The following is a 56,255-nucleotide window of genomic DNA, read 5'->3' as shown; positions in this document are numbered from 1 at the left end:
CACTCCGACCCAGGCCCTGCACCACACTCTCGACCTGGCCCGCGCGGCCGACGCGCTGGGCTATCACCGCTACTGGCTCGCCGAGCACCACGCCACGCCGTCGTTCGCGAGCCCGGCCCCCGAGGTCATGGTGGCCCGGCTCAGCGGTGAGACGAGCGGGATCCGCATCGGCAGCGGCGGCGTGCTGCTGCCGTACTACAGCCCGTTCAAGGTCGCCGAGACCTTCCGGGTGCTGCACGCCCTCGCACCGGGCCGGGTCGACCTCGGCATCGGGCGGGGCGCAGGAGCCAGTTCCCGCGACGCCCGGCTACTCAACCCGCACCTCTACACCTCCTCCGACGACGCGTTCGGCGACCAGGTCGACGCGGTGCGCGCGTTCCTCGGCGCCGTCGGCGACCAGGGCGGCATCATGCCGTCGGTGGAGGGCACCCCCCAGGTCTGGCTGCTCGGCGCGAGTCCGCCCAGCGCGGCCCTCGCCGGTCGACTCGGGCTGCCGTATTCCTTCGCGCACTTCGGTCGCCCGGAGCTTGTCACCGAGGCGGTGCAGACCTACCGGCGGCATTTCGACCCGCGCACCGGCGGCACCCCCCGGGTGATGGTCGGCATCGGCGTCTACTGCGCGCCGACCCGCGAGGAGGCGGAGCAGATCTTCGCCAGCCAGCGCCTCTTCCGGCACCGGATGTCGCGGGGCGACCTGCGACCCGTGCCCCCCGCCGAGGTGGCGCTCGCCCAGCTGCCCGGTCTCGCCGAGGATCTGTCGACCGAGCGCACCGAGTGGCCGCGCTACCTGGTCGACTCCCCCGACGAGGTCGCGCGGCAGCTCACCGCGATGAGCGAGGCGGTGGGCGTGGACGAGTTCGTCGTCCTGTCCACGATCCACGACCACCGGGCCCGGGTGCGCTCGTACGCGCTTCTGGCCGAGGCCTGCGGCCTGCCCCCGCGCGACGTGCCCCGACGGTCGACGCTCGCCACCCTGCAACCCACATGACGAATATGACCGGCACGCATTTCCCGTCCGGAAACATCGAGGCGCGACGATAGAAGGCCCACCGTCCAGGAGGCCGCGTGACCGCGACAGCCGGAACCGGGCAGACCGCCGACGACGAGTACCGCGTCCTGGGACCCCTGGTCGCGACGCTCTCCGGCTGCCCGGTGCCGGTCACCGCCCCGAAGCAACGCGTCTTCCTCGCGGCGCTGCTGCTGCGGGCGAACACCTGGGTCGGCGCGCCGGAACTGGTCGGCGCGGCGTGGCACGACCGACCCCCGGAGAACCCCCGGGCCGCCCTCCACGTGCACCTCTCCCGGCTGCGCGCCCTCTTCGCCGGCATCCGCCCCGACGTGCCCGCGCCGATCGAGACCCGGCCGGGCGCGTACCGCATCGTCGTGCCGCCCGGGTCACTGGACCTGCACCGCTACCGCGAGGCGGCGACGCGGGCCCGGGAGGCACGACGCGCCGGACGGCCGGACGTCGAAATGTACTGGGTGCGGCAGGCGCTGGCGGAGTGGCGCGGGGAACCACTCGCCCTGGTGCCGTCGGTACGCATCCGGCAGGAGGTGGTCACCGGCCTGGTGACGGATCTGCTGCACCTGACGGAACGACGCTTCGAACTCGAACTGGCCCTGGGTCGGCATGCCGAGGTCGTCGGGGAACTGCGTACCGCCGTCGTCGCGCACCCGCAGCGGGAACGCCTCTGGGCGCAGCTCATGGAGGCGCTCGCCGGCAGCGGTGACCGGGCCGCCGCACTCGCCGCGTACCACCGGGCCCGCGACCGGCTGCGCGAGGAGTTCGACGCGACGCCCGGCCTGGAGCTGCGGCAGCGGTACCGACGACTGCTGGCCGAGACCGGCGACGCCGCGCGGCCCCGGACGCCGCAGCGTCGGACCGACCGTCCCGTGGTGGCCGCCCGCAGCGGCTGGCGGGCGCAGTGCCAACTACCCCCGGACGTCGCCGACTTCGCCGGGCGAGGCGACTCCCTTGAGGAGCTGCACGCGGCGCTGCGCGCGACGCCGGACGGGCCACCGGTGGTCTGCCTGACCGGGGCACCGGGCGTCGGCAAGTCGGCGCTGGCGGTCCGCACCGCACACCGCCTGCGGGACCGGTTCCCCGACGGCCAGTGGTATGTGCACGCCAGTGAGGCCGACGGCGCAGGCCGCGACTGGCCGCAGATCCTCGCCGAACTACTGACCGCCGCCGGAGAGGACCGTCCACCGGCCACCCCCGCCGCCGGGGCCCGCGCGTTGCAGCGCCGCCTCGCCGGTCGCCGGGTACTCATCGTCATCGACGACCTGCACGACGCCTCGGCGCTGCGCGGCCTCTTCCCACTCGCCGCCGACTGCGCGGTCCTCGTCACGCACCGCGGGCGACCGGACGCCCTCACCTCCTGCCCCGGCGTCCGGGTCGTCGCCCTCGACGTGCTCTCCCCCGCCGAGTCGGCGGCGCTGCTGACCGTCATGATCGGACCGGACCGGGTCACGCGGGAACGCGCGGCGCTGGCGGCGCTCGTCGACCACTGCGACCGCCTGCCGCTGGCGCTGCGGATCGCCGGGGCCCACCTCGCCACCCATCCGAGCCAGGGCATCGGCGAATTCGTCGAGCTGCTCGGCGCCAACCCGCTCGACGCGCTGAGCCTGCCCGGCAGCCGTCGCGCGGCGGTCCGCACCGCGTTCCACCTCGCCTACACCGCGCTGCCGGCGCGTACCCGGAGGATCTTCCGGCTGCTGGCGCTCGTGCCGGGGGTGTCGCACCGCGCCGAGACCGTCGCGGAGCTGGCCGGCCTGCCCGTCGCCACCGCGTCGCACGCACTGGACGAGTTGGTCCGCGCCCAACTCGTCGAGCAGGGCCGGGACGGGGCGGTACGCCTGCACAGCCTGATGGCACGCTACGCCGCCGAGCGGGGCACCGCCGAGGACGCCCCCGCGTACCGCCGGGCGGCGCTGCGCCGGTTGGGCGGGTGGTATCTGCGCACCGCCGACGAGGCGGTCGGGCTGTGCCACCCGGAGGTGGTCCGGGTGCCCGTCACCCCCCGGACCTCGACCTTCGCCGGGCGCCGGGCGGCTCGCGGCTGGCTGGCACGGGAACGCCGCAACCTCGTCGCGGTGGCGGTGCACGCCGCGTCCACGGGGCTGGTGCCGCTGGCGGTCCGGCTGACCGACGTGTTGCGCGGTCCGTGCGGAGCCGACCGGCACCACGCCGACTGGCGGTCGGCCGCCGAGGCGGCGGTCGGCGCGACCGATCCGGCCCGGGCGCCGGTGCACGCCGCGATCGCGCGGCTCAACCTCGGCCTGGCGTTGCAGGGCCTGCACCACCTGGACGCCGCCGAGCCGCACCTGCAACACGCCCGCGACCGGTTGCACCGGCACGGGCCGGCACCGCTGGAGATCGTCGCGCTCACGGCGCTGGCCACGCACCGTCTCCAGCGCCCCCGCAAACGGTTCGACGAGGCCATCCGCCTGCTGCACCGTGGTCTGCGGCTGTGCCGGCGACTCGGTCTGCGGCAGGCGCAGGCGCGCTGCCTGCTGCACCTCGGGATGGCCCATCACGGGCGCGGTGACCTGCGGCTGGCCCGCCGGTACCTGTTGACGGCGGCACGTGTCGGCGACCGCCTCGGTTCCTGCTCGGCCCAGCCGGAGATCCTGGCGCGACTCGGCACGGTCTGCGGCGACCTGGGCGCGCACCGGGAGGCGGCCCGGTGGCTGCGTGAGGCGTTGCGGCTCGGGCGGTGCGCCCGGTCGGCGCACTCCGTGGCGCTCGCCTCCTACGGCCTGGCCCGGGTCGGTCGGGCCACCGGTCACCGGGACCGCGCGCACCGGCACGTGGGCCGGGCGATGGCGTTCGCCGAGGAGGGCGGGTACGTGGCGCTGCTGGTCAACGGCCGCAACCTGCTGGCCGCGTTGCACCAGGACGGGGGCCGGGCGGATCTGGCGGAGCCGGAGTACCGGCGTGCGTTGCGCGAGGCCGAGCGCATCGGCCACCCGCAGGCCCGCTGCGAGGCGCTGACCGGGCTGGCCCTGCTGGCCCAGCGGCGCGGCCACCACCGGGAGGCGCGCGGCCACGTCCGGCAGGCGGCCGGCGCGGCCCGGGCCGCCGCCTCGGTGCGTCTGCAGGCACACGTCCGGCAGGTGAGCGCCGGGCTCCGGCGAACCTCTAGCGCGAGCTGACACGCTGCCCCGGCAACGACCGGCGGCACGCGGAGGAGGCACATGCTCGCGCTACGGGCACGGCGACTGTTCGACGGGGTCCGCCCGGTGCCGATGTCGCGACCCACCGTGCTCCTCTCCGGCGGCGTGATCGAGGCGGTCCTGGACGGTCCGCCGCCGCGCGGCGCCGAACTGGTCGACCTCGGCGACACGACGCTGCTGCCCGGGCTCGTCGACGCCCACGTCCACCTGGCCTTCGACGCGACGCCGGACACCATGGGCAGTCTCGCCGTCGCCGACGACGACACCCTGCTGGCCCGGATGCGGACCGCCGCCACGGCGACACTCGACGCCGGTGTCACCACCGCCCGTGACCTCGGCGACCGGGGTTACCTGGGGCTCCGGGTCCGGGCCGAGACCGCCGACGCACCGCACCTCGGGCCCCGGCTGCTCGTCGCCGGGCCACCGATCACGTCGTACGGCGGACACTGCTGGTTCCTCGGCGGGGAGGTCGACGGCGTCGACGCGATCCGCGCCGCGGTGCGGCACCGGGCCGAACGCGGTGTCGACGTGGTGAAGGTCGTGGTGACCGGCGGCCAGCTCACCCCCGGTTCGCTGCCGCACGAGATGCAGTTCGGGCCGGTGGAGTTGGCCGCGGTCGTGCGGGAGTCCCACCGGTACGGGCTGCCGGTCACCGGGCACTGCCATGCCGCCGACGGTGTCGCCGCCGCGGTCTCCGCCGGCTTCGACGGCATCGAACACTGCACGTTCGTCACCGCCGACGGCGTGCACGCGGACCCGGCACTGCTGGCCCGGATGGCGGCGGCCGGGACCCGGATCACGCTCACCCTCGGCACCGTCGGACACGGGGGCGGCGGTGGCGGCGGTGACCCGCGCCGGGCGGCCGTGCACGCGGCCCTGCGTCGGGTGGCCGGCTCCGGCGTTCCCGTCGCCTGCGCCAGCGACGCCGGCTGCGGGCCGGGCAAGCCCCACGGGTCGTCGCTGGCGTACGGGGTCGAGGCGATGGTGGATCTCGGTGTCCCGCCCACGGCCGCGCTCCGGGCGGTCACCTCCGGCGCCGCGCAGGTCTGCGGCCTCGCCGACCGGGTCGGCCGGATCGCGCCGGGGTACGACGCCGACCTGCTCGCGGTGCACGGTGACCCGACCGTCGAGCCCGGTGCGCTGCGGCGGGTGGCCGCCGTCCTCCGTGCCGGGCAACGGGTGCGGTGACTCTTCCAACGACTCTCCACCCGACGCCGATGGGCGCACGGGAGGCTCGACGGGTACCCCGACCGAGCCGGCAGGAGGTCTCCCGTGCCCGATCCCACCGTCCACACCACACGGCACACCGTCGACGTGAACGCGCCCGTCGACGCGGTGTACCCGATCATCGCCGACGTCACCCGCTGGCCGTACACGTTCGCTCCCACCGTCCACGTCGACCTGCTCGACCGGGACGACGACGGGCCGCAGCAACGTGAACGGCTGCGGCTCTGGGCCACCGCCAACGGGGTGGTGCGCTCCTGGATCTCTCGTCGGACACTGACACCGGCCGAGGGCCGGATCACGTTCCGGCAGGAGGTGTCGGCGGCGCCGGTGGCCTCGATGGGCGGCGAGTGGCTGCTCGAACAACTCGACGGCGGCACCCGGGTCGTCCTGCTGCACGACTACTCCGTCGTGGACGACGATCCCGACGCCGCCGCCTGGGTGGCGCGGGCCGTCGAGCACAACAGCACCGCCGAGCTGGCGGCGCTGCGCGCGGCGGCGGAGTCCGCCGATGACGGCACCCTGCTCTCCTTCGCCGACGAGGTGTACGTGGCCGCCCCGGCACCGGAGGTGTACGACTTCCTGTACCACGCCGACCGCTGGCGGGAGCGGTTGCCACACGTGGCCCGGGTGGAGCTGACCGAGGACGAGCCCGGCGTGCAGATCCTGGAGATGGACACCGTCGCGCCGGACGACAGTGTGCACACCACCCGGTCGGTGCGGGTCTGCTTCCCGTCCGACCGGATCGTCTACAAGCAGACGGTGCTGCCGCCGCTGCTCGCGGCGCACACCGGCACCTGGACGCTGCGTCCCGAGCGCGACGGTGTGGTCGCCACGTCGCACCACACGGTCGTGCTGCGCCCGGACCGGGTCGGCGCGCTGCTCGGCGACTCGGCGACCCTCGCCGACGCCCGGGACCTGGTCCGCCGCTCGCTGGGCACCAACAGCCGTCGCACGTTGGAGCAGGCACGTCGGCACCTGCAACCGGTGGCCGACTGATCGCGAGCTTTTCCGCCCGTCGCGCTGCTCAGACCCCGGTCGCCGTCCGGTTGACGTAGTCCAGCAGCGACCGTGGTGTGTCGCAGCTCTCGACCACCTCGTCCGGCAGCGTCACGGCGTACTCGCGGGAGATCCGGGAGACGGTCTCCAGCAGGGCGAGCGAGTCGAAACCCAGGTCGACGAAGGGGGTGTCCAGGATCTCGCGATCTAGGTCGACGGAGTCGTCCTCGCCGGCCGACGCGCGCAGGATGCGGCGCAGGTCGTCGAGGTGGAGCGGCTGGTCGGCGGTCATGGGCGTCCTTTCGGGTCGGTGTCGGTGCGGGTCACGGGGCGACGCGGCGGAGCACGGCGGCGGCGTTGAAGCCGCCCCGGCCCCGGGCCACCACCAGCACGCGGTGCAGCGGCAGTGACCGGGGCTCGCCGGTGACCAGGTCGATCGGGCAGTCGGGTGCGGGTGCGTCCACCCCGACGGTGTGCGGCGCGACGCCGTCGCGGATGGCGAGCAGCGCGGTGGCGAGATCCAGTGCGGCGGCACCGGCCTGGAGCCGGCCGACCGTGCTCTTGGGCGCGGTGACCGGCACCCGTCGTGGCCCGAACACCTCCGCCAGGTCGGCCGCCTCGGTCCGGTCGGCCACGCGGTCCCCGGCGCCGTCGGCGAAGACCAGGTCCACGTCTGCGGGCGTGATGCCGGCGTCGCGCAACGCGCCGGTGATCGCGCGGCGCAGCCCGGTCGCGGGCACACCCGCCGGGTCGAACGTCGCCGCGTAGCCGGCCAGTTCGCCGTAGACCCGGGCGCCCCGGGCCCGTGCGGACTCCGCGTCCTCCAGCACCAGGTGCGCGCCCCCCTCGCCGGGCACGGCACCGTCGGCGTCCACGTCGAACGGCAGGTACGCCCGTCGCGGGTCGGTGCGGGTGCTGAACCCGCCGGTGCTGAGCCAACCGGCGAGGCCGAGCGGGCAGAGTGCGCCGTCGACGCCGCCGGTGAGCACCACCGGGGTGCCCCGACGGATCTGCCGTCGCGCGTGCCCGACCGCGTCGAGCCCGCCCGCGTGGTCGGTCACCAGGGCGGCACCCGGGCCGCGCAGGTTGTGCCGGATCGAGATCTGGCCCGAGTTGACCGCATAGAACCAGGCGAAGGACTGGTAGGCGCTGACGTGGCTGCCGCCCTTGCTCCAGAGGTTCTCCAGTTCCCGCTGCCCGAACTCGAAGCCGCCCATCGAGGAGGCGGTGGCCACACCGACGTCGTACCGGACGCCCTCGACCGCCGGCACCCCGGCGTCGGTCAGGGCCTGCTCGGCCGCGTACAGGCTCAGTCGGGTCATCCGGTCGGTCTGGGGCAGCAGCCGTCCCGGCAGGTGCTCCTCGGCGACGAAGTCGGGCACCTCACCGGCGAGCCGCAGCGGGTAGCCGGTGGCGTCGAAGCGGCTGATCGACCGGATGCCGCTGTGCCCCCGCACGGTGGCCTGCCAGTACGCCTCGACGTCGAGACCGGTGGGTGCGGCCACGCCGAGGCCGGTGACGACCGGGGCGTTCACGCCGCCCGCCGATCGGGCCGGGCCAGCACCACCGCGCTCTGGAAGCCACCGAATCCGCTGCCGACGCTGAGCACCGTGTCGGTGCGGTGCTCGCGGGCGACGTTCGGCACGTAGTCGAGGTCGCACTCGGGGTCGGGTACGTGCAGGTTGGCCGTGGGCGGCACCAGGTGGTGCTCCATCGCCAGGGCGCAGGCCACCAGTTCCAACGCCCCGATCGCGCCGAGCGAGTGCCCGATCATGGACTTGATCGAGCTGACCGGCACCCGGTGGGCGTGTGCGCCGAGGCTGCGTTTGAAGGCCGCCGTCTCGTGCCGGTCGTTCTGCTTGGTGCTGGACCCGTGGGCGTTGACGTAGTCGACCTGCTCGGGAGCCAGGTGCGCCTCGGCCAGCGCCACCCGGATCGCCTCGGCCATCTCCACGCCGTCGGCGCGCAGCCCGGTCATGTGGTAGCCGTTGCAGCGGCTGCCGAAGCCGGCGACCTCGGCGTACACCGGGGCGCCCCGGCGGCGGGCGTGCTCCAGCTCCTCCAGGACCAGCACTCCGGCGCCCTCGCCGAGCACCAGGCCGTTGCGCGTCGAGTCGAAGGGACGCGACGCGTGTTCCGGGTCGTCGTTGCGCGGGCTGGTGGCCTTGATGGCGTCGAAGCAGGCCAGGGTGATCGGTGAGATCGGCGCGTCGGTGCCGCCGGTGACCACCACGTCGGCGCTGCCCTCACGGATCAGTTCGGCACCGTGCCCGACCGCGTCGAGGCCGGAGGTGCAGCCGTCGGAGACCAGGGCGACGGGTCCCTGCGCGCCGACGACGTGTGCCACCTCGGCCGCCACCGCGCTGGGCACGAACCAGTCGTAGAGCTGCGGCACCGCGTACGTCGGGTCGACCAGCCAGGAGCGCCCGCCGTCGCTGAGCACGACGTACTCCCGCTCCATGCTGGTGGTGCAGCCGACCGCGCAGCCCAGCGACACCGCCACCCGGTGGCCCTCCTCGCCCGGCAGGTCGAGTCCGCTGTCCGCGACCGCCTCCCGGGCGGCGACCACGGCGAACTGCGTGGCCCGGTCCATCCGCCGGGCCTCCTGTGGGCCGAGCCCGGCCTCGACCGGGTCGAAGTCGCACTCGGCGGCGATGCGCGAGCGGTAGGGCGACGGGTCGAAGGCGGTGATGCCCCGGGTTGCGGTGCGGCCTGAGGAGAGCAGGTCCCAGAACTGCTTGACGGTGCTACCACCCGGGGCGACGGCCCCGAGTCCGGTGACGACCACGCGACGGCTCATGGTCCGACGGTCGCAGCCGGTGCTCAAGCGACGGTCGAGCCCTCCTGGAAGCGGAGGCCGGCCACGGCGGTGCGGGCCGTGGCGACGGCGACCAGGTCCGCGTCGCGGCTGCCGGCGTGTGCCGGGAGCGCGGCCAGCGCCGCGCACCGGCCCTGCCGCACCGCCGGGTGGCGGCGGGCCAGCGCGGTGAGCCCGTGCGGCGCGCCGGCCTCGACGAGCACCTGCGGCGCCGTGGCGAGCAGGGCGTCCAGCGCGGCGCCGAACTGGACCGGCGCGGCCGGTTGGGCGGCCCAGTAGGTCGGGTCGGTGGCCACCTCGGCGGTCATCGGGCGGCCGGTGTAGCAGGAGAACAGCGGCAGGCGTGGCGGGCGCAGCGGCAGCGTGCGCAGCAGCGGTTCGGCACGCGCGGCGGCGACGGCGAGCGACGGACTGTGGAAAGCGGTGGTCGACCGGGCGCGGCGGCAGGTCACGGCGTCGGCGCGCAGTCGCTGCTCGACGTGGGCCAGGGGCGTCTCCGGGCCGGCGAGCAGCAGTTGGCCCGGCCCGTTGACCGCGCCGACGACCACCCCGTCACCGAGGTACGGCCGCACCCGCTCGGGGGTGGCCGCGACGGCGAGCATGCCGCCGGGCGGGGCGTCGGCGAGGTGCCCGAGCCGGTCACGGAGCACGCGTACCGCGTCGGGCAGGCTCAGCACGTCGGCGAGCGTCGCCGCCACCACCTCGCCGACGCTGTGACCGAGCAGTCCCACCGGCTCCGGGCCGTCGTCGAGCAGCGTCCGCCCGAGTCCCCAGCCGATCGCGAAGAGCAGCGGCTGCGCGCGACGCAGGTCGTCCAGGGGCACGGCCGGGCGGTCGGTGAGCCAGTCGGCGCGGATCGCGTCGCCCTCCGGGCCCCAGAGCGCGAACACCTCGTCGACGTGGCGGCGGAAACCCGGGTGTCCGTGGTAGAGGCCGGTCGCCGTGCCGGGTCGTTGGGCGCCCTGGCCGGGGAAGAGCAGGGCCACGCGTCGGGTCGTGGGTGCAGACATGTCCCGACCGTCGCACCCGTCCCTTGAGGGCGGCTGAAGGCGTACCCGCTCGACGGGTTCTCGAGTCCCGGCCGAGCACGCCGCGCGACCGTGGCGGTACGCGACGGCGGTGCCGAGGCGAACCCCCGGCGCGCTCCGCGCCATCGCCCGCCCCACGACCGGCCGGCGATCCGCCGCCGGACCGACGCCACGAGCGACGATCCGGCGGCGGTGGACGGCCGGAGCCCGTCGCGATCCGGTGATCCGAGGGAGCGGCAGACAGATGCGATTCGACGGGGTCCGGGTGGCCGGCGTGGCCGCGTACGTGCCGGGGCGGATGCGGGTGGTCGACGCGGTGGCAGACGGCCGGTGCAGTCAACGGCTCGCGACGCAGACCGGCCTGCACGCGGTGAGCGTGTCGACCGAGGAGTCCGGTCCGGAACTGGCGGTACGCGCCGCCGAGCTGGCCGTGAAACGCTCCGGGCACACCCCGGACGAGGTGGCGCTGCTGTTGCACGCCACCGTCTACCACCAGGGACACGACGTGTGGGCGCCGGCGTCGTACATCCAGCGGATGGTGCTCGGCAACCGCTGCCCGGCGTTGGAGATCCGTCAGCTCTCCAACGGTGGACTCGCCGCCCTCGATCTGGCGGCGGCGTACCTCACCGCCGCGCCGCGACGTGCCGCGGCGCTGCTCACCACCGGGGACAGGTTCTGCGCGCCGGGCTTCGACCGGTGGAACAGCGACCCCGGCACGGTCTACGGCGACGCCGGTACGGCGCTGGTGCTCTCCCGGGACACCGGGTTCGCGCGTCTGCTGAGTCTGGTGACGGTCTCCGAGCCGGACCTGGAGGGGCTGCACCGGGGCGACGACCCGTTCGGTGTCGCGCCGTTGGCGCAGCGGCAACCGGTGGACCTGGAGGCGGTCAAGAAGGCGTTCGTCGCCCGCACCGGCGTGTCGTACAGCATCAGTCGGGTGGTGGCGGGCCAGGCGGAGGCGGTGGACCGGGCGCTCGCCGAGGCCGGGCTGGCCTTCACCGACGTGGACCGGTACGTGTTGCCGCACTTCGGGTTGCGCCGGCTCACCTCGTCGTACCTGCGGCCGTGGCAGGTGGACCGGGCCGTCACCACCTGGGACTGGGCCAGCACGGTCGGCCACCTCGGGGCGGGCGACCAGTTCAGCGGCCTCGCGCATCTGGTGGAGACCGGGACGCTGCGCCCCGGCGAGCGGGTGCTGCTCGCCGGGGTCGGAGCGGGATACACGTGGACCTGTGCGGTGCTGGAGATCGACGAGGTGCCGGGATGGGCGGGGTGAGTCCCGGTGTGCCTCAGGCCGCCGGGTTCACCGTCGACCGTTCGACCCCGCTGGCCTCCAGATGCCACTTGGTCAGGATCCGGCGGTACGTGCCGTCGGCGATCAGCCGGTCCACCGCGGCCCGCAGCGGTTCGGCGAGACCGGCGCCCTTACTGGTGGCCAGGCCCACGTCGCGGCGGCCCAGCTCGCCGACGAAGCGCAGCCCGGGCTGCTGGCTCGCCGCGTAGCGCAGCACGCTGGAGGTGCTGACCAGGATGTCGACGTGGCCCTCCCGCAGGGCGAGGAAGTGCGCGGCGGCGTCGCTGTAGGTGCTGATCTTGTAGGGCTTGCCGGCGTCGACGCAGACCCGCTCCCGCTGGCGCAGGTCCTGCTCGAAGGTGCTGCCCACGCCGGTGCCGATGGTCAGCCCGCACAGCTGCGACACGTCGGTGACCTCCCGCAACGAGCTGTCGTCGCGGACCATGAAGCCGGTGCCGTCGGTGAGGTAGACGGTGAAGTCCAGCACCTTCTTGCGTTCCTCGGTGACGGCGAAGTTGGCGGTGCCGACGTCGAACCGGCCGGCGGTCAGCCCGGTCAGCAGCGACGCGCCGCTGACCTGCTCGCGGCTGACGGTCAGGCCGAGGACCCGGGCCGCCGCGTCGGCGATGTCGATGTCGACGCCGCGCGGCGGGCCGCCGTCCTGGGGGTGGAAGGCGATCGGCGGGGTACCCACCGCCGAGCCGACGGTCAACCGGCCCCGCTCACGGATCTCGGCCGGCAGCAGCGCCGCGATGTCGGGTGCGGCCTGCACCTGCGACACCACGTCCTGGGCGCCGAGGTCGGCGGGCGCCTCCCCGCCGGTGGGGGCCGGCGCGGCGTGGACGCACGCGGTCAGCAGGCCGAGCACGGCGGCCGCTGTCCCGGCGACCAGCCAGCGGGTGTGACGCGACAAGTACACGTTGTCTCCTAACGGTGGAGGATGGTGGCGAAGAACCGGGCGGTGCGCTCCTCGCGGGGGCGGTCGAGCATCTCGGCTGGTGGCCCCTGCTCGACGATGCGACCCCGGTCCATGAAGACGATCTCGTCGGCGACCTCGGCGGCGAAGCGCAGCTCGTGGGTGACGATCAGCATCGTCATGCCGCCCGCGGCGAGGTCGCGGACCACCGCGAGCACCTCGCCGATGAGTTCCGGGTCCAGCGCGCTGGTCGGCTCGTCGAAGAGCATCACCTTGGGACGCAGCGCCAGGGCGCGGGCGATGGCGACGCGCTGCTGTTCGCCGCCGGAGAGCTCACGCGGGTAGGAACGCTCCTTGTGTGCCAGGCCGACGCGGTCCAGCAACTCGCGGGCGCGGGCGACCGCCGCGTCACGCGGCAGCCGCTGCACCGCGATGGGCGCCTCGACGAGGTTCTGCACGACGGTCAGGTGCGGGAACAGGTTCAGCGCCTGGAACACCATCCCGACCTCGGTACGGTGCCGGGCCAGCAGCCGTGGTGACGCCTCGACCAGTCGGCCGCGCCGCAGCACGTGGCCGACCGGACGGCCGTCGACCAGGACCATGCCGGCGTCGGCCCGTTCGAGGCGGTTGACGCAGCGCAGCAGCGTGCTCTTGCCCGAGCCGGACGGGCCGACGACGCAGGTGACGGTCCCCCGGTCGACGGTGAGGTCCACGCCGTCGAGCACGGTGGTGGCGCCGAACGCCTTGCGGACGCCGACGAGCTGCACCATCGGCCGGAGCGGGTCGTCGTCGTGCACCGTGGCGCTCACCGTTCCACCCCCTCGGCGAGGGCGCGCAGGCGGGCGCGCAGCGGGAGACCGTTCCGGCCGCTGCCCCGCCCGAAGTAGCGTTCGAGGAGATATTGCAGTCCGCTGAGGATGGTGGTGAAGACCAGGTACCACAGCGTCGCCACGAGCAGCAGCGGAATCACCAGGTAGTTGCGGTTGTAGATCAGTTGGACCGAGAACAGCAGGTCCTGTCCGGCGATCACGCTCACCACCGAGGTGCCCTTGAGCAACGCGGCGGCCTGGTTCGCCGAGGGCGGCACGATGGCGCGCATCGCCGGTGGCAGCACGATCCGCCACAGCGTCCGCGTCCGCGACAGTCCCAGCGCCTGGGCCGCCTCGGTCTGCGACTTGTCCACCGACAACAGCCCGGCCCGCACGATCTCGCTGGCGTGCGCCGCCTCGTGCAGGGTCAGGCCGATGACCGCGGCGAGGAAGCCGTTGATCAGACCTCGGGTCTGCACGTCCAGCAGGGTCGGGCCGAACGGCACCTCGACGGTGATGCGGGGGTAGAGCAGCGAGATGTTGTACCAGAACAGGAGCTGCACCAGGATCGGCACGGACCGGAACAGCCAGGTGTACCCCCAGCTCACCGACTGCAACAGCAGGCTGCCGGAGAGCCGCATGACCGCCAGCAGCGTACCCAGGGCGAAGCCGCCGACCAGCGCGATCGCGGTGAGCAGGAGGGTGATCCGGAGCCCGTCGAGGATGACGTCGGCGGTGAGGTACTGGGCCACCACGTCCCACTGGAGTGCGGGGTTGCGGGCCAGGTTCTGGAGTGCGAACAGCAGCACCACCAGTCCGGCCAGCGCGGCGACCCGGCGGCTGCGCCGGTACGCGGGTGGGGCGGGCGGGGCGGTGAGGTAGGTGTCGGTCGGTACGACCGTGTGGGTGGTCACCGGTGGCCGTCAGAACCGGGGCAGCACGTGCGTGGCGAACAGCCGCAGGGAGCGGGCGGCCTGCTCGTACGGGACGTTGCCGGAGACCACCTGCAGGCTCAGCGTCACGTCGCCGAACCACTCGCGGATGTTCTCCACCGCCGCGATCACCTGCTCCGGTGAGCCGACGAGAGCCTTGCCGGCGGCGACCTGCCGGTCGAAGTCGCCCTTGCCGACCCGCTCCACGATCTTCTCGTAGCCGGGGTAGTCGGCGCTGCGGGTGTGCGCCCAGGCCGAGACCGCGTCGGCGAGCGTCCGGTGGGACTGCTCGGAGTAGCCGCGCCCGAGCCTGCGGGCCTCGTCGGGATCCTCCGCCAGGAACGCGTTGTAGCTCATGTGGACGTCCTCGTCGGTCGGGGTGACACCGTTCGCCGCCGCGGCCTTGCGGTACAGCGCCAGCACGTCCTGCACCTGTTCACGGGAGTTGATCGAGGGCACCAGCATCACGCCGTGGCCGTTGCGTCCGGCGGCCTCGGCCGACTCCGGCGACTTGGCGGTGGCCACCAGGATCCGGGGGTGCGGCTGTTGCACCGGTCGGGGCAGCAGGGTGACCGGGCCGAAGCGGTGGAACCGGCCCTCCCACACCGCGTTCTCGGTGGTCCAGAGCAGTGTGCAGGCGGCCACCCCCTCGTCGAAGCGGGCCCGGCTCTCGTCCAGCGGAATCCCGAACGCGTGGAACTCGTCGGGCAGGAACGCCCGGCCGAAGCCGACGTCGAGCCGGCCGTCGGAGATGCCGTCGAGCATCGCGAGTTTGCCGGCGAGCTTCACCGGGTGGGTGAAGGCGGGCAGCACCGCGCCGGTGACCAGGCGGATCCGCCGGGTCCGGGCGGCCGCGGCGGCGAGGAACGTGACCGGGTCCGGGCTGTAGCCGCCGTACGGGGAGAAGTAGTGCTCGACGGTCTTGACGTGGTGGAAGCCCAACTCGTCGGCCAGCTCCGCCAGCCGCAGGCTCTCGGAGAAGTACTGCCCGGCCGGTTTGTCCTGCGGGCCGACTGTCGGGAACAGGTTGATGCCGAACTTCATGCCAGCTCCCTCGGGTTCGGACGGGCCACGACCGGTGCGACCGTGGCGGCGTCGGACCAGGCGCGGTACGTCCCGCGCCGGTACAGCAGTGGGGCGTGCCCGGTCACCGTGACCGCCTCGACCAGGCCGACGACCACGGTGTGGTCACCGAGCGGCACCGCGTGCCGCACCGTGCACTCGGCGTGGGCGGCGGCCGCGTCGTCGAGCCGTGGCGCGCCCCGGGCGCCCGGAGACCCCGTCCAGGGGACGTCGGTGAACTTGTCCGCTCCGCTGCCGGCGAACCGGGCGGCGAGGTCGCGCCGGTGTCCGGCGAGGTAGTTGACCGTGAAGGCGCCGCTGCGCAGGATGCGCGGCAGGGTGCGGGACCGTTCGTCCAGGCACACCAGCAGCAGCGGCGGGTCCAGCGACACCTCGCACACCGCGCTGGTGGTCAGCCCGGCCGGTTCGTCGCCGTCCAGGGTGGTCACCACCGCCACGACGCCGGGTACCGTGCCGAACAGCGCCCGGAACGTGGACGCGTCGACCGCCATGCGTACCCCTCCCACCCGCGCCTCGGTGCGCGGCCGGCCCGCGCTCCGCCGACACTGGCGGTCCTCGCTAGAGGCCAGGTACACCGGCGCTGGAGAGATCGACACCGGCCTCCGTGAGGCGGCGGCGCAGCAGGGCGGTCGCGTTTCGGTGCAGCGGGAAGTCCGATCCCGGCGGCAGGACTCCGCTGCCCTCCAGCAGCCGCACCACCCGGGCGGTGACGACGCAGAACCGGAACGCCGCGTCGACCTCGTGGTACTCCAGGTGTTCCAGCGGGCGGCCCAGCAGCCGGGCGTAGTACGCCACCGTCTCGGCCCGGGTCGGCAGGCCGGGCAGGCGCGCGGCGCCGATGCCGGTGCTCAGGAAGCGGTCCATGTGCAGGAACCAGGCGAGGTCGCTCTCCGGGCGGCCGACGTCGACCAGTTCCCAGTCGAGCAGGGCGGCGGGCCGGTCCCCGGCGAAGACGATGTTGCCGAGCCGGGCGTCGCCCCACAGCGGTGTGGGCACGGCCGGTGCCGGTGGCCGGTGGGCGCGCAGCCACGCCACCGCCGCCGTGACGGCCGGGTTGTCGACGGCACCGAAGTGATCCAGGTGTCCGGCATAGAACTCCGGGTCGCCGGAGGGCGCGGCGGTGACCGGCAGGGTCGCCGGATCGAGACGGTGCAGCCGGCCCATCGCCGCGAGCGCCCGCCACCACACCGCCCGCTGCCGGGCCGGCGAGGCGTCGGCGAGCCATCCCTGCCGGTGGTACGACGGCAGGTCCGCCGGCACCTCCCCGGCGACGCGGGCCATCACCACGAACGGCGCGCCCAGCGGTTGCGGGTCGGGTTCGCGGCCGAGCACCGGTGCCACCGGTACGGCGGTGTCGGCGAGCGCCACCTGCACCGCGATCTGTTCCCGCCAGCGCAGGTCGGGGAAGATGCGGTGCCCGGTCGGGGCGACCCGTACCGCGAGGGGCACGGTGCGCTCCCGGCCGTGCTCGCGCCACCTGGCGTCACAGAGCAGGATCTCGGCGGAGAAGCCGGCGGTGGGAGGTACGGTCACCGGCCCCACCACCACGTCGCGCACGGGCAGGGCGTCCCGCAGCCACTGCGCGAGCCGGGTACGGGTCAGTTCGGGATCACGCTGCACGGGTATCGGCACGGACGTCTCCGATCAGGATGTGCCACCGGGTGGTGTGGGTACGAGGAAGGGCCGCCGACCGGCGTCGAGCGCGCAGAGCGCGTCCAGGCTGAGCACCGGCGCGGCGGGCGGGGGCGGATCGAGCCATCCGGCGCCGGTGCGGACGGCCTGGTGGAGTCGCCGGAGCGGTGCCGACGGCGGGACACCGAGGTCGCGGCGCAGTGCGGCGGCGAGTCGTTCGTAGACCCGTACCGCGTCGGCCTGCCGACCGCTGCGGTGCAACGCGGTGATCAGGCTGGCGTGGATCGGCTCGCTGAGGGGATGCCGACCGGCCAGGGCGGTGGCCGTGGGCACCACCTGCCGGTGCCGGCCGCAGCGCAGCTCCGCCTCCAGGTACCGCTCGACCAGCAGCAGCCGCCACTGGTCGAGGTGACCGGCGATCTGCTGGGCGACGGGACCGGTGCGGACGTCGGCGAGCACCGCGCCGCGCCACAGCGCGAGCGCCTCGCGCCACGATCGGGCGGCGCGGGTCGGGTCGCCGGCCGCGGCCCGCTCCTCCCCCTCCCGTACCCGCGTGTGGACCACGCCGAGGTCGGTGTCGAGCGGGTCGACGCGCAGGCGGTAGCCGTGCCCGCAGGTGACCACCCGCGCCGGCACGTCGGCGTGTGCCAGGACCCGGCGCAGGTGCATGACGTACGTCTGCAGGGTGGTCGCCGCGCTGCGCGGCGGATGGTCGTGCCACAGCTCCCGCATGCAGGTGGCGGCCGGCACCACCTGGTCGGCGCGCAGCACCAGCAGGCCGAGCAGTTGTCGTTGCTTGGGTGCGGTGGGGCCGGCGTCACCGTCGGGGCCACCGACCCGCAGGCCACCCAGGACGTCGATGGTCATCGCCGGACCTCCCGGTCGAGACGGCTTCTCCAGCCGGAACCGAGCCCGGTTGGGCTCACTGGGGGCGGTGACCCCGCGGTGCGACCGGAGGTGAGATGACGGACCAGCCAGGAGCCACGCTGGTGCCGGTGGCACCGGACGTGTACGCGTACGTCCAGCGGCCGGGCGGCTGGTGTGTCGGTAACGCCGGCATCGTCGTCGGCACCGACCGGGTCGTGGTGGTGGACACCGCCGCCACCCGCGATCGGGCCCGGGCACTGCTCGCGCAGGTACGCCGGGTCGCGCCGGACCGTCCGCAGGTGGTGGTGAACACCCACCATCACGGTGACCACGTCTTCGGCAACTGCGTCTTCCCGGCCGACGCCGAGATCGTGGCGCACGACCTGGCGCACGCCGAGATGGCGCGGACCGGGCTGGCCATGCGCGAACTCTGGCCCGACGTGGACTGGTCCGGGATCCGGCTGCGCCTGCCCGACGTGACGCTGCGCGAGCAGCTCACCCTGGACCCCGGCGGGGTACGCGTCGAGCTGATGCACGTGGGTCCCGCGCACACCACCAACGACGTGGTGGTGTGGCTGCCGCAGCGGCGGGTGCTGTTCGCCGGGGACGTCGTCTTCTCGGGACGGACGCCCTTCGTGCTGATGGGATCGGTGACCGGGTCGCTGGACGCGCTGGCACGGCTCCGGGCGCTGCGACCCCGGGTGGTGGTGTCCGGGCACGGTGAGGTCACCGGGCCGGAGGTCCTCGACGACACCGAGGCGTACCTGCGCTGGCTGCGGGGGCTGGCCCGGCGGGGCCTCGCCGACCGGCTGCCCGCGTTGGCGGCGGCCCGGAGCGCCACCGGGCATCCGTTCGCCCACCTGCCGGAGGCGGAGCGGCTCGTCGCCAACCTGCACCGGGCGTACGCGGAGGAACGCGGCGAGGTGCCCGGGGCGTACCTGCCGTCGCGGCCGGTCGTCCGGGAGATGGTCCACCTGCACGGCGGCCCGCTCGTCACGTCGGTGTAGCGGTGGACGACGGTCGGTGCGCTGCACCGGCCACGACAGGACCGGACCGGTGGTCCGGCAGACGCGGAAGGGAGTTCTCATGGTCCTCAAGGGAAAGGTCGCGGTGGTCACCGGCGGCACGGCCGGCCTGGGCAGGGTCATCGCACGGGCACTCACCGACGCCGGCGCCACGGTGGTGTCCGCGTCGCGTGGCGCACCGGAGGACGGGGACCGGTTCCCGGTCGACGTGACCGACCGGGCCTCCGTCGACGCGCTGGTGGCCGGCGTGCAGGACCGGTACGGCGGGTTGGACATCCTGGTCGCCAACGCCGGGATCAGCCGACCCGGTCCGCTGGTCGGCCTGCCGGTGTCGCAGTGGGACGAGGTGCTCGCCACCAATCTCACCGGCGTGCTGCACTGCGTACAGGCCGCCGCGCCCCTGCTGCGGGCCTCCGGTGCCGGACGGGTCGTCACGGTCAGCTCGTTGCTGGCCCGGCGGCCGATCGTGGGGGCCGGCGCGTACAGCGTGTCGAAGGCGGCGATCGAGACGCTGACCCGGGTTCTCGCCGCCGAGTTGGGCGGCGACGGCGTCACCGTGAACGCCGTCGCACCCGGCGTCGTCGACGAGGGCATGGGTCGCCAGATCCTGGCCAACGAACGGCTCTGGGGTCGGCTGCGCGGATCGCTGGCGTCGGGCCGGGCCGCGACCGGTGACGAGGTGGCCCGGGCGGTGCTCTTCCTCGCCTCGCCGGACAGCTCGTACGTCAACGGGCACGTGCTGCACGTCGACGGCGGTCTGGACTACTAGCCCGGACGCCGTGCGGCGGCGGTCCGGACCGGACCGCCGCCCCGGCTCAGGTCCCGTCATGGGCGACGTGGCGACGGCGGACGAACCAGCCGTCGCCGCGCCGTTCCAGGACGTCCTCGGCGGTGGTGCTGAGGTACACCCGCGCCTCGCCACCGCCGCGCGAGGTCTCGAACACCGTCGCGTAGTAGCGGGTCCGCACCGTGTCCTCGCCCGCCGGTTCGGCCGTCACGGCGCCGTACCAGTGCCGGCGGATGAGCCCACGCTCGGCGATGCTGTCCATTCCGCGGCGCATGGAGGCGGCGATCGCGGACCGGCCCCGGCGCGGTTCGGGCTTGACGTTCTGCGCGAACTCGCCGTCCTCGGTGAACTGGTCCGCCCACTCCTCCGCCCGACCCTCGTCGAGGAGCTGGAAGTGCCGGGCGTAGAACTGCAGGATCTCGGCGTACGTGCGGGCGTCGATGACGGGCGGGCGGGTGCGGGCGGGCTCGGTGACCGGCATGGCTGCCTCCTTCGCGACGGTGACGGTGGTCAGTTGACGAGCAGGTGGTGCACACTGCGGTCGGCGGACGACCCGACGGGCAGGTCCAGGGCGGGTTCGGCGCGCAGCACGGCCCGTTCCAGGCGTTGTAGTCGCCGTGACGGCTCCAGCCCGAACCGCTCACCGAGCGTGGTGCGCAGGTGCCGCAGCTCGGCCAGCGCCTCGGTGGTACGGCCACTGCGGTACAGCGCCAGCACCAGTTGGGCGCAGAGGTTCTCGTGGGTGGGATGCCGGCGTACCAGTGTGCGCAGCTCGCCCAGCAGCTCGCGGTGCCGACCGATCCGCAGGTCGGCCTCGACCCGCTCCTCCTGCACCGCGAGGTGCACCTCGCGCAGGCCGTCGAGACGACCCCGCAGGATCGGACCGGCCTGCACGTCGACCAGGGCCGGGCCGCGCCACATGTCCAGCGCCGCGCGCAGCAGCCGGGCCGCCTCCGGGTACCGGCCGGCGGCGAGCGCCTCGCTGCCGTCGCCGGCCACCCGCTGGAAGTCCTCCAGGTCCAGCTCGCCCGGCTCCAGGTGCAGGGCGTAGCCGCGTTCCCGGGTGACGATGCGACCGCCGTGGCGCGGCTCCGCCTCCAGGCGCAGCACCCGGCGCAGGTTCATCACGTACGTCTGGAGTGTGGAGTGCGCGCTGTGCGGTGGTTGCTCACCCCACAGCTCGTCGACACAGTCGTCGATGGTGACGACGGTGTTGGCGTGCAGGAGCAGGAGTGCGAGTAACTGCCGTTGCTTCGGCGCGCTGGGCAGTCGCCCCGGCATCATGGTCAACGGACCCAACACCTTGAACCGCATGTCTCCCCCTTGTCGCGCGATGTCGCAGCGACCAGGACTATGCCGAGGAGCCCTTTCGATCCCCTTACCGCCGGGCGCTCCCCAGTTCACTGACCTCCTAAAACCTACTGAAAAGATAGGCTTTCCCGAGGGGTCGGATGTAAGGAGGGGTCCCCTGCTATACACCAGGCGATAGCAGGGGACCCCTCCTTACATCCGGGGGGCGGCGGCGAGCAGCGTGCGGGTGTACGGGTGGCGGGGCGCGGCGGTGACCTGCGCGGTCGCGCCCTGCTCGACGATGCGGCCCTGGTGCATGACCGCGATCCGGTCGGCGAGCTGCCGGACGACGGCGAGATCGTGGGAGATGAACAGGCAGGCCAGCCCCAGGTGGTCACGAAGGTCGCAGATCAGGTTGAGGACCTTCGCCTGCACCGACACGTCGAGCGCGGTGACCGGTTCGTCGCAGACCAGCAGGCGGGGACCGAGCGCCAACGCCCGGGCGATCGCCACGCGTTGCCGCTGCCCGCCGGAGAGGTCGCGGGGTCGGCGGTCACCCGCCGGTGGGTCCAGCCCGACGAGGTCCAGCAGCTCGGCGACCCGCGCGGCCCGGGACCGGGCGTCGCCGATCCGGTGGATGTGCAGCGGCTCCGCCACCGCCTGCCGCGCCGTCTGGCGAGGGCTGAGGGTCAGGTAGGGGTCCTGGAAGACCATCTGGATCTGCCGCCGGTGCGCGCGCAGCTCCCGACCGCGCAGCCCGTGCACGTCCACCCCGCCGAACCGGACCACACCCGTGTGCGGCCGGTGCAGGCCGGTGATCACGCGGGCGAGTGTCGTCTTGCCGCATCCCGACTCGCCGACGAGTCCGACGATCTCCCCCGCGTCGACCCGGAGCGTGACCTCCTCGACCACCCGAGGGACTGCGCGGGAGCCGGAGTAGCCGGCGCTGACCTGGTCCACCCGCAGCATCGGTCAGCCACCGTCCCGCTCACCGACGGCGGCCGGCAGCTCGGCGCGGCCGGGCGCCCGCAGGCACGCCGACCGGTGCCCGGTCCGTGGGTCCACCGTCACCGGTACGGGTGTCTCGTGGGCGCAGGCGGGCACCGCGATCGGGCACCGGGGCGCGAACGCACAGCCCGGCGCGTCGTCCGGGCCGGCACCGGAGCGCCCCGGCATGGTGCGGAAACGGGTGCCGGGTGCCGCTCCCGGTCGGGGCACGGCGTCGAGCAGACCACGGGTGTACGGGTGGGCGGGGTCACCGGTCACGGCGTCGAGCGGTCCGGACTCGACGATCCGGCCGGCGTAGACGACGGCGACCCGGTCGGCCAGCCGGGTCACCACGGCCAGGTCGTGACTGACGATGATCATGGACACGTCCAGCTCCTCGCGGAGGCGGGCCAGCAGGTCGAGCAGGTGGTACTGCACGGTGACGTCCAGGGCGGAGGTGGGTTCGTCGGCGACCAGCAGGGCGGGTCGCCCGGCGAGGGCGACAGCGATCTGCGCGCGTTGCCGCATCCCACCGGAGAGCTGGTGCGGATGGCGCCGGGCGACGGTGGCCGGGTCGGTCAGGCCCGCCAGGCGCAGCAGGTCCTCGGTGACGCGGCGGGTCGCCGCCCGGCCGCCACCGCGACCGGCGTTGCGGACGGCCTCGTCGACGTGCGCGCCGATGGTCCGCAACGGGTTGAGAGTGGCGAGGCTGTCCTGGAAGACCACGCCCACCCGGCGGCCGTGGAGTCGGCGGCGGGCGGACGGGGCGAGGCCGACGAGGTCGTGGACGTCGGGTCCGATCCGCAGCATCGCCGAGCCGGAGACGGTCGCGCTCGGGTCCAGCAGGCCGAACGGGGCCAGCGCCGAGGTGGTCTTGCCGCTGCCGCTCTCGCCGACGATCGCCAGGATCTCGCCCCGGGCCACCTCGTAGTCGACTCCCGCGACGACCCGACGCCGCCCGCCGCCGGACGGATAGCTGACCACGAGGTCGCGAACCCGTAGTAGGCCACCGTCCCGCACGCCGCGAACCGCGTCGTCGCCCGAAGCGGAAGGTCCGCCCGCAGCGTGAGGTCCGTCCGCAGCGGAAGGACCGCCCGCAGCGGAAGGACCGCCCGCAGCGTGAGGTCCGCCCGGAGCGGAAGGACCGCCGGCACCGGGAGAACCGCCGGCAGCCACGGCGTCACCGGGAGCGGGAGCCCCGGCGGGAACGGGAGGTCCGCCGGGAGCAGGGGACGCGTCGGCCGACGCCGGACGTCGGGCTCGCGGGCGCGTCGGGAGCACCCACCGCAGGATCGAGGGGCGTTCGTCGCCGGCCGCCAGGCGCTCGCCGAGCAGGTTGCTGGCGAGCACGATCGCGGTGATCGCGATGCCCGGCGGGTACGCCAGCCACCAGGCCGAGCCCAGATGCGGTCGCCCCTCGACGAGCATCTGGCCCCACTCGGCGTGCGGTGGCGGGATGCCCAGGCCGAGGAAGCTCAACGTGGCCACGCCGAGCACGATGGCGCCGACGTCGGTGCTGGCGTAGACCAGGCACGGGCCGAGCGCGGGCGGCAGCAGGTGCCGGCCGAGGATGCGGGCGGGTCCGGCGCCGAGCAGCCGCAGGGCGTCCAGGTGCGGGCTGTCGCGCAGACCGGCGACCCGGGCGCGGGCGATGCGGGCGTACGGGGACCAGGCCCACAACGACATCGCGATGACGAGATTCTCCATGCCCGCACCGCGTACGCCGACGACGGCCAGCGCCACCAGCATGCCGGGCAGCGAGACGGCCATGTCGACGATCCGGGCCACGATCCGGTCGACCCGGCCGCCCAGGTACCCGGCGATCGTGCCGACCACCACTCCGACGGTCACCGAGATCGCCAGGACCGCCGCGGTGACGGTGAGGGAGATCCGCGCGCCGTGCAGGATCCGGCTGAGCTGGTCGCGACCGAGCTGGTCGGTGCCGAGCAGGTGCTCGGTCGACGGGGGCAGCAGGCTCGCGGCCAGGTCGTTGGCGGTCGGGTCGGCCGGAGCGAGCAGCGGCGCCAGCAGTCCGACGACCGCGAACACCAGCAGCGGCAGCGCCACCAGCGCGGTCCGCCGGTGTCCGGTGATCCTCGGGAGGCGGCTCACGTCGGCTCTCCCCGGACGGCCGGGACGCGACGGGTCCTGGGTGGGCCGACGGTGCGGCGCGATCGCGGGTCGACGAGCCCCTGCACCACGTCGGCGAGCCGGTTGGCCAGGATGAACCCGCCGCCGAGCAGGAGCGCGCTGGCCTGGAGTGCCGGTACGTCGCGGGCGGCGGCGGCGCGGACGAAGTAGGCGCCGAGGCCGGGCCAGCCGAAGATCTGTTCCACCACGACCGTGCCCACCAGCAGGGTGCCGATGGTGAACCCGGCGACCGACAGGATCGGCCCGGCGGCGTTGGGCAGGCCGTCGCGGAACACGATGGACAGCGGTGAGCTTCCCCGGGCCTGCGCGGCCAGCACGTACGGCCGGTCGAGCGCCTCACGCAGCGTCACGGCCACCACCCGGCTGAGGACACCGGCCGCCGGCAGTCCGAGCACCGCCATCGGCATCACCCAGGTCGCCGGACCCGCCATGCCCGAGGTGGGCACCAGGCCCAGGCGGAGCGCCAGCAGCAGCACGAGCAGGTAGCTGAGCCAGAACGCCGGTACGGAGGTGGCCAGCAGCGCCCCGACGCGCAGAGTGCCGCGCAGTGGGCCGCGACGCAGCACCGCCCCGGCGACACCGATCCCCACCCCCACCGTCAGGGCGACCACGGTGGAGCCGGCCACCAGGCCGAGGGTCACGCCGATCCGGTCGGCGATCTCGGGTCCGATCGGTGTGTCGGTGCGCAGCGACACACCGAAGTCTCCGGTGACGGCGTCGCGCAGCCACCGCGCGTACCGCAGCGGCGCCGGGGCGTCCATGCCCAGTTCGACGCGGACGGCCTCGACCTGTTCGGGAGTGGCCGGGCGGCCGGCCCGGGTCGCCGCGAGCATCGCCGCCGCGTCGCCCCGGGCCAGCAGGACGAGGGCGAAGGTGCCGGCGGAGAGCGCGAGGAGTACGCCGACGGTGTCGACGGTCCACCATGCGACCCGACCGCCGACGCGGCGCAGCCACCCGGCCCCGGTCACCCGAGGCTGACCCCGGTCAGTTCGAGGTCCACGTCGCTGGGCGGCACGGCGAAGCCCCGCACCCGGTCGCGGACCGCCCACAGGCGCGGCCGGTACGCCAGCGGCACGAACCCGACGTCGGCGGCGACCGCGTCGTACAGGTTCTGGTGGGCCGCCGCGCGGGACGCGGGGTCGCGGGCGTACAGCGCCTTGTCCACCAGGTCCTCGGTCTGCGGGGTGACCCACAGCGGGGCCCTCGCACCGCTGGTGAACAGCGACACGATCGAGCTGGACGGGTCGTACGGTGCGCCGAGGGTCTCGAAGAACGTCAGGTCGTAGCGGCCCTCGGCCCGCTCGTCGTAGTAGGTGGCGGCGTCGACCGGGGCGATCTCCACGGTGATGCCCACCTCGGTGAGGGCGGCGGCGATCGCCGAGGCCATGGTGCGGGGGTCGAGTTGGCCCTCGGCGGGGGTGGCGGGGACGAGCAGCCGCAGGGCGAGCGGCGTGCCGTTCTTGGCGCGGGTGTCGCCGTCGCGGGCGTATCCGGCGGCGTCCAGGACCCGGTTCGCCGCCGCCTGGTCGAATCCGATCGGCAGGTCGGTGCCGGAGTCCGGCACGTCGGGCGGGAACACCCGCCGGGCCGGCTCGGCGTAGTCCAGCAGCAGTGTCCTCGCCAGGGAGGTGGTGTCGACGGCCCGGCTCACGGCCTCCCGGACGGCCCGGTCGCCGGCCGGACCGTCCGGGTTGAACCCGAGCATGATGGAGACGTCCGGCGCGCCGGTGAGCAGCGTGACGTCGTCGCGTTCACCGAGGGCCCTGGCCTCGATCGGGGTGATCGGCGCGAGGTAGGCGCCGCCGATCAGGTCGATCTCGCCGTTGGTGAGGGCGTCGGCGCGCGCCTGGGAGTCCGGGATGACGCGGAACTCCAGCCGCTCCAACTCGGGTCGGCTGCCCCAGTAGTCGTCGTTGCGGGTCAGCACCGCACCGGTGGCGCTGGTCGAGTCCAGTTTCCACGCGCCGGTGCCGACCGGCTGCCCGAACGTGCCGTCGGCGGCCACCGACGCCGGGCTGAGCAGCCGGACGGGACGGACGATCGACAGTTCCTGGAGCAGTGGCTCGTACGGTTCGGCGAGGGTGAGACGGACGGTGTCCGGGTCGGGGGCCTCGACCGTGGTGATCACCCGGGACGCGCGGAAGAAGGAGAACCGTTCGTTGCCCACCCAGCGGTCGAAGTTCCACTTGACGGCGGCGGCGTCGACCGGCGTTCCGTCGGTGAAGCGGACGCCGTCGCGCAGGTCGAACGTGACCTGCCGGCCGTCCTCGGCGACGGTCCAGGACTGCGCCAGCCCCGGTTCCAACGTTCCGTCCCGGCCGTAGGTCACCAACGGCTCGTAGAGGGCGTCGAGCAGCAGGAAGTTGCCGGTGAACGCGTGCGGGTCCAGCGCGCCGGACTCGGCGCTCAGTGCGATGCGCAGGGTGGTCGACGAGGCGGTGTCGTCGGCACCGGCACCGCAGGCGCTGGTCAGCGCCAGCGACACGGCAAGGGCGGCAACGAGCGGACGGGGTCGCGGCACGAGTTCTCCCGGGGTGCGTCAGCCGGCGGCATTGCGGTGGCCGCTCGATAGGTCTAGTCGGCGAGGCGGCGTACCTGGTTCCCGCGACGTCACCGTGGACCGGCGGCTCGGGACCCGGCCGTCGCGTCCCGGCGACGCCGGACCAGCGCGCGTCCGCCCAGCAGGAGCGGCGGAAGCAGTACGCACTGGGCCGCCACGGCCAGCCAGAACCCCGGCAGCAGCCCGGCCGCCTCGAAGGCCCCGTACGCGGTGCCGCCGACCACCCCGCTGAGGAAGGAGCCGACGCCGACGGCCAACCGCTGCTGGCCGAAGACCACCGTGGCGGACCGGCGCGACCGGGCCAGCGCCTCCAGGTCGTTCTTGAGGAACAGCACGGCGTTGCCGAGGCTGATCACGGTCACCCCGACCAGGAGGCTCGACCAGTGGCCGGCGGCGAAGGCGACCATCCCGACCGCCAGGCAGCCGAAGCCGACGGCCATCGCCGGCCGGTACGCCATCCGCCCGACCCGCTCGGCCACCAGCGGCTGGGCGAGGGCCAGGCCGAGGGAGTACCCCATCATGGCGGCCCCGAAGACCAGGGTGGCCACCCGTCCCTGCGCATAGCTGGAGAGGTACTGATAGAACTGCATGTAGAGATAGATGGAGAGCGCGGTCACGGCGAACGGCAACACCGCCACACCGGACAGCACCCGCCGGAACGGCTCCACCGGCACGGTCGGTGCACCCGACGGCTCGCGGGGCAGGAACAGGTGCCCGAGCGCCAGACCGGCGTAGAGCGCCGTGACGACGGTGAACATCGCCCCGGGGTACCGGATGAGCAGTGCTCCGACCACCGGTCCGAGGGCGATGCCGAGGTTCCCGGCGGCGTTGCCGGCGGAGACCAGGCGGGGCCGGGCCTCCGGGCCGACGCCGTGCACCAGATATCCCCGGTACGCCGGTGAGTAGAGCGCGCCGCCGGCCGAGATCAGCACCAGACCGGCGACGGTGAGCCCCGGCCGCCCCTCCCCCGCCAGGAACCCGCATCCGCCCAGCGTGTACAGCACCGTCGCGCCGCGCAGGCACCGTTGCAGGCCGATCCGCTCGGCCAGTGCGGCGGTGACCGGTGCGCTGGCGAACTGCACCAGGGTCGCCACCCCGAGCAGTACGCCGATCTGCCCCATGCCCAGACCCATCCGCTCGCGCAGCAGCACCGCGAGGTACGGATAGATCGAGAACGAGCCGACGTTGACCAGCAGGCCGCTCGCCAGCACCGCCCACTGAGCGCCGCTGAAGGACCGCGCCGCCCCGCTCCCGGGCATCCCGCTCCCCCGCCTTCGCCGTCCGGCACCGCAACCGCTGTCGATCGCCTCCACGTACCGCGTCGTCCGACGGGCCGGTCGAGTTCCCGGCGTTCCGTCCGGTGACAGTTAACCTCGGACGGTCCAGGTTGGTGGGAACGCAAGGAAGGCAGCGATGCCGAAGGTCGTCGCGCTGCGGCGCTATCCGCTCAAGAGCGCACGGGCCGAGATCCTGCCGGAGGTCGACGTCGAACCGGCCGGCCTGCGGGGTGACCGGGTGTGGGCGTGCGTCGACGGGCAGGACGCGACCATCGGCAGCGCCAAACACCCGCGACGGTGGGGACGCCTGCTCGACGTCGGTGCGACGCTGCGCGACGGCGATCCCGATCCGACGCTGACACTGCGCGTCGACGGCCACGAGGTGCGGGCCGGGACCGCCGAGGCGGAGGCGATGCTCGGTCATCATCTCGGCCGCCCGGTGCGACTGATCCGGGAGGTGCCGTCCGACCCGACACTGCACCGGACCCTGCCGCAGGACGCGGGCATGGTGCCGCAGTGGATGGACGACGTACGTCCCGGCCAGGACACCGTCACGGCGCTCGCCGGAGCACAGCCTGGTGGACGCTTCGTCGACTTCGGTGCCGTACACCTGGTGACCACCGGCGCGTTGTCCACGTTGGGCGCACGCACCGGCGGAGCCGGCGCGGTCGCGGCACGTTTCCGACCGAACCTGGTGCTCGACGCGCCCGGTGATCCCGAGCCGGGTCAGGAACTTCGCCTCGGTGACGTCCTGCTCCGGGTGGTCGTGCCCACGCCCCGGTGCGTCGTCCCCGGGCTCGCCCAGGCGGACGTACCCGCCGATCGCGGCGTCCTGAGCGCGCTGGCCCGGCACTACCGCGTCCCCGTGGCCGGGTTGGGCCAGGCGGCCTGCTTCGGTGTCTACGCCGAGGTGGTCGAGCCCGGACGGCTACGCACCGGCCAGCACGTGCACTGACCTGCGCATCGCCGCAAGGGTGGTCTGCGGCCGGTCTGTGCCGCGCGGGCTCCGATGGACGGCGGTCAGGCGAGGCGCTGGTAGACGACGAGCGGGTTGCCGCCCGGGTCGACGACGACCGCCCGTCGCTCGTGCGGGCCCACTACGACGTCGCCCGCCGTGCCGCCTGCGGCCGTCACCTGCGCGAGGCAGGCGTCCAGGTCGTCGACCTGGATACTGAGCAGGGTCCGGCCGGCGACGGGTTGCTGTGACGCGTCGGCCAGTCCGACGGTCACCGTGCCGTCGGTGAGCGCGGCGTACCGGTCGCCGTCCCGGAAGCGGACGGTCAGCCCGAGACGGGTGTAGAAGTCGAGCTGGGCGTCCAGCTCGTCGGCGGGGACGATCACGTGTCCGATCTTCATGTGCGGAACCTCGGCATGACCTCGCGGGCGAAACGTTCGACGATCCGCATCGAGTCCTCGATGGGCTGGCCGAGCCACTGCGCGCGGAAGACGAAGTGGTTGAATCCGGCGTCGGCGAAGTCCTGCACCTTCGCGGCGATGTCGTCGGGGGACCCGAAGAAGAGTGCCCGCTCCTTGATGGCCTCCCACTGGGATTCGAAGAAGTCCATGCCGTACTGCACGTACTCGCCGTAGGAGCGGCGGACCGCGTCACCGGCGAGGGCGTACGCGTCGTCGAAGGAGTCGGCGACGCAGAGGTCACGGTGGATCGGGAAGACCGCGCCCTCCTCGCTGAAGCCGGCCGCCCGGCGCTGTTCGCGGTAGTCGGCGAGGTTGCCGACGGCCCAGTTGCGCCGGACGTTGGACGGGGCCAGCCAGGGCAGTCCCTGACGGGCGATCCGGGCGATGCCGGTGGGGCCGTTGGCACCGACCCAGACCGGCGGGTGCGGCTGCTGGACGGGCAGCACGCTGCACCGTACGCCGTCGAGGGTGAAGTGCCGGCCCTCGTGGTGGACGGTCTCGCCGGTCCAGAGCCGCTGCATCACCGCGAGCGCCTCGTTCATCCGGGAGACCCGGGTGCGCCGGTCGATGCCGAACGAGTCGAACTCCACCTCGCGGTAACCGGCGCCGATGCCGAGGACGAAGCGGCCGCCGGACATCTGGTCGATGGTGGCGATCTCCTCGGCCCAGTGCACCGGGTGCCCCAACGGCAGGATGAGGATCCCGGTGCCCAGCTCCATCGTGCCGGAGTGGTCGATCAACCGGCTCAGCAGCGGCAACGGCTGGGGGGTCCGCAGCGACGACAGGTAGTGGTGGATGCCGTAGACCGAGTCGTAGCCGAGGTCACGGATGTGCTGCACGTACTCGACGGTCTCGCCGAGGCGTCGACCCAGGTCGTCGTCGTACGCGTACTGGTGGTCGAGCAGGACGCCGAACTTCATCGTGCGCCTACTTCTCGCGGGCCCGGGAGTCGCTGAGCCGGAAGTACGGCGCGACGAGCCGGTCCCGGTCGGCCAACGCCTGCGCGATGCCCTTCTCCCGCCGTTCCTTGAGGAAGTTCCAGTCGCCGTCCTCGAAGCTGACGTTGGTGGCCCAGCCGTGGCCGACCCACCCGGTCATCGCGCCCAGGCCCTTGCCCCGGGCCTCCATCACCACCTGCATCATCGACTTGCCCATCATCAGCGAGTCCAGCGGCATGACGGCGATCGCGTCGGCGTAGTCGTCCACCCACCGCGACAGTTCCTCGCGCTCGACGACCTTGGTGACCAGGCCCTTGCGTTCGCCCTCCTCGGCGCCGATGGCCCGCATGGTCAGCATGACGTCCTTCATCGTCGTCAGGCCGACCTTCTCGATCCAGTGGTACATGTCCTGCGGGGCCGGGCCGAGGTAGCGGAACGCCGGGTGGGTGAAGCGGGCGTCGGGGCTGGCGATGACGATGTCGGCGGAGAGCGCGATCTGGAAGTGCCCGCCGTAGCAGTAGCCCTGCACCTGGCAGATGGTGGCCTTCAACGACTCGATGATGGGCCGGGTGAAGCCGGAGCTGAGCACGTTGCGGTCGGGCAGGATGCGCTGCCGCTGCGCCGGGCGGCGGCGGGACGCCTTGTCGGTGCCGGTCTTGTAGCCGATGTAGTGGCCGAGTTCGGCGGCGTCGGCGCCGGTGCCGAAGTGGTCGCCCTCCCCCTTGAACACGATGACCTTCACACGGTCGTCGGTCTCCGCCTCGCGGACCAGGTCACCGACGCGTTCGAAGGCGGCGACGGGGATGGCGTTGAGCCGGTCGGGGCGGTCGAAGGTGATCGTCGCGACGGACCGCTCCTCGTCCACGTCGTACCGGACGTACGTCGCGAGGACCTCGGGGTCGACCTCCATGTTCTCGACGTCCCACTGGTCTGCCAGCAGCTCGGCTTCGGTCTTCTTCACGGCGGTTCCTTAGGGTCGGCTGGTGCGGAAGGCGGGGAACACCTCGGTGGCGAACAGTCGCAGCGAGGCGCGCAGTCGCTCGGTCGGCATGCCGAGCCATCCGGGACGGAAGATGAGATGGTCGAAGCCGAGGTCCCGCAGGGCGGAGATGCGTTCGATCAGGAACTCCGGCGAGCCCAGCAGGAGGGTGTTGCGGACCAGGTCGTCGAAGCGGTCGCGCTGCCAGCGCAGCGCCGGGTACTCGGCGTAGGTGGAGTACTCCCGCCGGGCGTGCGGCAGGGCCTCCTCGACTGCCTGTTCGGTGGTGGGCGCGCAGTACAGTTCGACGCCGACCGGGCGCTGCACGGTGGCGGGGTCGCGGCCGTACTCGGCCAGCGCCTCGTTGTAGACGGCAAGGTGCTCGGGCAGGAACCGGCGGCTCGGTGAGTTGCCCGGCGCGTACCAGGCGTCGCCGAGGCGGGCGGCGCGGCGGACGGCCTTGCGACCGCCCGCGCCGATCCAGATCGGCGGGCCGCCCGGGGTCAGCGGTCGGATGCCGATGGTGGCGTCGACCTGCGGATAGAACTCGCCGTCGTGGGTGACCGGCGTGCCGCCCCAGAGGGCCCGGATCAGTCGCAGGCTCTCGTCGAAGCGGCGGAACCGGGCCTGCGGGTCCAGGCCGAAGGCGGCGAACTCGTTCTCCCGGTAGCCGGCGCCGACACCGAGGACCACCCGTCCACCGGAGAGGTGGTCCAGGGTCGCGAACTCCTCGGCGACGTGCACCGGATGGAACATCGGCAGCAGCAGGATGCCGGTGCCGAGGGTCATCTCACCGGAGCGCGGGATCAGGCTGGCCAGCATCGAGATGGGCTGCGGGGTGGCCAGGTTGGACTGGAAGTGGTTGATCGTCCAGACCGAGTCGTAGCCGAGTTCGGCGGCGAGTTCCACGGTGCCGAACAGGTCGCTCAGGTGCCGGCCGAGGTCGTCGCCGTGCGGATACTGGTGCGACGCCATGATGCCGAACTTCATCAGCTCCGACCTCCCTCGGCGGCGGGTGCCGCGACCCGACTGGTCTTCCCGGTGGTGCTGCGTTCCAGGGCGGGTACGAACTCGACGCGTCGGGGTGCCTTGAAGTGGGCGAGCCGGTCGCGGGCGAACGCGACGATGCCGTCGGCGAGGACCGCGTCGGGGATCGAGTCGTCGGTCCGGCGGACCACGAGGGCCACCGGGATCTCGCCCAGCCGGTCGTCGGGGCGGCCGAGCACCCGGACGTCGTCGACCAGCGGGTGTTCGCGGAGTTCGTCCTCGATCTCCTCGGGCCACACCTGGAAGCCGCCGCACTTGATCATGTCTCGCTTCCGGCCGACCAGGAACAGCACGCCGTCGTCGTCGACGTAGCCGATGTCGCCGGTGTGCACCCAGCCGTCGCGGACCAGTTCGAGGGAGGCGGCCGGGTCGTCGACGTACCCCTTGGTCAACGCGGAGCGGACCACCACCTCGCCCTCCGCGCCGACCGGCAGCGCGGTGCCGGTCTCGTCGCGGATCTCCAGCTCCACCCCGGGATAGACCCGGCCGGCCGAGCCGGGCTTCCACCGACCGGCCTTCATGTCCCGGCCGTTCCACCCGGCGATGTGTCCGGCCTCGGTGGACCCGTAGTTGACCAGGATGGGTACGTGGTAGCGCTGCTCGAAGGCCCGCCGGACCGGCCAGGAGATGGCCTGTCCGGCGACCAGGACCGACTTCACGCCCTCGAACGGCAGGTCCCGTTCGGTGTGCACGATGTCGAAGACCATGGTGGGCAGGAAGAAGAAGTTGTCGAAGGCGAATCGTCGCATCAGTCCGTCGAGCCGGTCGACGCCGAAGCGTTCCCAGACCACCGCGGCCCGGCCGACGAAGTACGCGAAGAGCAGCGAGTGCTGGCCGCCGCTGTGGAACAGCGGCAGGGCGATCAGGTTGGGCTTCGCGTCGGTCGCGGCGCTGCCCTCGGCGTCGGTGCCGGTGGCCACCCGCGCCATCCGCATCAGCGACTCCCGTGAGCCGCCGTGGGTCACGCTGACCGCCTTGGGCCGGCCGGTGGTGCCGCCGGTGAACAGGATGCACGCCTCCGCGTCCGGTGCGACGTCGACGGCGGGTACCCGCGTCGGGCGTCGCCACGGCAGCGCCGGTGCCCCGGCGACCGGTTCGCTGACCGAGCGGACCGGCAGGTCGGTGCCGGCCAGGAACTCGGCGACGACCTCGGGCCGGCGGTCGTCGACGAGCAGCAGGCGCGGGGTGGTCTTGGCGACCGACTCGGCGAGTTCGGCGGCGTTGTAGAGGCTGCTGACCGTCACCGGCACCGCGCCGATCTTCCAGGCGCCGAAGAGGAAGAACACGACCTCGGGGCCGTTGGTCAGATAGCAGGCGACCCGGTCACCGGCGCCGACGCCCTCGGCGCGCAGTGCGGCGGCGACGCCCCCGGCCAGCAGGTCGATCTCGTCGAAGGTCCACGAACGGCCGTCCTCGCCGTGCAGGCCCGGCACGTCGCCCCGGTCGGTGCCGCGCCCGTGCAGGATCAGGGCGAGATTCGCGCCGCTCATCGCGTCGACTCCTCGGTGCTCGGGGTGGCGACCCGGCTGACGACCTCGGCGCCGAATCGGGCGAGCTGGTCCATCGCCTCCTCCTGACTGGCGCCGACGAACTGGTGCCGCAGGGACACCTCGGTGATGCCGAGGTCGTTCTCCCAGCGGCGGAGCTTGTCGACGATCTCGTCGGCCGACCCGACCAGACAGTCCTGGGCCAGGTAGCGGTCCAGGTCCAGCGACTGGGCCTCGTCCCACGACTTGTAGCCCGCGTACTGGCGTTGCAGGTGCGGGCGGACCGCCGCGACGGCGCTGCGGTAGCTGTCGCCGATGAACGCCTCGCGGCTCATCGGGTACTCGCGGACCGGGTCGAGGCCCCGTTCGGCGAGTTCGGCGCGGTAGATGCCGAGGAGTCGGGCGAGTTCGGCGTCGTCGCCCTTGGGGCCGATGAGCCAGGGGGCGTCGAGCCGGGCCGCGCGTCGGATGGCGGGTTCGGCGAACGCGCCGATCCAGATCGGCGGGCCGCCGGGCTGCACCGGGCGCAGCGGCAGGCTGGCCTGCGGCACCTCGCCCCAACTGCCGGCGGCGTCGATCGTCTCGCCGCGCCACAGGGCGCGCAGGATCGGGACGTACTCGCGCAGGCGGCGCAGCCGGTCCTCCCACGCCACGCCGAAGGCGGTGGTCTCCCGGCGTCGGTAGCCGGCGCCGATGCCGACGGTCAGCCGACCACGGGTCAGCACGTCGAGGGAGGCGAGGTCCTCGGCGAGGGCGATCGGGTTCAGCAGGGGCGCCAGCAGGACGCCGAAGCCGATACGGATGCGGTTGGTGGCGTGTCCCAGGTGACCGGCGAGCGGGATCGGCTGCACGAACGCCGACCGGGCCAGGTAGTGGTGTCCGAGGTAGACGCCGTGGAAGCCGGCAGCTTCGGCGGCGGCGGCCTGGGCGAGGACGCCGTCGATGCCCTCGGTGGGCGACGCCGCCGGGTCGAACTGGGCGCTGAGGAAGCAGCTGATCCTCACCCGACGACCGCCTCGGCGGCGGCGGGCGCACTCACCGTGTCGTCCTTCGCGGCGGTGGCGCGGAAGTGCGGGATGACCTTCGCGGCGAACTCCTCCATCGACTTGAGCGCGGCCCTGCGGTCCAGCGACGGGATCCGCAGCCAGCCGATGTAGTGGTTGATGCCGAGCTGTTCGCGCAGCATCTCGATGGTCTCGATGACGCGGTCGGCGGAGCCGAAGTTGCCGCCGTGGGTCAGGGTCTGCTCCAGCGTCAGCAGCTCGATGTTCTTGGCGACCGCCGCGTAGTAGGCACGCTCCTTGTCGATGGCCTCCTCCGAGCCGGGGATGACCTTGCCGACGGACTTGTAGTAGTTGAGGGCGGCCTGGGCTGCCGCGCGCAGTCCCTCACTGCTGTCACCGCACCAGACCTGCTGCATGAAGGGCAGGTCGTAGGTGCTGATGTCGAATCCGTTCTCCCGCATGCTCTGCCGGTAGAGGTCGAAGTTGCGTTGCATCACGCCCAACGGGGTGAAGTTCGGCGAGGTGATGATCGACTCGCCGAGGGCGCCGCGTTCGCGGAAGCTGTCCGGGGAGACGGTGCCCTGGAGGATGGGCGGACCACCGGGGGTGTACGGCCGGGGGTAGGTCGTGACGTTGTCGTACTGGAAGATCTTGCCGTGGTAGGAGAAGTTCTCCTGCGACAACGCGAGCCGCAGCACCTCCAGCGTCTCCTGGTAGCGCTGCTTCGACTCCTCCAGCGGGATGCCGAAGCCGGCGAACTCGGCGGGCTGGTAGCCACGGCCGACGCCGATGGAGACCCGGCCTCCACTGAGTACGTCGAGGGCGGCGATGTCCTCGGCCAGCCGCAGCGGGTGGTGCAGCGGCAGCACGAGGACTGCGGTGCCGATGGTGATCTGTCGGGTCCGCTCGGCGACGGCCATGCCGAAGTTCACCGGGCTGCCGAGGATGCCGTACTTCGAGAAGTGGTGCTCGGCCAGCCAGATCGAGTCGAACCCGAGCTCGTCGGCCAGCTGGATCTCGTCGAGGGTCTCTCGCAGCACCTGGTGATCGGATGTGCCGTCACTCACCGGGAACAGGTTCATGATTCCGAACTTCACGGCTTCTCCTCGTTTATTCCGACCAGCCGGTATGTTACCGCTGTGGTCGTCGACCTGCAAGGGTTTCGCAGGTCAGCGGGGTTACGACGAACGTCGAGAGGCGATGCGCAACTCGCCGGCACGGCGGCGGTGCCAGGAGCCGCGACCGAATCGGGCGTCGAGCACCAGGGCTCGGCGCAGGAACAGGTGCGGCACCGCCTCCATCGTGATGCCCATGCCGCCGTGCACCTGGATGCACCGCTCGGCGGCGAACACCGCCGCCGCCCCGGCCGCCGCCTTGGCCGCGTGCACCTGGATCTCCGCGTCCGGGCGTCCGTTGTCGACCGCCCAGGCGGCGTAGAGGGTCAGGTCCCAGGCGGCCTTGCGGGCCGTGGCGGCCTCGGCGAGCTGGAAGGCGACGCCCTGGAACGAGCCGATCACCCGACCGAACTGCTGACGGGTACGCGCCTGCTCGGCGGCCAGCTCGATCGCGCCCTGGGCGACACCGCAGAGTTCGGCGGCGACCACCAGCGTGGCGCGGGCCGCCCCGGTGCCGGCCGGCACGATCTCCTGCGGATCGGGCAGCGTGACGTCCGACAGCGGCACCGACGGGTCGACCGACTCGCGCGCGGTCACCTCGACCGGCACGCTGGTCCACACGCCCTCGGCGGCGCCCAGGGCGACCACCGCGTCCGCCTGTGCCGCGTACGGCACCAGAGTGCGGACCGCCGAGCGGGGCGACACCTGGTCCGCCCGCGCGGTGGCCCCCGGCACGTCCACCGCCGGGGTCAGCACCCGGCTGCCGTCGAGCACCTCGTCCGGCAGCGACGTACCGTGCCCGCTGCCGCAGAGCAGTTGCACCGCCGCCGCGTGCGCCGGGAACCGGCTCGCGACGAGCCGTTCGCCGAGCGCCTCGACGGCGACGAGCAGGTCGATCAGGCTCGACCCGATGCCGCCGACCTGCTCCGGCACCCCGAGGAGCCCGAAGTCGCGCAACAGCGTCGCGTCACCGGTGGGGGCCTGCCAGTGCGTCGGCAGCCCGCCGGTGGCGCGTTCCGCGTCGGCCAGCGCGCCGACGGTCTTGGCGATGTCCTGCTGTTCCTGGGTGAATGTTGCCCGCACGCGATGACTCCGCTCAGCGTGAGCGGGGCAGGTTCAGCACCCGCTCCGCCAGGATCGATTTCTGGACCTCCTCCGTGCCGCCCTCGATGGTGTGGGCGCGGGCACGCAGGTAGCGGCGCATCCGGGCGGCGGCGCCGTCGCCGTCGAGCAACACCCCGCCCCCGTCGTCGAGGTGCACGGCGAGCCGGTTGGCGCGCTGCACCACCCCGGCCCAGAGGCTCTTGAGGGCCGAGGTCTCCGGTCCGGGCACTCCCCCGGCGCGGCTCTCGCCGAGCATCCGCATCGACCCGATCCGCACCGCCTCGGCGTCGCACTGCAACGCGCCGACCGCGTCGACGAAGGCACTGTCGTCGGCCACCCCGCGCGCGATGCCGAGGTCGACGACCCGGTCCACCGCCTGGCGGGCCCACACCCAGAGGTTCAGCGCCATGCTGCCGCGCTCGAAGGCGAGCGTGGTCAGGGCCACCCGCCAGCCGTTGCCGACCCCGCCGAGCACGTCGGCGTCGGGGACGAAGACGTCGTCGAGGAACATCTCGTTGAACTCGGTGTCCCCGTTGATCATCGTCAGCGGCCGGACGGTGAACCCGTCCATCGGGGCGAGGAAGTAGGTGATCCCCTGGTGCTTGGGCGCGTCGGCGTCGGTGCGGGCGAGCAGCAGGCACCGGGAGGCGTTGTGCGCGTTCGACGTCCAGATCTTGGCGCCGTTGACCAGCCAGCCGCCGTCCACCTTCGTGGCGGCGGTCCGCAGACCGGCCAGGTCGGATCCGGCGCCGGGCTCGCTGAAGCCCTGACACCAGTACTCCTCGCCGCGCAGGATGCCGGGCAGGTGCCGGGCCTGCTGCTCGTCGGTGCCGTGCGCGATGACGGTCGGTCCGGCGAGCATCATGCCGACCCCGTTGAGCGGGTACGGCGCCCCGCGTACCGCGGCCTCCTCGTTGAAGATGGCCTGTGCCAGCGAGTCCAGGCCCCGGCCACCGTGCGCGACCGGCCACGACAGCCCGGCCCAGTTGCCGGCGCAGAGCCGGTCCTGCCAGACCCGCGACCAGTTCTCGCGCTCGTCCTGCGACAACTCCTCCTGGTCGGGGACGTCGCTCAGCGCCTCGTCCAGCCAGGCGCCGACCTCACGCCGGAACGCCAGGTCGGACGCGCTGTCATCGAAGTCCATCCGCCCCTCCCCTCGTGTCGTACCGTCCGGTCACGCCGTCACCTCGCGGGTACGCCGCAGCCGGGCCTTGTAGAGCTTGCCGTTCGGATCGCGCGGCAGCGCGTCGCGCACCAGGTAGGACACCGGGCGCTTCGGCTTGGCCAGGCGGTCGGCGAGGTAGCGGCGCAGCCCGTCGACGGCGGCGTCGCCCTCGGGCGCGTCGTCGCGCAGGACGACGTGCGCCTGCGGCACCTCGCCGAACTCCGGGTCGGGTACGCCGATCACCCCGGCGTCGGCGACCCACTCGTGGGCCAGCAGCGCCGCCTCGATCTCGGCCGGGTAGACGTTCACGCCGCCGACCAGGATCAGCTCCGACGCCCGGCCGGTGATGTAGAGGAACCCGTCGGCGTCGACGTGGCCGACGTCCCAGACGGTCATCAGGCCGTCGCGGCGGGAGCCCTCGGTCTTGCCGGGATCGTTGTGGTACTCGACCCGGTCGTTGCCCTGCCGCATGTACACGATGCCGGTCTGCCCCACCGGCACCTCCTCGCCCTGCTCGTCGAGGATCCGCAGGGTGGAGATGGACGCCGGGCGGCCGACCGTGCCGGGGTGCGCGAGCCACTCGTGCGGGCGGGCGATCGTGGTGCCGACCTCGGTCGAGCCGTAGTACTCGTAGACCACCGGGCCGAACCAGTCCAGGATCCGCTGCTTGACCTCCAGCGGGCAGGGTGCCGCGCCGTGCAGCACGTAGCGCAGCGAGGAGACGTCGTAGTCGTCGCGTACCGACTCGGGCAGTTGCAGCAGCCGGTAGAAGTGCGTCGGCACCATGCTCGTGCCGGTGACCCGCTGCTCCTGGACGCGCCGCAGGAAGCCCTCCGGCGTCCAGCCGTCCATCAGCACCATCGTGCCGCCGGCGTGCAGCGCGCCCATCGCCGGGGTGATGTTGGCGGAGTGGTACATCGGCGCGGAGACCAGCCAGGACGCGAAGGCCGGGCGTTCCATGCCGAACTCGGCGAACAGCCACCGGTAGGTCAGCGCCCCGGCGTCGGCGTCGATGCCGCTCAGCGGGCGCTTGACGCCCTTCGGTCGGCCGGTGGTGCCCGAGGTGTACATCATCAGCGAACCCGCCGGGACCTGTTCCGGACTCACCGCCGGCATGTCGGCGGTGAGCGCCGACAGCGGCTGCGCCCGGTCGGTCTGCGGGGTGCCGTCGACGAAGACCTGGATGCCGGGTGCGGCCTCGGCGGCGGAGACGACGACCTGCTCGACGCGCGCCGAACCGACCACCACCTTGGCGCCGCTGTCGGCCAGGACGTACGCGATCTCCGGCTCGGTGAGGTGGTAGTTGAGCGTGACCAGGTACAGGCCGGACTGCATCGCCGCGAGGTACATCGCGATCATGCCGGCGCTGTTGGTCATGACCGCGGCCACCGTGTCGCCGACCTGGAGCCCGGCCCGGGTACGCAGACCGTGCGAGATCCGGTTCACCTCGGCGAACAGTTCCCCGTAGGAGATCCGGCGGTCGTCGGGGGTGACCACCGCGCACAGGTCGGGCGCTGCGGTCGCCCACAGCCGAAAGCCGGTCCGCTCCTCGCTCATCGGACTCCTTGAGTTAGATTCCGACCATCCGGTATGTTGTGTTGTCCCACCGTAAGGGAGCCGAGCGACGATGTCCATACCCGCGATCGACGCCCACGCCGCCAGCTACCGCGCCCGTGAGGTGCCCGCACCCGCCCAGGTCGTGGACGGTGTCTGGGCCGTGCCCGTCCCTCTGCCCGGCAGCGCCCTGCGCTACGTCACCGTCTATCTCCTGGACACCGCCGACGGGCTCGTCCTCGTCGACGCCGGCTACGACCACCCGGCCTGCTGGCGCGCGTTCACGCAGTCCGTGGAGTCCCTCGGGCACCGGGTCGAGGCGATCGGCACCGTCCTGCTCACCCACAACCACCCCGACCACGTCGGCTTCGCCGCCCGGCTCCAGACGACCGCCGGGGCCCGCATCGTGATCGGCCGCCCCGACGACTTCGCCACCATGCACCGCACCCGGGGCACGTTCCTCGCCCAACTGCGCGCCGCCCTCGACCTCACCGGAGCCCCCGCCGACGTGGTCGAGTCGATGTACGCCGACGCCGTCGACGTCGCCGTGCACCACGAGAACCTGCGGCCGGACGTGACCGTCACCGACGAGACCGGGTTCCGCTTCGGCGACGTGACCGTGAGCGCCGTCCCCACCCCCGGGCACACGTACGGCCACACCGTCTATCTCGACACCCGGGGTCTGGTCTTCACCGGGGACACCATGATGGCCGAGGGCCCCACCCAGCTCGCCATCGTCAGCCGCCCCGAGGACGACCCGGCCGCCGACCTGTTCCGCAGCCTGGCCCGCATCCGCGCCCTCGACGCCGCGGTGGCCTGTCCGGCCCACCAGTTCCCGTACCGGGACGTCGCCGCCCGGGTCGACGAGCTGACCGCGTACCACCGCGACGAGGTCGACGCGGTGCGGGACCTGACCGTGGTCGGCGACGACGCGTGGACGCTGGCCCGGCGGATGACCTGGCAGAAGCCGTGGGACGAGCTGGGTCGGGGCACCCGCCGCTTCCACCTCGTGCACGCTCTCGCCCTGCTGCGGACGGCGACCGGCACCGACCGGTGACGCTCAGCCGGGCCGCTGGTCGCCGTACGTCCAGTCCGGCCGTAGTGTCGGCCGCAGGTCCCGCAGGCTGCGCTTGAGCACCTTGCCGGACGGGTTGGTGGGCAGCTCGGTCACCAGGTAGACCTCCTTGGGCACCTTGAACCCGCCGAGCCGCTCCCGGGCGTACGCGATCAGCTCCTCGGCGGCCAGCCCCGGGCGGCCCACCACGAACGCCACCGGCACCTCCACCCACACCGGGTGCGGCGCCGCCACCACCGAGACGGCCAGGACCAGCGGATGGCCGGCCAGGACGTTCTCGATCTCGGCGCTGGACATGTTCTCCCCGCCGCTGCGGATCATGTCCTTGAGGCGGTCCCGGATGTAGAGGTAGCCGTCGGCGTCGAAACAGCCCACGTCACCGGTGTGGAACCAGCCGTCGCGGAAGGCGGCACGGGTCGCCTCCGGGTCGTCGAGATAGCCGGGGCTCACCTTCGGCCCGCGCGCGATCACCTCGCCGTCCTCCCCCACCGGCACGTCGTCGCCGTTCGCGTCGACCACCCGCACCTGGACCCACGGCGCGGGAATGCCGACCGAGCCCTGCTTGCTCTGCGCGTGGGCGGCGTCCAGATAGGTCAACCCGCTGCACGTCTCGGTGAGACCGTAGCCCTCGATCAGCCGCGCGTTCGGGAACAGGGTGCGCGCCACCGCGTACAGGGCCGCGCTCACCTGGGAGTAGATCACCCAGCGCACCGAGGAGAGGTCGGCGTCCACCGTGTTCTCACTCTCGCGCCGGAGCATGTCGAGCATCGTCGCGGCCATCACCATCCCGGTGATCCGCTCGGTGCCGATCGCCTCCAGCACGGCCGCCGGGGCGAAGCGTCGCTGGAGCACCATGCAGCCGCCGACGTGCCAGATGCCGTACCCGGGCAGGTCGGTGCCGCCGACGTGGTAGAGCGGCGCGAAGTTGAGGATCCGGTCGCCCGCCCGCAGCCCGAGTTCGACGATCTGGGCGTGCATGTTCATGTTCACGTTGCCGTGGGTGAGCAGCACGCCCTTGGGCAGGCTGGTGGTGCCGGAGGTGTAGACGATCCGTTGCAGCGCGTCCGGATCGAGGTCGGCGTCGGGCACCCGGGCGCCACGGTGGGCCTCGATCAGCGCCCGCAGGTCGGTCCAGCCGTCGCCGATCGGTTCCAGCGCGTACCGGCGTACCTGCGGCAGGCGGGCGGTGGCCAGGTCGGTCAGGTCGGCGAACTCGGGGACGGTCGCGACCGCGCACACGTCGGCGTGTGCGAGCAGCCGCGCGATCTCGCCGGACGTCAGCCGGTAGTTCAGCGGCACGAAGACCGCGCCGAGCTTCGCCGCCGCCAGCGACAGGATGAGGAACTCGGGCACGTTGTTCGCCACGATCGCGATCCGGTCGTCCCGGCCCAGCCCCTCGGCGGCGAGACCGGCCGCGAGCGCGTTGACGTCCTGGTCGAGCTGTCGGTGGGTCCACCGCCGGCCCTCGAACACCAGCGCGTCGTCGTCGCCGAAGCGCCGCGCGTTGCGGGCCAGCATGGCGGCCAGGTTGGCGGTGCTCACCGGGCCGCCTCGATCTCGCGCAGCCCCTTCTTGAGCACCTTGCCGGAGTCGTTGCGCGGCAGCGTGGTGACCACCTCCACGTACTTCGGGACCTTGTACCGGGCCAGCTCGGCCCGGCAGTGCTCGCGCAGGGCCTCGCCGGTGACGGTGGCGCCGTCGCGCAGGATGACGAACGCCTTCGGCACCTCGTCCCAGGTCGGGTCCGGTACGCCGATGACGGCGACCTCGGCGACGTCCGGATGCTGCGCGAGAACCCGTTCGATCTCGGCGCTGGCGATGTTCTCCCCACCCGACTTGATCAGGTCGGCGCGCCGGTCGACGAACCACAGGTAACCGTCGGCGTCGATCCGGCCCACGTCGCCGGTGAGGAACCAGCCGTCGCGGCGGGTCCGCCGGTTGGCCTCGTCGTCGTTCCAGTAGCCGGGCGACACCTTCTCGCCACGGACCACGATCTCCCCCTCCACCCCCGGTGGCACCGGCTGGAACCGCTCGTCGACGATCTCGATCCGGACGCCCGGGAACGGTGCGCCGAGCGCGCCGAGCTTGCTCTGCTCGTGGGCGGCGTCGAGGTAGCAGGCGCCGTTGCACAGCTCGGTCATGCCGAACGTGTCGACCAGCCGGACGTGCGGCAGCCGCCGTTTCACCTCCTGCCGCACGCGCGGCGCGACCCCGGCGAACAGCAGGTAGCGCAGCGACCGCAGGTCCGGCGGCTCGGCGAGGTCGAGCAGTCCGAAGAGGATCTGGGCGGCGAGGACCATGCCGGTGACGTGTTCCTCGGCGGCGACGCGGGCGATGTCGGCCGCCTTGAACGTCGGCGTCAACACCATCGTCGCGCCCGCGACGAAGGTGGCCAGGCCGGGTGCCTCCAGACCGCTGACGTGGAACAGCGGCGCGGAGACCAGGATCCGGTCCTGCGGGGTGAGTTCCAGTTCGAGCAGTTGGGCGAGGTGGTTGGCGGTCAGGTTGCCGTAGGTGTGGATCACACCCTTGGGGCGGGCCGTGGTGCCCGAGGTGTAGAGCAGGCGGTGCACGTCGCCGGGCTCCTTGGCCGCGTCCGGGACCCGGACGCCCGCCGGTTGGCCGGCCAGCAGGGCTGCCAGCCGCCGGGCGTCGCCGACCACCCGGTCGCCGTTGGCGACGGCGGTCCGCAGGCCGGTACCGGCCAGCAGCCGGCCCGCGTCGCCGGCGAAGTCGTCGTCGTAGAGCAGCGCGGTGATGCTGGCCTGGTCGATGACGTACGCCTGCTCGTTCGGGTGCAGCCGCCAGTTCAACGGCACCGAGATCGCGCCGATCCGGCTCAGGGCGAGCAGTTCGAGGACGTACGTGGCGGTGTTGCGCCCCAGTACGCCGACCAGTTCACCAGGGCCCAGCCCGGCCGCGAGCAGCGCCGCCGCGTGCCGGTCGACGTCGGCGTCCAGCTCGGCGTACGTCCACCGGGCCGCGCCGTCGACCAGGGCCTCCCGGTCGGCGCGGCGCAGGGCCTGCCGGCGCAGCGTCAGCGAGAAGTTGCTGCCCGCCATCAGCCGTCCGCCTCCCGCCGCCGGGCGAGGATCTCCTCCCGTGACGGCAGCGACACGAACTCCAACAGGTTGCCGTCGAGGTCGCGGGCCGCGAACGCGGTGATGTACCCGTAGTTTTCCAGCAGCACCCGGTTCGGCGGGGTGAGGCACTCGGCGCCGAGCGACACCAGTCGGGCGTGCAGCTCGTCCATCTCGTCCACCGGCACCGCGAAGCTGAGCAGGAAGGGGCCCAGTTCCAGGTGCCCACCGGTGGCGGTCCGGGTCGGGGTGCCGTTCCACTCGATGAGTTCGAGCTGGCCGATCTGGCTAGGCCCCTGGAGGTACTGCACCCGGCCGGTGGTGCCGGCGGGCAGCCCCAGCGACACCTCGATACCCGGCCCGCCGACGTCGGTACGCAGCGTGCGGCGGTAGCCCAGCGCCTGCTCGTAGAAGTCGGCGGCCCGGTCGACGTCGGAGACGGTCACCGCCACGTGGTGCACTTCGCTGACCGGCATGTCACTCGCCTTCCGTACGGTCCGACGGGCCGGACAGGGCCTGCTGGATCAGGGCGACCTCGTCGGCACCGCTCTCCGGCACGATGAAGTCGTCCAGCCGGCAGATGTCGTCGATCGAGTCGAGGATGTCGTCGGGCGAGGCCGGTGCGACGCCGCCGTACCAACCGGGCGTGACGCCCAGGAAGATCCGCCCGACCCGGCCGCCGCCGACGGTGAGGATGTGCCGGTTGAGCTGGCACTGTTCGGAGGCGAGGAAGGTGGCCACCGACGCGACGTGCTGCGGGTCGAACCGCTCGGTCAGGTCGCCGAGGAGGTTCTCGGTCATCCGGGTCGCGGCGGTGGGGGCGATCGCGTTGACCAGGATGCCCCGGCGGGCGCCCTCCAGCGCGAGCACGTTCATCAGGCCGACCAGGCCGGCCTTGGCCGCGCCGTAGTTGGCCTGCCCGAAGTTGCCGAACAGCCCGGACGACGAGCTGGTCAGCACGATCCGGCCGTAGCCCTGCCCGACGAGGTGCGGCCAGGCGGGCCGCAGCACGTGGAACGCGCCGGCCAGGTGCACGTCGAGGACGGCGGTGACGTCCTCCTCGGCCATCTTCGCCAGCGTCCGGTCGCGCAGGATGCCGGCGTTGTGGATGATCCCGTCCACCCGCCCGTACGCGTCGATGGCGCGGCCGACCAGGTCCGCGCCGCCGGCTGCGGTGGCCACCGAGTCGGTGGACGCGACGGCGGTGCCGCCGGCCGCACGGATCTCGTCGACCACGGTCTGCGCGGCACCGGAGGAGCCCGAGCCGTCGACCGCGCCGCCGAGGTCGTTGACGACCACCTTGGCGCCGCGCGCGGCGAGCGTGTGGGCGTGCGCCCGGCCGATGCCGTTGCCCGCGCCGGTGACGATGACGACCCGGCCGTCCAGGCTGACCCGGCTCATCGCTCGCTCCCCAGGACCGCGACGAACGCGACGCAGGAACCCGGCTGGCCGCCCAGGTTCTGGGCCACCGCCACCCGGGCGTCGGGCACCTGCCGGGCGCCGGCCTCACCCCGCAGTTGGGTGAAGCACTCGAAGACCATCCGCAGCCCGGTGGCCCCGATCGGGTGGCCGAACGACTTCAGCCCGCCGTCGGTGTTGACCGGCAGCGCGCCACCGAGGTCGTACCGGCCGTCGAGGATGTCGCGCCATGCCTTTCCGCGCGCCGAGAATCCCAGGTCCTCCATCAACACCACCTCCGTCGGCGTGAAACAGTCGTGCACCTCGGCCAGCGAGATCTCGGTGGCCGGGTCGGTGATCCCCGCCTGCTCGTACGCCTGCCGCGCCGCCTCCACCACCTCGGGGAAGGTGGTGAAGTCGTAGCCGTCGGCGGCCAGCCCGGCACCGGACCCGGCGACGAAGCCCATCCCGCGCAGGAAGATCGGCTTGTCGGTGTACCGGTAGGCGTCCTCGGCGCGGACCAGCACAGCCGCCGCCGCGCCGTCGGAGACACCGGAACAGTCCAGCACGCCGAGGTCCCCGGCGATCCGGGGCGAGCGCTCCACGGCCTCGGCGGAGACCGCCTTACGGAACTGGGCGCGCTCGTTCAACGCGCCGTTCGCGTGGTTCTTCGTCGCGACCTTCGTCAGGGCGCTCCGCATGTCCCGGGCGTCGACCCCGTACGCGCGCTGGTAGGCGGGGGCGAGCAGGGAGAACCCGGCCGGCGCGGTCCAGTCCACGTCGGTGCCGTCGGCCGGTGGGAAGACCGCCGACAGGCCGGAGTACGACGAGTCCTTCAGCTTCTCCACGCCGGTCGCCATCACCATGTCGTACGCGCCGGAGGCCACCGCGAACGCGGCGTTGCGCAACGCCTCCGAGCCGGTGGCGCAGTAGTTCTCCACCCGCGTGACGGGCTTGCCGACCAGCCGCAACGGGCGGGCCAGCGTCTGCCCGGACATGCCGGAGCCCTGGGTGCCGACCCAGAACGCGTCGACGTCGTCGAGGGTCAGGCGGGGTTGGGACGCCACGCACTCGCGGACCGCGTCGACCAGCAGGTCGTCGGCGGAGGAGTGCCAGTGGTCCCGGAACGGGGTGCAGCCCATAGCGACGATCGCGACGTCGTGGGCCAATCGCCTACTGGCCATCGAGGGTGTCCTTCCTCGGGCGGAGTTTCCAGAAGTAGTTGTGGATCGCGTCGGTGGTCCACAACCGTCGGAAGGTGGGTGTCATCGACATCCCGACGACCACGTCGGCGGGGTCGACGTCGGTCGCGTACGCGCTGAGCCGACCACCGCCGTCCACGTCGGCGACGACGATCGCCACCTCCGGTTCGGGCATGGTCGTCAGGTGGTCACGGGTCGACGAGACGACCTGGGCGGTGCGGTCGCGCAGCGAGACGGTGGTGGTGGGCTCCGCCGAGGCGGCGACGACGCCGCAGCGGGCGCAGACCCGGCTGGGCGGGGTGGTGACCGTGTCGCAGGCGGTGCAGCGGCTGCCCTCCAGCCGGTACTTCCAACCGGCGCGACGGTGCATCGGCGGGGCGGCCGGTGCCGGTGCCGCCGGGCGGGCCGGGCCCTGCACGTCCAGCAGACCCCGCCAGCGCAGGTAGCGGCCGTAGCCGAGGCGGTGCCGCGGGTCGAGCTGGGCCCGGACGGACGGTCCCCCGCGCGCCGCGCGGACCTGGTCGCCCACCCGCAGGACGAACGCGTCGGCGCCCTCGGTGACCGACAGCAGCAGGATGTGCTGGCCGGGTTCGGCCTCGTCGAGCGTGGCGGCGAGCAGCAGGCCCGGGTGGGCGGCACCGGTGAAGCCGGTGAGCCGTTCGACCGCCGCGTCCTGACCCGTACCGCCGAGCGCGCGCCGCAGGGCCGCCGCGCACCGGGCGTTGGACGACGACACGACCACGTGGTCGACGCCGTCCCGGCCGGCCTCGGTCAGGGCCCGCCGGGCCACGTCGAGCCCCGCCTCGGCGAGGACCTCCGCGGTGAACCGCTCGTCCCAGACCCGGTCGTGCCGCTCCCCCGGCAACCGCCAGCGTTCCAGCAGCTCCACGGTCCGGCCGGTGCGGGCGAGCAGGACGGCGGCGCGGGTGCCGCCACCCACGTACGCGGCGGCGGCGTCGCCCTGGGCCAGTTCGTCGGGCGCGCCCGGTCGGGTGGTCCGTACGTCGGCCAGGGCAGCCATCGCGCCGGTCCGCAGGACCGTGTCGAGCGCGACCGCGCCGGACCGGTGGCCGTGCAGGTCGACCGCGCTGATCCCGGGGTCCAGGCCGACGGCCTCGTGCACCACCGTGGCGGAGGTCTTCCCCTGGTAGGGGGCGCTCGTGGTGGCCAGCAGCAGGTGCCGGTCCGTCAAGGTGCCGGCGGCGATGTGCCGCAGCGCCTCGACGGCCATGGTGATGCTGTCCTCGTCGAAGGCGGCGACGCCGCGTACCGGTCCACCGGCGCGGGGCGGTCCGGTCGCGTCGATCCTGTTGTCGTCGAGCGCGTACGCCGGAAGGTACGCCGCGTACGCGTCGATGCCGTGCTGCTCGTGCATGGGTGCCGGGTTCTCCTTCAGCTCCACGAGGGAATGGCGGCGAGCAGTCGCCGCGTGTAGTCCTGCTCCGGCCGGTCCAGTACGCGTTCGGCGTCCCCCTCCTCGACGACGCGTCCCCCGCTCATCACCGCGATGCGGTCGCACAGGTCGCTGGCGAGCATCAGGTCGTGGGTGACGAAGAGCAGGCCGATGCCGAGTTCGTCGACCAGGGTGCGGAACAGCTCGACGACCTTGGTCTGGGTGGTCACGTCGAGGGCGGTGGTGCACTCGTCGGCAATCACCAGCGAGGGGCGGGTGACGACGGCGAGGCCGATGGCGACCCGCTGCTTCAACCCGCCGGAGAGCTGGTGGGGGTAGCTGTCCAGCACCCGGGTCGGGTCGGTGATGCGCATCTGCTCCAGCACCTGCACCGAGCGACGTTCGATCTCGGCCCGGGTGATGCCGGGAACGTGTCGTCGCAGCACCTCGGCGAGGTGGACACGGACCTTCATCAGCGGGTTCAGCGAGCGCGACGCATCCTGGAACACCATGCCCACGGCGCTGCCACGGACCCGTCCGGTGCGGTCCACCCCGGGGGCCACCACCACGTCACCGGCGAGCGTGACCGAACCCTGCTCCACCCGGACGTTGCGTTCCAGCAGCCCGACGACGCAGCGGGCCAGGGTGGTCTTGCCGCTGCCGGACTCGCCGACCACCCCGACGATCTGGCCGCCCCGCACCTCGAGGTCGACGGTGTCGAGCAGCCGCAGGTCGTCGGTGGCGAGCCGGGCGGTGACGGAGAGACCGCTGATGGTCAGCAGGTCGGTCATCGGCGCCTCTTCCGTGGGTCGTGGTGGGTGAGCAGCGCGTCGCCGAGCAGGTTGACCAGCAGCACCAGCAGGGTGATGGCGAGGCCGGGGAAGAACGCGAGCCACCAGGCCTGGCTCAACTCGTCCTGACCGGAGGCGAGCATCGAGCCCCAGCTCGCCCGCGCGGGTCCGACCCCCAGGCCGAGGAAGCTCAACGCGCTCTCGATCAGGATCGCGGTGCCGACCTGGAGCGTGCCGAGCGCGACGATGGTCCCGGCGAGGTTGGGCAGGACGTGCCGGAAGACGATCCGGGCCTCGGAGGCGCCGGCGGCGCGCAGCCCGATCACGAACTGGCGTTCGCGTACGGCCAGGGTGGCCGCGCGGGTGACCCGGGCGCAGACCGCCCAGCCGGTGAGCGCCAGAACCAGGAACAGCACCGGCAGCGAGCTGCCCCGGTTCGAGATGATCGCGAGGGCGACCAGGATGAACGGCAGGGCGAGCTGGGCGTCGATAAGGATCGAGATGACCCGGTCGACCCAGCCCCGGAAATAGCCGGCCAGCACGCCCAGCAGCGTGCCGGGGCCGATGGCGACCAGCGCGCCGACCAGGCCGATCATGATGGTGAGCTGGCCGGCGGAGACGAACTGGGTCAGCAGGTCCTGGCCGAGCTTGTCGGTGCCGAGCGGGTGTGCCCAGCTCCCGCCGTCGAGGAAGCCGGGCGGCTGGCGGGTCGCGTCCAGGTTCTGCCCGCGCTCGGGCAGCAGCCCGGTGAACGGCAGGACGAACACCAGGACGGCGACCACGGCCAGCGGCAGGGACAGCCAGAACACCGAGGTACGCGCGCGTCGGGCGGTGCGTGCCGGCGGCACCGGCGCGGTGACCGGGTCAAGTTCGAGTTGGCTCACGGCACTCACCTCACCCTCGGGTCGACGATCGAGTGGATGACGTCCACGAGCAGGTTGAGCAGGACGAAGACCAGGGCGCCGAACACCACGATCGCCTGCACCAGCGGGAAGTCACGGAACTGGATGGCCTGCAACGCGAGCTGCCCGAGGCCGGGCCAGGAGTAGACGTACTCGACGGCGACGGCACCGGAGAGCAGGATGCCGGTCTGCAGGACGACGATGGTCAGGATCGGCATCATGGCGTTCTTGAACGCGTGCCGCCAGACCACCCGGCGACCGGCGATGCCCCGGGCCCGCGCCGCGTCGACGTACGGCTCGGCCAGTGCCTCGCTCATCGAGGCCCGGGTCAGCCGGGCGATGTGCGCCATCGGATAGACCGACATGGTGAGGGCGGGCAGGATCAGGTGCCGGAGACTGCCGGACTGCCCGGCGGGTAGCCAGCCGAGGTTCACCGCGAAGAGCACCACCAGCATCATCCCGAACCAGAAGACCGGCACGGACTGGCCGAGCAGGGCCAGCGTGGAGGCGGCCCGGTCCCACCAGGTGCCTTCCCGGGTGGCCGCGAGCACGCCCAGCGGGACGCCGACGAGCAGGGCGAGGAGCATGCCGGCAGCGACCAGTTGCAGGGTGTACGGCAGCCGATCGGCGATCATGCTGGTGTTCGCCTGGTAGAACTGCAGCGACTGCCCGAGGTCGCCGGTGAAGACGCCCTTGAGGTAGTTCAGGTACTGCACCACGAGCGGCTGGTCGAGCCCGAGTTCGGTGCGCAGCGCCTCGCGTTGTTCGGGCGGCGCCATGGGCCCCAGGATCATCGTGGTCGGGTCGCCGGAGAGTCGGCCGAGGGCGAACGCCAGGCTGAGCGCGATGAGCAGCGACGCGAACAGCGACGCGAGGCGAACGCCGATCCGGCGTACGGTGCTGGCCTTCATCGGCGATTCCTCCATCGCGCGCCGGGCATCGCGGCCAGCAGTTCGCGCGTGTAGTCGTGGCGCGGCGTCACGAAGACCGTCTCGCAGGGGCCCGCCTCGACCACCTGTCCGCGGTACATGACGTGCACGGTGTCGCAGACGGCGCGGACCACGGCCAGGTCGTGGCTGATCATCAACAGCGCGGCACCGGTGGTCGTCCGGATCTCCCGGAGCAGGTCCAGCACGTCGGCCTGGACGGAGACGTCGAGACCGGAGGTCGGCTCGTCGGCGACGATGAGTCGGGGACGCATGAGCAGCGCGCGGGCGACGCAGACCCGCTGCGCCTGGCCGCCGGAGAGCTGGTGCGGGAACCGGTCGAGGATCTCCGGCGCGAGCCGGACCCGACCGAGCAGGTCGGCGTCGGTGATCCAGGAGGTGCGCCGGGGTTGCAGGGTACGCAGTTCCCGCAGCCCGGAGCGGACGGACTGGCGGGGGTCGAGGGAGCCGTGCGGGTCCTGGAAGACCACCTGCACCTCGGGGCGCAGTCGGCGCAGTTGCCCGCGCCCGATCGAGGAGAGCGAGTGGCCGAGCAGCCGGATGTCGCCCGTGCCGCGTGGCCCGAGCCCGGTCGCGGCCATCGCCAGCGTCGTCTTGCCGGAGCCGGACTCGCCGACGACGGCGACGCTCTCTCCGGCCGCGATGCGCAGCGACACCTGGTCCACCGCACGGAACACCTCCCCCGTGCTGCGGTTGCGGTGCTCGACGACGAGGTCGTCGACCGCCAGTACGGGCACGTCCGCCTCCGGGGTGCGGGGATGCCGGGTGTCGCCCGGCATCCCCGTCTCCACTGCCTCGGACATCGTCAGCGGGTCGTCTTCGTGAAGTCCACGGTGTTCAGGGGACCGAACTCGACGCCGGTGACACCGGGTGCGGTCGCGTAGTTGAACACCTGCCGGTACAGCGGCACGTAGCAGTGCTTCTCCACCACGCCCATCGTGTTGAGCTGCTCGTAGATCGGAGCGGCCTGGTCGGCGTCGTCCTGCTCCAGCGCCTCCTGGGCCATCTCGTCGAAGCGCGGGTCGGGGCAGTTGCCGGTGATGGACTGGGTCTTCATGAAGCCACTGGCGAAGAAGTCCGGCACGGCGACGTTCGGCACCCCGGCGAAGATCGCGATGCCGGGCACCTGGCGGCCGATGACGCGCTTGACGAGCGTGCCGTAGTCGAGCGGCTCGTAGTTGACCTTGAAACCGGCCTGCTCCAGGCTGCCGCCCACGGCCTGCGCGACCTCCTCGATGTTGGTGTACTGCGCGGCCGGATAGGTGATCTGGACCGTCGGGCCACCGGAACCGACCAGTTGCTTGGCCCGGTCCAGGTTCGGGGTCACGCTCTGCGCCGGCTGCTCACCGGGCCGGACGTTGAGCAGTCCGGCGTCGGCGACCGCCTGGCCGTCGAAGATGCCGCGCACGATCGCGTCGCGGTCGATGGACAGGGCCGCCGCCTCGCGCAGTTCGGGCTTGTCGAACGGGGCCTTGGTCGAGTCCAGGAAGGCGATGATCTTCATGGCGGTCTCGGTGCTGACCACCTCGACGTTGGCCGCCTTGGCCGCGGAGGCCTGGGCCGGCGGGAGGTCGAAGGCGACGTCGACGCTCTTGCTCTGGATCAGGGCGAGCCGCTGGGCGGCCTCGTTGGCCCAGGTGAAGGTGATGCCCTGGTTGCTGGGCGCCGTTCCCCAGTACTCGGGGTTGGGCTTCACCGACATGTCGCGCCCGGCGTTTCCGCCCGCCCACACGTACGGGCCGGTGCCGACGGGGGCGGCGGCGAAGCCGTCCGAGCCCTTCTCCTCGTAGTACTTCGGGGGCACGAGGTAGACCGTGGTGAGCAGGTCCGGAATGTTGTACTGCGGGGCCTTGGTCTTGAGCACGACCGTGCCGGCGTCCGGGGCCTCGATCGAGGTGACGTTGCCGAAGTAGGACTTCAGCTGCGACGCCTCGCTGTCCCGGGTGAGGGTGATGGTGTTCGCGACCGCCGCCGCGTCGGCCTTCTCGCCGTTGCTGAAGCTGACGTCGGGCCGGACGGTGAAGGTCCAGGTGGTCGCGTCGGTGCGGGTCCAGCTGGTGAGCAGGCTGGTGTCGGCCGGGCCGAGGTTGTCGTCGGTGCCGATCAGCGTTTCGAGCATGGTGGCCCAGACGATCTGGCCGGACCGTGCGCCGACGATGGGGTCGAGGGTCGCGGGCTGGGCCGCGAGCAGCGCCCGGATGGGCGTGGAGTCCGACGCGCCGGAATCCGACGAGTCGGTGTCGCCGCAGGCGGTGAGGCCGATGCTGGCGAGCGTCAGTGCCGTAGCGAGCGCCAGTGTGCGCCGTGAGTGCGAGGATTTCATGATCATCATGGCTGTCCTTCACAGGGGATGGACCCGTCGTACCCCCGCGTGACGCGGCGGTGACGTTCGCCACAAAGTACCGACCAGCCGGTATCAAGTCAACGGGTCGAGCCGGTATCTCGTCCATGACAATCAGATCACATGAGCAGGTCAGGCCCGGACATTGCCTTCATACCGACCGGTACGTATTATGCCGAGGGTGACTCCCACACTCACCCACGAACGCGACGGCCACGTCGCCCGGGTGCGATTCGACAACAGCGCCCGTGGCAACTGTCTCGACGACACGACGCTTCGCGAACTCGTGGACACCCTGGAGACCGCGGCGGCCGACGAGGCGTGCGCCGTCATCCACCTCGACATGGCCGGCCGGCACTTCTGCGGCGGCTGGGACACCTCGGCGTTCGGCCGACTGCGCGGTGCGACCGCCGCGACGGTCGCCGCCGGCCTGCGGGACAGCGACGCCGCCCTGCACCGCGTCCGGCACCTCCCGGTACCCGTGGTCGCCGCCGTCCGGGGTCAGGTCGTCGGCTTCGGCGCCGGCCTGCTCGGCGCGATCCACCTGCCGGTCGCCGGCGAGGGCGTCCGGCTCTCCCTCCCGGAGGCCCGGTTCGGCTTCGCCCCCGCCGGGGTCGGCCACACCATCGCCCGGTCCGTGCCCCGCCCACACGCCTACCACCTGCTGACCGGTGCCGCGACGGCGACCGCCCGGGACCTGCTCGCCTGGGGCTTGGTCGCCCAGGTGGTACCCGACGACGACGTCGACCGCTCGGTGGACGCCCTCGTCGACACGCTGCTCGCCGTGCCGTCCCGGACGCTGCGCGCGGTGGTCCAGGTCGTCGAGTCGAGCCTGGAGTCCGGCACCGCCGACCGGGCCTACGAGATCTCCGCCGGCACCATCGTGGCGGGGCTGAGCACCCGGGAGGTCTCCGGATGAGTCAACCGTTCCGGCCCGGCGAGGCCGTCTGGGTGGAGTTGTGCACCCCACGGCCGGAGCAGGCCGAGGAGTTCTATCGCACGCTGTTCGGCTGGACCGTACGCACCGAGCGGCTCGGCACCACCACGTACCGGATGTGCAGCCTGGACGGCCGCGACGTGGCCGGCATCTCCGACGCCACCGCGCTGCACGGCGGCCGGCCCCGGGGCTGGATCGCCTACTTCGCGGTCCACGACATCCACCGCTCCGCCGCGCAGGCGGTCGCACTCGGCGGCGAGTTGGTGACCCCGCCGCGTTACCTGCCCGCCGCCGGGACCGGTGCCGCCGTCATCGACCCGTTCGGCGCCGCGTTCGGCCTCTATCAGGGCGAGTCACGAGCCGGTGTCCAGATGCTCAACTCGGTCGGCGCGCTCTGCTGGAACGAGCTGGACACCGGGGAGCCGGACCGCGCGGTGGCCTACTACCGGTCGCTGTTCGGATACACCACCCGGCAACACGGGGACTCCCCCACCGCCCGTCCCTACAGCCTGCTGATGCTCGGCGACGTCCCGGTCGCCGGCGTGCTGGCCCTGGACAACGACTGGCCGAACCTGATCCCGTCGAAATGGATCACCTACTTCGCGGTCGCCTCGCTGGACGACGCGCTGCGCCGGGTCGTCGCGCTGGGCGGGACGCCCACCGTCGGTCCGGTCGACAGCCCGCACGGGCGGCTTCACCTGGTGAAGGATCCCGGCGGGCACACCCTCTGCCTGATCCAGCTGGAAGACGGACTACGCCCGCACCATCCCTCCTCCGACCCGGCGGTGACCCGATGACGGCCGAGCCCCTGTTCGACTCCGCCGAGTTCCGTCAGGTGTGCGGACACTTCCCCACCGGTGTCACGGCGGTGACCGCGGTGACCGGTGACGGCACCGTCGCCGCGCTGACGGTGAACTCCTTCACCTCGGTGTCGCTGCGCCCCCCGAAGGTGCTGTTCTGCGTCACCAGCTCCTCGTCGAGCTTCCCGGTGCTGATGGACTCGGCCCGGATCGCCGTGCACATCCTCAGCCAGGACCAGGAGGACGTGGCGCGCCGGTTCGCCACCTCCGGGCTGTCCGGGGCGGACAAGCTCGACGGCGTCTCCTGGGTGCCCGGGCCGGACGGCGTCCCGCTGCTGCCCGGCACGCCCGCGGTCCTGGCCGGGCGCCGCGACACGGCGATCACCAGCGGCGACCACGTGATCATCCTGATCGACGTGGACCACGTGCACCTGAAGCCGACGAGCGTCCCGGCCCTGTCGTTCTATCGGGGGCGGTTCGTCGCGCCGTCGAGCACGCCGGGAGAGTGACCCGCCGAGACGGCGGGGAGGTGACCGCCGGTATGCCCGGCGGCCACCGCCGTCACGGCAGGTAGCGGAAGAGGATCTCCGCCACGCAGCAGGTGGTGGAGTCCTCGGCGAACTCCACCACCACCGACGCCTTGGCCTGCACGCCGCCCGGCACCCCGGCGATCGGCTCGGCGGCGAGCAGCGTCGCGGTGCCCTGGATCGGCACGCCCGGCGGCAGCGGCTTGACGAACCGGACCCGGTCCAGCCCGTAGTTGACGCCCATCGAGAACGTCGTGACCTCCAGGATGTCCGCGAGCAGACGCGGCACCAGAGCCAGGGTGAGGAACCCGTGCACGATCGTCGTGCCGAACGGGCCGGATCGGGCCCGTTCCACGTCGACGTGGATCCACTGGTGGTCCTTGGTCACGTCGGCGAAGCGGTCGACCTCGTCCTGGGTGACCACCTGCGGCTCACTGGCACCCAGTTCCCGGCCGACGAGGTCGAGCAGGTCGGCCGGGGTGGGCGCGATGGTGCGGGAGGCGGTACGCATCGGGCGGCTCCATTCGTGGGATCAGGGAGGATGAAGCATACCGACCGGATGGTATGCTCCCGCCAGGGTTCAGGACGAGGAGGTTCTCCGTGGCGTTTTCCGCGTACCAACTGCCCGAGGAGCATGAGGCCGTTCGCGAGGCCGTTCGGGCGGTCTGCGACCACCGGGTCGCCCCGCACGCCGCCGCCGCCGACGAGAACGCCGAGTTCCCGCAGGCCTCCTACGACGCCCTGCGCGCGGCCGACTTCCACGCCCCGCACATCCCCGAGGAGTACGGCGGCGCCGGTGCCGACGCGCTGGCCACCGCGATCGTCATCGAAGAGGTCGCCCGGGCCTGCGCCACGTCGTCGCTGATCCCGGCCGGCAACAAGCTCGGCACCATGCCGTTGCTGCTCGCCGCCGACGACCGGCTCAAGCAGCGGTACCTGCCACCGGTCGCGCGGGGCGAGGCGATGTTCTCGTACTGCCTCTCCGAGCCGGAGGCCGGCAGCGACGCTGCCGGTATGCGGACCCGCGCCGAGCGCGACGGCGACACCTGGGTGCTCAACGGCGTGAAGCGGTGGATCACCAACGCCGGGCTGAGCGAGTACTACACGGTTTTCGCGGTGACCGACCCGACCGCGCGGTCGCGGGGCATCTCCGCCTTCGTGGTCGAGAAGTCCGATCCGGGGGTCAGTTTCGGTG

53 protein-coding genes (1 of these 53 running past the window's edge) are annotated in these 56,255 nt (G+C 72.9%); 13 read left to right on the top strand and 40 right to left on the bottom strand.

What is annotated here, in order from left to right; all coding sequences use genetic code 11:
• The 4 genes from ABZ738_RS16335 to ABZ738_RS16320 all read left to right on the top strand — a co-directional run.
• On the top strand, positions 1-988 hold the 3' portion of the coding sequence (locus tag ABZ738_RS16335) for an LLM class flavin-dependent oxidoreductase (RefSeq protein WP_357213969.1). It extends 44 nt beyond the left edge of the window; the window shows 988 of its 1,032 coding nt (coding positions 45-1,032); the start codon falls outside the window, past its left edge; the stop codon is at positions 986-988.
• 77 nt (positions 989-1,065) lie between these two features.
• Entirely contained in the window at positions 1,066-4,158 is a 3,093-nt protein-coding gene (locus tag ABZ738_RS16330; protein ID WP_357213966.1) for a BTAD domain-containing putative transcriptional regulator, read from the top strand.
• 42 nt (positions 4,159-4,200) lie between these two features.
• A complete protein-coding gene (locus ABZ738_RS16325) occupies positions 4,201-5,367 on the top strand; it encodes an amidohydrolase family protein (RefSeq protein ID WP_131057689.1) in 1,167 nt (388 codons plus the stop codon).
• An 84-nt stretch (positions 5,368-5,451) separates the two neighbouring features.
• Positions 5,452-6,402, top strand: a complete 951-nt coding sequence (locus ABZ738_RS16320) for an aromatase/cyclase (protein WP_357213963.1) — start codon at positions 5,452-5,454, stop codon at positions 6,400-6,402.
• A gap of 28 nt (positions 6,403-6,430) precedes the next feature.
• Here the strand turns inward: ABZ738_RS16320 and ABZ738_RS16315 are convergent, their stop codons facing one another.
• Genes ABZ738_RS16315 through ABZ738_RS16300 form a run of 4 tightly spaced genes read right to left on the bottom strand, consistent with a single transcriptional unit; the run spans position 6,431 to position 10,230 of the window.
• Positions 6,431-6,694, bottom strand: a complete 264-nt coding sequence (locus ABZ738_RS16315; protein WP_176092683.1) for an acyl carrier protein — start codon at positions 6,692-6,694, stop codon at positions 6,431-6,433.
• 31 nt (positions 6,695-6,725) lie between these two features.
• On the bottom strand, positions 6,726-7,937 hold the full coding sequence (locus tag ABZ738_RS16310) for a ketosynthase chain-length factor (protein ID WP_357213961.1): 1,212 nt from the start codon (positions 7,935-7,937) through the stop codon (positions 6,726-6,728).
• A complete protein-coding gene (locus tag ABZ738_RS16305; RefSeq protein WP_131057750.1) occupies positions 7,934-9,202 on the bottom strand; it encodes a beta-ketoacyl-[acyl-carrier-protein] synthase family protein in 1,269 nt (422 codons plus the stop codon). The genes ABZ738_RS16310 and ABZ738_RS16305 overlap by 4 nt, the downstream gene beginning before the upstream one ends.
• A gap of 23 nt (positions 9,203-9,225) precedes the next feature.
• Positions 9,226-10,230, bottom strand: a complete 1,005-nt coding sequence (locus ABZ738_RS16300; protein ID WP_357213957.1) for an acyltransferase domain-containing protein — start codon at positions 10,228-10,230, stop codon at positions 9,226-9,228.
• 262 nt (positions 10,231-10,492) lie between these two features.
• Here ABZ738_RS16300 and ABZ738_RS16295 point away from each other — a divergent pair, with 262 nt between their 5' ends.
• Positions 10,493-11,524, top strand: a complete 1,032-nt coding sequence (locus ABZ738_RS16295) for a ketoacyl-ACP synthase III family protein (protein ID WP_357213954.1) — start codon at positions 10,493-10,495, stop codon at positions 11,522-11,524.
• A gap of 13 nt (positions 11,525-11,537) precedes the next feature.
• Here the strand turns inward: ABZ738_RS16295 and ABZ738_RS16290 are convergent, their stop codons facing one another.
• From ABZ738_RS16290 to ABZ738_RS16260, 7 genes are all read right to left on the bottom strand, one after another.
• Positions 11,538-12,461, bottom strand: a complete 924-nt coding sequence (locus ABZ738_RS16290) for an ABC transporter substrate-binding protein (protein WP_254876724.1) — start codon at positions 12,459-12,461, stop codon at positions 11,538-11,540.
• Between the two features lie 8 nt (positions 12,462-12,469).
• Positions 12,470-13,228: an amino acid ABC transporter ATP-binding protein gene (locus ABZ738_RS16285; RefSeq protein WP_131055100.1), complete on the bottom strand. Its 759-nt coding sequence runs from the start codon at positions 13,226-13,228 to the stop codon at positions 12,470-12,472.
• 35 nt (positions 13,229-13,263) lie between these two features.
• Positions 13,264-14,181, bottom strand: coding sequence for an amino acid ABC transporter permease (locus tag ABZ738_RS16280; RefSeq protein WP_131055088.1), 918 nt, complete (start codon positions 14,179-14,181; stop codon positions 13,264-13,266).
• A gap of 9 nt (positions 14,182-14,190) precedes the next feature.
• Entirely contained in the window at positions 14,191-15,243 is a 1,053-nt protein-coding gene (locus tag ABZ738_RS16275) for an LLM class flavin-dependent oxidoreductase (protein ID WP_176092687.1), read from the bottom strand.
• Positions 15,240-15,773: a flavin reductase family protein gene (locus tag ABZ738_RS16270; RefSeq protein WP_131055092.1), complete on the bottom strand. Its 534-nt coding sequence runs from the start codon at positions 15,771-15,773 to the stop codon at positions 15,240-15,242. The genes ABZ738_RS16275 and ABZ738_RS16270 overlap by 4 nt, the downstream gene beginning before the upstream one ends.
• A 67-nt stretch (positions 15,774-15,840) precedes the next feature.
• On the bottom strand, positions 15,841-16,914 hold the full coding sequence (locus ABZ738_RS16265) for a phosphotransferase family protein (protein ID WP_357213949.1): 1,074 nt from the start codon (positions 16,912-16,914) through the stop codon (positions 15,841-15,843).
• Between the two features lie 12 nt (positions 16,915-16,926).
• On the bottom strand, positions 16,927-17,781 hold the full coding sequence (locus ABZ738_RS16260; RefSeq protein ID WP_176092688.1) for an AfsR/SARP family transcriptional regulator: 855 nt from the start codon (positions 17,779-17,781) through the stop codon (positions 16,927-16,929).
• Positions 17,782-17,876: 95 nt separating this feature from the next.
• On the opposite strand from ABZ738_RS16260, the gene ABZ738_RS16255 reads away from it, so the two are divergent.
• Together ABZ738_RS16255 and ABZ738_RS16250 are read left to right on the top strand one after the other, a co-directional pair.
• On the top strand, positions 17,877-18,788 hold the full coding sequence (locus ABZ738_RS16255) for an MBL fold metallo-hydrolase (RefSeq protein WP_176092689.1): 912 nt from the start codon (positions 17,877-17,879) through the stop codon (positions 18,786-18,788).
• Between the two features lie 79 nt (positions 18,789-18,867).
• On the top strand, positions 18,868-19,575 hold the full coding sequence (locus ABZ738_RS16250; protein ID WP_131051583.1) for an SDR family NAD(P)-dependent oxidoreductase: 708 nt from the start codon (positions 18,868-18,870) through the stop codon (positions 19,573-19,575).
• 46 nt (positions 19,576-19,621) lie between these two features.
• Here ABZ738_RS16250 and ABZ738_RS16245 read toward each other — a convergent pair whose 3' ends face one another.
• The 7 genes from ABZ738_RS16245 to ABZ738_RS16215 form a co-directional block, all read right to left on the bottom strand.
• Positions 19,622-20,074, bottom strand: a complete 453-nt coding sequence (locus ABZ738_RS16245) for a nuclear transport factor 2 family protein (RefSeq protein WP_131051582.1) — start codon at positions 20,072-20,074, stop codon at positions 19,622-19,624.
• Between the two features lie 29 nt (positions 20,075-20,103).
• Positions 20,104-20,907: an AfsR/SARP family transcriptional regulator gene (locus tag ABZ738_RS16240; RefSeq protein ID WP_131051581.1), complete on the bottom strand. Its 804-nt coding sequence runs from the start codon at positions 20,905-20,907 to the stop codon at positions 20,104-20,106.
• 189 nt (positions 20,908-21,096) lie between these two features.
• Entirely contained in the window at positions 21,097-21,852 is a 756-nt protein-coding gene (locus tag ABZ738_RS16235) for an ATP-binding cassette domain-containing protein (RefSeq protein WP_217705954.1), read from the bottom strand.
• Positions 21,853-21,855: 3 nt separating this feature from the next.
• Positions 21,856-23,982 (bottom strand): dipeptide/oligopeptide/nickel ABC transporter permease/ATP-binding protein, encoded by a 2,127-nt coding sequence (locus tag ABZ738_RS16230; protein WP_357213942.1) that lies wholly within the window; start codon positions 23,980-23,982, stop codon positions 21,856-21,858.
• A complete protein-coding gene (locus ABZ738_RS16225; RefSeq protein WP_357213939.1) occupies positions 23,979-24,989 on the bottom strand; it encodes an ABC transporter permease in 1,011 nt (336 codons plus the stop codon). The genes ABZ738_RS16230 and ABZ738_RS16225 overlap by 4 nt, the downstream gene beginning before the upstream one ends.
• A complete protein-coding gene (locus ABZ738_RS16220; protein WP_357213936.1) occupies positions 24,986-26,542 on the bottom strand; it encodes an ABC transporter substrate-binding protein in 1,557 nt (518 codons plus the stop codon). Before ABZ738_RS16220 ends, ABZ738_RS16225 begins: the two co-directional genes overlap by 4 nt.
• 89 nt (positions 26,543-26,631) lie before the next feature.
• On the bottom strand, positions 26,632-27,840 hold the full coding sequence (locus ABZ738_RS16215) for an MFS transporter (RefSeq protein WP_357213933.1): 1,209 nt from the start codon (positions 27,838-27,840) through the stop codon (positions 26,632-26,634).
• 154 nt (positions 27,841-27,994) lie between these two features.
• On the opposite strand from ABZ738_RS16215, the gene ABZ738_RS16210 reads away from it, so the two are divergent.
• A complete protein-coding gene (locus tag ABZ738_RS16210) occupies positions 27,995-28,813 on the top strand; it encodes an MOSC domain-containing protein (protein ID WP_357213930.1) in 819 nt (272 codons plus the stop codon).
• 65 nt (positions 28,814-28,878) lie between these two features.
• Here ABZ738_RS16210 and ABZ738_RS16205 read toward each other — a convergent pair whose 3' ends face one another.
• From ABZ738_RS16205 to ABZ738_RS16160, 10 genes are all read right to left on the bottom strand, one after another.
• Entirely contained in the window at positions 28,879-29,214 is a 336-nt protein-coding gene (locus tag ABZ738_RS16205; RefSeq protein WP_131051574.1) for a VOC family protein, read from the bottom strand.
• On the bottom strand, positions 29,211-30,194 hold the full coding sequence (locus tag ABZ738_RS16200; protein ID WP_131051573.1) for an LLM class flavin-dependent oxidoreductase: 984 nt from the start codon (positions 30,192-30,194) through the stop codon (positions 29,211-29,213). The genes ABZ738_RS16205 and ABZ738_RS16200 overlap by 4 nt, the downstream gene beginning before the upstream one ends.
• A 7-nt stretch (positions 30,195-30,201) precedes the next feature.
• Positions 30,202-31,173, bottom strand: a complete 972-nt coding sequence (locus tag ABZ738_RS16195) for an enoyl-CoA hydratase/isomerase family protein (RefSeq protein ID WP_357213925.1) — start codon at positions 31,171-31,173, stop codon at positions 30,202-30,204.
• Positions 31,174-31,182: 9 nt separating this feature from the next.
• A complete protein-coding gene (locus ABZ738_RS16190; protein WP_131051571.1) occupies positions 31,183-32,181 on the bottom strand; it encodes an LLM class flavin-dependent oxidoreductase in 999 nt (332 codons plus the stop codon).
• Positions 32,181-33,728, bottom strand: coding sequence for a class I adenylate-forming enzyme family protein (locus ABZ738_RS16185; protein ID WP_131051570.1), 1,548 nt, complete (start codon positions 33,726-33,728; stop codon positions 32,181-32,183). Before ABZ738_RS16185 ends, ABZ738_RS16190 begins: the two co-directional genes overlap by 1 nt.
• A complete protein-coding gene (locus ABZ738_RS16180; RefSeq protein ID WP_161594901.1) occupies positions 33,725-34,729 on the bottom strand; it encodes an LLM class flavin-dependent oxidoreductase in 1,005 nt (334 codons plus the stop codon). Before ABZ738_RS16180 ends, ABZ738_RS16185 begins: the two co-directional genes overlap by 4 nt.
• On the bottom strand, positions 34,726-35,826 hold the full coding sequence (locus ABZ738_RS16175) for an LLM class flavin-dependent oxidoreductase (RefSeq protein WP_131051568.1): 1,101 nt from the start codon (positions 35,824-35,826) through the stop codon (positions 34,726-34,728). Before ABZ738_RS16175 ends, ABZ738_RS16180 begins: the two co-directional genes overlap by 4 nt.
• 81 nt (positions 35,827-35,907) lie before the next feature.
• Positions 35,908-36,927 (bottom strand): acyl-CoA dehydrogenase family protein, encoded by a 1,020-nt coding sequence (locus ABZ738_RS16170; protein WP_357213919.1) that lies wholly within the window; start codon positions 36,925-36,927, stop codon positions 35,908-35,910.
• A gap of 13 nt (positions 36,928-36,940) precedes the next feature.
• Complete coding sequence (locus tag ABZ738_RS16165; protein ID WP_357213916.1) at positions 36,941-38,092, bottom strand: acyl-CoA dehydrogenase family protein; 1,152 nt, start codon at positions 38,090-38,092, stop codon at positions 36,941-36,943.
• A gap of 30 nt (positions 38,093-38,122) precedes the next feature.
• Entirely contained in the window at positions 38,123-39,670 is a 1,548-nt protein-coding gene (locus ABZ738_RS16160) for an AMP-binding protein (RefSeq protein ID WP_161594900.1), read from the bottom strand.
• Between the two features lie 70 nt (positions 39,671-39,740).
• On the opposite strand from ABZ738_RS16160, the gene ABZ738_RS16155 reads away from it, so the two are divergent.
• Positions 39,741-40,724, top strand: coding sequence for an MBL fold metallo-hydrolase (locus ABZ738_RS16155; protein WP_131051564.1), 984 nt, complete (start codon positions 39,741-39,743; stop codon positions 40,722-40,724).
• Positions 40,725-40,727: 3 nt separating this feature from the next.
• Here the strand turns inward: ABZ738_RS16155 and ABZ738_RS16150 are convergent, their stop codons facing one another.
• The 11 genes from ABZ738_RS16150 to ABZ738_RS16100 are packed head-to-tail and all read right to left on the bottom strand — an operon-like array spanning position 40,728 to position 52,787.
• Entirely contained in the window at positions 40,728-42,284 is a 1,557-nt protein-coding gene (locus ABZ738_RS16150; RefSeq protein ID WP_201272283.1) for an AMP-binding protein, read from the bottom strand.
• Positions 42,281-43,804 (bottom strand): AMP-binding protein, encoded by a 1,524-nt coding sequence (locus ABZ738_RS16145; protein ID WP_131051563.1) that lies wholly within the window; start codon positions 43,802-43,804, stop codon positions 42,281-42,283. Before ABZ738_RS16145 ends, ABZ738_RS16150 begins: the two co-directional genes overlap by 4 nt.
• Complete coding sequence (locus ABZ738_RS16140) at positions 43,804-44,298, bottom strand: VOC family protein (protein WP_131051562.1); 495 nt, start codon at positions 44,296-44,298, stop codon at positions 43,804-43,806. Before ABZ738_RS16140 ends, ABZ738_RS16145 begins: the two co-directional genes overlap by 1 nt.
• A 1-nt stretch (position 44,299) precedes the next feature.
• The gene (locus ABZ738_RS16135) at positions 44,300-45,223 is read right to left on the bottom strand and encodes an SDR family NAD(P)-dependent oxidoreductase (protein ID WP_131051561.1); all 924 of its coding nucleotides are present in this window, start codon (positions 45,221-45,223) and stop codon (positions 44,300-44,302) included.
• Positions 45,220-46,404, bottom strand: a complete 1,185-nt coding sequence (locus tag ABZ738_RS16130) for an acetyl-CoA acetyltransferase (RefSeq protein ID WP_131051560.1) — start codon at positions 46,402-46,404, stop codon at positions 45,220-45,222. The genes ABZ738_RS16135 and ABZ738_RS16130 overlap by 4 nt, the downstream gene beginning before the upstream one ends.
• Positions 46,394-47,824 (bottom strand): zinc ribbon domain-containing protein, encoded by a 1,431-nt coding sequence (locus tag ABZ738_RS16125; RefSeq protein WP_176092699.1) that lies wholly within the window; start codon positions 47,822-47,824, stop codon positions 46,394-46,396. The genes ABZ738_RS16130 and ABZ738_RS16125 overlap by 11 nt, the downstream gene beginning before the upstream one ends.
• The gene (locus ABZ738_RS16120; protein ID WP_131051558.1) at positions 47,815-48,606 is read right to left on the bottom strand and encodes an ABC transporter ATP-binding protein; all 792 of its coding nucleotides are present in this window, start codon (positions 48,604-48,606) and stop codon (positions 47,815-47,817) included. The genes ABZ738_RS16125 and ABZ738_RS16120 overlap by 10 nt, the downstream gene beginning before the upstream one ends.
• Positions 48,603-49,490 (bottom strand): ABC transporter permease, encoded by an 888-nt coding sequence (locus ABZ738_RS16115; RefSeq protein ID WP_131051557.1) that lies wholly within the window; start codon positions 49,488-49,490, stop codon positions 48,603-48,605. The genes ABZ738_RS16120 and ABZ738_RS16115 overlap by 4 nt, the downstream gene beginning before the upstream one ends.
• Positions 49,491-49,495: 5 nt before the next feature.
• Entirely contained in the window at positions 49,496-50,419 is a 924-nt protein-coding gene (locus ABZ738_RS16110) for an ABC transporter permease (protein ID WP_161594899.1), read from the bottom strand.
• Positions 50,416-51,258 carry an ATP-binding cassette domain-containing protein gene (locus ABZ738_RS16105; protein ID WP_131051555.1) on the bottom strand — a complete coding sequence of 281 codons (843 nt, stop codon included), beginning with the start codon at positions 51,256-51,258 and terminating at the stop codon, positions 50,416-50,418. Before ABZ738_RS16105 ends, ABZ738_RS16110 begins: the two co-directional genes overlap by 4 nt.
• Before the next feature lie 2 nt (positions 51,259-51,260).
• Complete coding sequence (locus ABZ738_RS16100) at positions 51,261-52,787, bottom strand: ABC transporter substrate-binding protein (protein WP_357213905.1); 1,527 nt, start codon at positions 52,785-52,787, stop codon at positions 51,261-51,263.
• Between the two features lie 190 nt (positions 52,788-52,977).
• Between ABZ738_RS16100 and ABZ738_RS16095 the strand changes: the two genes are divergently transcribed.
• From ABZ738_RS16095 to ABZ738_RS16085, 3 genes are read left to right on the top strand one after another with little or no spacing between them, the layout of a single operon-like run.
• Complete coding sequence (locus tag ABZ738_RS16095; RefSeq protein WP_357213902.1) at positions 52,978-53,715, top strand: enoyl-CoA hydratase/isomerase family protein; 738 nt, start codon at positions 52,978-52,980, stop codon at positions 53,713-53,715.
• Complete coding sequence (locus ABZ738_RS16090) at positions 53,712-54,530, top strand: VOC family protein (protein ID WP_161594896.1); 819 nt, start codon at positions 53,712-53,714, stop codon at positions 54,528-54,530. The genes ABZ738_RS16095 and ABZ738_RS16090 overlap by 4 nt, the downstream gene beginning before the upstream one ends.
• Complete coding sequence (locus ABZ738_RS16085) at positions 54,527-55,042, top strand: flavin reductase family protein (protein ID WP_161594895.1); 516 nt, start codon at positions 54,527-54,529, stop codon at positions 55,040-55,042. Before ABZ738_RS16090 ends, ABZ738_RS16085 begins: the two co-directional genes overlap by 4 nt.
• Positions 55,043-55,094: 52 nt before the next feature.
• Here ABZ738_RS16085 and ABZ738_RS16080 read toward each other — a convergent pair whose 3' ends face one another.
• On the bottom strand, positions 55,095-55,571 hold the full coding sequence (locus tag ABZ738_RS16080; protein ID WP_131051551.1) for a MaoC family dehydratase: 477 nt from the start codon (positions 55,569-55,571) through the stop codon (positions 55,095-55,097).
• Between the two features lie 53 nt (positions 55,572-55,624).
• Between ABZ738_RS16080 and ABZ738_RS16075 the strand changes: the two genes are divergently transcribed.
• Positions 55,625-56,255 (top strand): acyl-CoA dehydrogenase family protein (locus ABZ738_RS16075; RefSeq protein ID WP_357213897.1); only part of this gene is annotated, 631 nt, incomplete at its 3' end.

The sequence above is a fragment of the Micromonospora sp. NPDC047793 genome (genome assembly GCF_040642635.1).
Taxonomy (GTDB): domain Bacteria; phylum Actinomycetota; class Actinomycetes; order Mycobacteriales; family Micromonosporaceae; genus Micromonospora.
Note: the sequence above shows the minus strand (reverse complement) of the source record. Positions and strands in the feature narration are given on the sequence as shown.

Excerpts from the sequence above, each read along its gene's own strand:
- ABZ738_RS16275 (WP_176092687.1), bottom strand. The coding sequence starts at position 15,243 with ATGAAGTTCGGCATCAACCTGTTCCCGACAGTCGGCCCGCAGGACAAA.
- ABZ738_RS16140 (WP_131051562.1), bottom strand. The coding sequence starts at position 44,298 with ATGCCGGTCAGCGAAGTGCACCACGTGGCGGTGACCGTCTCCGACGTC.
- ABZ738_RS16080 (WP_131051551.1), bottom strand. The coding sequence starts at position 55,571 with ATGCGTACCGCCTCCCGCACCATCGCGCCCACCCCGGCCGACCTGCTC.
- ABZ738_RS16090 (WP_161594896.1), top strand. The coding sequence starts at position 53,712 with ATGAGTCAACCGTTCCGGCCCGGCGAGGCCGTCTGGGTGGAGTTGTGC.
- ABZ738_RS16105 (WP_131051555.1), bottom strand. The coding sequence starts at position 51,258 with ATGTCCGAGGCAGTGGAGACGGGGATGCCGGGCGACACCCGGCATCCC.
- ABZ738_RS16260 (WP_176092688.1), bottom strand. The coding sequence starts at position 17,781 with ATGACCATCGACGTCCTGGGTGGCCTGCGGGTCGGTGGCCCCGACGGT.
- ABZ738_RS16100 (WP_357213905.1), bottom strand. The coding sequence starts at position 52,787 with ATGATGATCATGAAATCCTCGCACTCACGGCGCACACTGGCGCTCGCT.
- ABZ738_RS16145 (WP_131051563.1), bottom strand. The coding sequence starts at position 43,804 with ATGGCGGGCAGCAACTTCTCGCTGACGCTGCGCCGGCAGGCCCTGCGC.
- ABZ738_RS16085 (WP_161594895.1), top strand. The coding sequence starts at position 54,527 with ATGACGGCCGAGCCCCTGTTCGACTCCGCCGAGTTCCGTCAGGTGTGC.
- ABZ738_RS16245 (WP_131051582.1), bottom strand. The coding sequence starts at position 20,074 with ATGCCGGTCACCGAGCCCGCCCGCACCCGCCCGCCCGTCATCGACGCC.
- ABZ738_RS16200 (WP_131051573.1), bottom strand. The coding sequence starts at position 30,194 with ATGAAGTTCGGCGTCCTGCTCGACCACCAGTACGCGTACGACGACGAC.
- ABZ738_RS16215 (WP_357213933.1), bottom strand. The coding sequence starts at position 27,840 with ATGCCCGGGAGCGGGGCGGCGCGGTCCTTCAGCGGCGCTCAGTGGGCG.
- ABZ738_RS16190 (WP_131051571.1), bottom strand. The coding sequence starts at position 32,181 with ATGAAGTTCGGCATCATGGCGTCGCACCAGTATCCGCACGGCGACGAC.
- ABZ738_RS16185 (WP_131051570.1), bottom strand. The coding sequence starts at position 33,728 with ATGAGCGGCGCGAATCTCGCCCTGATCCTGCACGGGCGCGGCACCGAC.
- ABZ738_RS16305 (WP_131057750.1), bottom strand. The coding sequence starts at position 9,202 with ATGAGCCGTCGCGTGGTCGTCACCGGACTCGGGGCCGTCGCCCCGGGT.
- ABZ738_RS16285 (WP_131055100.1), bottom strand. The coding sequence starts at position 13,228 with ATGGTGCAGCTCGTCGGCGTCCGCAAGGCGTTCGGCGCCACCACCGTG.
- ABZ738_RS16235 (WP_217705954.1), bottom strand. The coding sequence starts at position 21,852 with ATGCTGCGGGTGGACCAGGTCAGCGCCGGCTACTCCGGCTCCCGCGCA.
- ABZ738_RS16135 (WP_131051561.1), bottom strand. The coding sequence starts at position 45,223 with ATGAGCCGGGTCAGCCTGGACGGCCGGGTCGTCATCGTCACCGGCGCG.
- ABZ738_RS16300 (WP_357213957.1), bottom strand. The coding sequence starts at position 10,230 with ATGTCTGCACCCACGACCCGACGCGTGGCCCTGCTCTTCCCCGGCCAG.
- ABZ738_RS16210 (WP_357213930.1), top strand. The coding sequence starts at position 27,995 with ATGCCGAAGGTCGTCGCGCTGCGGCGCTATCCGCTCAAGAGCGCACGG.
- ABZ738_RS16270 (WP_131055092.1), bottom strand. The coding sequence starts at position 15,773 with ATGGCGGTCGACGCGTCCACGTTCCGGGCGCTGTTCGGCACGGTACCC.
- ABZ738_RS16155 (WP_131051564.1), top strand. The coding sequence starts at position 39,741 with ATGTCCATACCCGCGATCGACGCCCACGCCGCCAGCTACCGCGCCCGT.
- ABZ738_RS16325 (WP_131057689.1), top strand. The coding sequence starts at position 4,201 with ATGCTCGCGCTACGGGCACGGCGACTGTTCGACGGGGTCCGCCCGGTG.
- ABZ738_RS16240 (WP_131051581.1), bottom strand. The coding sequence starts at position 20,907 with ATGCGGTTCAAGGTGTTGGGTCCGTTGACCATGATGCCGGGGCGACTG.
- ABZ738_RS16130 (WP_131051560.1), bottom strand. The coding sequence starts at position 46,404 with ATGGCCAGTAGGCGATTGGCCCACGACGTCGCGATCGTCGCTATGGGC.
- ABZ738_RS16120 (WP_131051558.1), bottom strand. The coding sequence starts at position 48,606 with ATGACCGACCTGCTGACCATCAGCGGTCTCTCCGTCACCGCCCGGCTC.
- ABZ738_RS16255 (WP_176092689.1), top strand. The coding sequence starts at position 17,877 with ATGACGGACCAGCCAGGAGCCACGCTGGTGCCGGTGGCACCGGACGTG.
- ABZ738_RS16315 (WP_176092683.1), bottom strand. The coding sequence starts at position 6,694 with ATGACCGCCGACCAGCCGCTCCACCTCGACGACCTGCGCCGCATCCTG.
- ABZ738_RS16295 (WP_357213954.1), top strand. The coding sequence starts at position 10,493 with ATGCGATTCGACGGGGTCCGGGTGGCCGGCGTGGCCGCGTACGTGCCG.
- ABZ738_RS16160 (WP_161594900.1), bottom strand. The coding sequence starts at position 39,670 with ATGAGCGAGGAGCGGACCGGCTTTCGGCTGTGGGCGACCGCAGCGCCC.
- ABZ738_RS16165 (WP_357213916.1), bottom strand. The coding sequence starts at position 38,092 with ATGGACTTCGATGACAGCGCGTCCGACCTGGCGTTCCGGCGTGAGGTC.
- ABZ738_RS16205 (WP_131051574.1), bottom strand. The coding sequence starts at position 29,214 with ATGAAGATCGGACACGTGATCGTCCCCGCCGACGAGCTGGACGCCCAG.
- ABZ738_RS16250 (WP_131051583.1), top strand. The coding sequence starts at position 18,868 with ATGGTCCTCAAGGGAAAGGTCGCGGTGGTCACCGGCGGCACGGCCGGC.
- ABZ738_RS16110 (WP_161594899.1), bottom strand. The coding sequence starts at position 50,419 with ATGAAGGCCAGCACCGTACGCCGGATCGGCGTTCGCCTCGCGTCGCTG.